Raw genomic sequence first — 56,664 nt, 5'->3', positions numbered from 1 at the left:
CCGTTCGAACCGGAAGCGGCGAACCTGTTCTTCCAACTGGTTTCCTCCCGGTATGAGCGGGCCAGCTTGATCGTCACCAGCAACAAGGTCTTCGGCCGGTGGGGCGAGGTGTTCGGTGACGACGTGGTCGCCGCCGCCATGATCGACCGCCTCGTCCACCACGCCGAAGTCATCGCCCTCAAGGGCGACAGCTACCGGCTCAAGGACCGCGACCTCGGCCGCGTCCCCACCGCCGGCACAACCGAAGAGTAGAGATCAATTCCCATGCAGGGGGTCAACATTCAGATGCCGGAAAGGGGTCAAAATTCGGGTGCCGTTGACAGCCCCGCCGCATCCGGCTGTGACTTCACTGACGGACACCACGAGTTGAAGGACTCACTCCGGATTTCTTGATCACACGTTTCTGACCGCATGAGGAGTACGACCCCATGTCCACGCCCACCCCACCAGGCTTGAGCCTCTCCCGACGCGAGTGGGCCATGCTGAAAGCCATCGCCGCCGGCCGCGGCGAGATCACCGGCAGTAGTGAACCCGACCTGTTCATCGACAGCCTGGCCTGCTGCGACCAGCACGCCGCCCACCACCTCGCGCGTGCCGGCCTCGTCCATGCCACGCGCGCGGCGGAAATGGGACAGCGCGTTCCCGCCGAACTCACCGCGGCAGGCCACGCCCTACTTCGGGACCTGGAGACCGCCGCGTAGCCACGGCGCTGCTACCGCACCGCCACCACCAGACCTAGCCCCCGGAAGGGATCACCGCGATGCTGCACTACGAAGTTCTGGCCAGAACTCGAATGCCCGAGGCGGAACTGGTCGCCCACTACCACAGGGTGGCTCGCCAGCTCCGCTCCAGCCGGCGATGGCGCCGACTGGCCACATGGGCTCAGCAAAAGGCCGAGCGCTCATGGTGACCGACAACTATGCCCGTGCTGGCCCATAGCCTCCGGGGGAAAACGGGGCGTCGAGTGCGCGAGACTGGGGGTACGCACTCGACGCCCCCACCCGGAGTAGTGCAGGAGCGCACCCGTCCCTTGATCGAAACGACGACGCTTGGACGAAGACCGCAGATGGGTCACCGGAACAGCCGAAGGACCCGAGGCCAATCGACTGGGGCGGTGCCTGGCTGGTCGTGCCACGCGGCAACTACAACCGGCTCGCCCAGATCAAGGACGCTACGACCCGGGCAACGCGTTCCACATTAACCAGAACATCCTGCCCGCCAAAGGGGCCCCGTCGGTAGGCCCGACTCGGACGGCGCCAGTGCGCGTGACGTCGAGTCGTCGAGGGCCGACCCGAGTACCGCAGAAGGATCGTCAAACAGACAGCGCACGACCTTTAGGCTGGCGCGCGGGTTTTCGGTTGGCATGGGCCGCCGCCCAAATGTGGCTCTTCTGACTGATCCGTGGCTGGCGGGGCGTGTCTTGACAAGACGCATGCCGTTCTCTGCCTAGGTTGCTGGGTTGTTGAGGTCCAGTGATCTAGGTGTCAGGAGAACGGCATGCGCGAGGCCAGGATATGGGGTCGGCTGCTCGGGTTGGAGCACGCGGTGGTGGAGCGTGTCGAGTTGGTCTCGGATGTCGAGGCGGTCATCGTGCACGCCCAGCCCAGCGCCCGCTGCGAACGCCGCGGTCGGATGTGGTGTGGCGCCGTGGATGCGGCGGTAGCCCCAGTTCAGGTTCTCGTTCGCGAGGCGCAGAATCAGCACTCGAATGGATCGGATGGTGCGGGGTCGGCCCGGGCGTTTTGGTCGAGACGCCCGGGCGTGGTGTCGGCGGAGGAGGTTGCGATGCCAGCGCAGGATCGTGTCTGGGCGGACCAGCAGACGAAGCCTGTGCAAGGTGTGGCGTGGTAGCCGGTGCATGAGCGCGGCGTGCAACGCCCGGTCAGGGAGTGAACCGCACTCTGCCGGGATTGAGTTGGCGTTGCAGTATCCCGATCTGGTGCCGCACTGCCAGGATCTCGATGTCCTTGTCTCGGTCTCTCGTCGAGATCAGTCGGAGTAGGGCGAAGGAGTTTGTCAGGCCGAGGTAGGCCAGTCGCAGGAGCACGGCCGATCAACCTGCCATGGTGATTACAGGCCATGAGGGCGGGCGGAGTTGTTGGCGTTGTTCAACGAGATTGGCCAGCGGTTCCGCCGACAGGACAGCCGCGCGTGTGCTGGCGCATTGGTTCGGCTGCTCGGTCCGGCAGGCCCGCCAGTACGCCGAGCGTGCCGCTTCCGTTGGGTGGACGGCGATTCCGGAGACGACGGATCGTGTACGTGCCATCAGCCTGCGGGTTTGATCCGCAATACCTTGCCGCGCAGGTCGGTTCGTGTTGCCGGACGGACGCTGGGCATGGAACTGGGGATTGCGGTTCGTCCGCTCGTCAATCGGCGTGTAGCTGTCGGACTGGAATGGGTTCCTGTTGTCGTCACCTGTGGTCAGGTATAGCTGCTGGCTGCGTCAAATCGATGTACCACCGACGCGGCAGCATTGGTCGAGGTCGTTCGGCACTCGCAGGACGATCCGTTCGCTGGCCATGTCCAGCGTGTTGTGCGTAGTCAGGACGAACCGCGACAGGTAGAGCTCACCATCCACCTGTCCCAGTCCGCCTGCGTCCCCTCGGCCGGCGCATATCCGTCTGGTGTGGACAGTCGCGACGAGTGTAGAAGGTAGACGAACCGGTTGGATGTGAAGTCCGGCCCGCCGCGACGCCTTACAGACCTTCTTCGTCGTGCAGGCACATGTTCAGCTTGCCCGCGGACGTGGTGTTGCCCGCGTTGGTCACTCGGACGGTGCGCCGTCGTGTGCGGTTGTACCACGGATCTGTGGGGCAGGATTGCGAGCGACATCGCTCCGCCGAGCTCATTCGGTCCAAGCGCCAGCTGCACTCGCTGGTAGTCGCCGGGCGGGATCACGGATCCGGCGGTCGCCAACGGGGCGGGAATAACAACAGGGGCGCTGACCAACAGTGCGGTGGTACGGCCACACCGACGCTGCCCGGGGACGGTGCCATCCATCGGTGTCCTTTTCGGGACTTTTGCTTAGACGCGGAAACCTTGCAGCTCGGCCGCGAGATCGGGGTTTGTCGGCGGCAGGTTCCCGTCGGTGAACTGCCGCACCCAGTACCGGGTCCGGTCCAGATACGCGGTCTCCGCGGCGGTGCCGGTCTGCCCATAGGCGCCTTGGAACGTTAGATATCCCTGTCCCGCGGGCGGATTCGAGCGTGCCGGCTCGATGGTGGATCCCTCGTGCCACTCGTTGAACGAGGCGACCGAGACCCATGTCGGCGCCCCACCGGTCGCCGGATTCAACGCATTGCTCCACTCCTTGTCATACGTCGCACCGTTGTCACGGTTGAGCGTGGGAGTGGTGTTACCGGGCACTGCCCGGTCGTCGATGTAGCCGGGCGCGACAGAAGGCGCCCACACCAGGCCGTTGGCCTTGCAGAAGTCGGAAGCGTTCTTCCAGCCGCGTGCGGTCGCGCCCGCGATGCCGTCGTAAGTGTACATCCCGCCGAAGTGCGCGACCTTACTCGTGGCAGTGGTCTGGGCCAGCACGATGCTCGTCGGCTTGACCTGCTTGATGGCGGTCCAGTCGGTGATCCGCAGGCTTTCGAAGACGTAGAAGGCGCCACGGTTGCCGTGGGCGGCGTCGCGGTAGAACGCCGGGCTGCCGCCATATCTGGAGTTGATGTAGTTGATGTCGGCGACTGTGGAGTCAGCGGTCCGGCCGGAGTACGGCTCGAGATGCCAGGCCACCTTGATGCGGTGTCGTGCCGCGGCGGCGAGCAGTGCGGGCACCACATTGTCCTCATAGGATCCTTGGCCCCACCAGCTGGTCACGATCGTGCCCGCGCCGGACCGCTGGACCCAGCGCATGTGCTGGTCGATCATGGCTGTGTCGGCCGAGTCGTACGCGCCGAGCACCGGGTAGAAGTCCGCGCCGATGTCGTTGGGCGGCGTACGACCGCCTTGCTGCCAATGCCGATATCTCCCGTTCACAGACGGGCTGCCGTACCACGGGTAGTAGAAGAGATGAACGTCGGCCGCTACCGCCTGCACCGCCACACCCGAGGCCACCGGCACGGAGACCAAGCCAAAGGTGAGCAGCAAGACCAGCAGGCCGACCATGCTTCGCAGCGTTCGCATGCCCGCCCTTAATCCTCCGCAACACGCCAGCCCATATAACGAAGGCAGCCAACCACAGCTCTCGAGCTGCCGGATACAAACTCTGTTGGCGCATAAGCGACATTGACACTTTTGACCACTGCCAGGCCGAGATCTCCATAGTCGTCGAGTGGAACGGAGACCCGTCGAGGCGCATCCAGACGGCATATGCTCCCTCGCCTTGTTGCTACCCAACGCAGTCCGGCGAGCGTGCTTGGCTGTCAGATCCTCGACTGCTCGGCGAACGTCCCGACCAGACAGTCCTGACCGCCGCTCGATCTGCTCGACCACCACGTCGACGAAGTGCGGTAGGAGGCCGCCCAGCTAATCACCATCACACGCCAACCATGATCACAACGTCACCGCGAGCTCCAGCCACCCGCGAAGTTGATCACTCAATCGGCGACAAAGTCGAAATTTGACAGACCCTCTCAGGGCGCTGGACTGGCAGAATGGCGAGATACCGCCGGACGCTCAAGGCCGTCTTACGAAATTTTGTACGAGCTGGCCCTGTTGTTCATGTCGTAATCGCCCAGGTTGGCGCTGGAATCGATCCAGGACGTGCGATGTCCTGTGAAACCGATTCCGTCATAGAGCTTAAAGTCGCATCCGCTCGCAGTGATCAGCGAGGAAACACGATTGTTCCAATCGCTACCCTTGAGACTGCTGTCGGCGTGGTCGACGTCGTTGTTGGTGTCCGAACACCCATGAGACGCAAAGAAGACCAGATGTCCCCCGCGACGATCCATGTTGGTCCTGTCAAACCAGGTGCCGAGTCGAACCCGCGGAACGCTGGTGGACATCATGCTCTCGAGCTCGGACTCCGTCGAGAAGCACGACATCGCGTCAGTTTCAATGTTGAGGGCGCAGTAGTTGTGCCGGGGCGAGTCGGCGAGCGAGGTTCCGGGAATGGAAACGGTCAAACCGATCACGCAAGCCATCATTATCGATAGGAAAGTTCTCGGTTTATGCATGTTGTCCGCCTAGATTCTTTGGTGTGCCTTACTTTCTGTTTCTTCTGCCTAATTCAGGTTGTCCGCCGCGTCGCGAAGCAAGAAGAGGCCAAGCTCGTCATGCGCCCTTCATACGGCGATTTTCCAGTGTATGACTAAAATGTGGCGCGGGAGGGGCCACGGTTGGCCACAACGCGTCGGAGGCGCACATGTGCCAACCAATCCGATTCTGGGGTTCAGCACAGTTCCGAACCTGTTCGTTCGTGCTGGTCAGGGAGGCGGGCTGCAACAGTGGAGGTCGGAACGTGGATGAAATAGGCCCGTATTTAATCAGTGGGGGAGCGCAGCGATCTGCTCTGCGGTGGCGAGCGCGGCGCGGGTGCGTTCGTGGCTGGGGCGTTCGCAAGGCGGCACTGGGCTGTTGATCGCCGCCCGTAGCGTGGCGGCCTCGTCCAGCAGTTGGGCTGCGTGCTCCCAACGGCGCTCGTCGCACGCGAGCGCGGCGAGCGCTTCCAGCACGCTGGCCATCCGCCAGCGGTCGCCCAGCTTTCGGTGTACGGCGAGGCTCTGCTGGAGCAGCGCGGTGGCACTGGCCGAGCCGGTTGCACGGTGAACCAGGCCCAGCAGGTTGAGTGCCCAGGCGATGCCCTCCGGGCAGCTGGTCCGTTCGGACGTCTGACGGGCTTCGCTCAGCAGCCGCAGCGCCTGCGCTTGGTCACCCCGGTAGTGGGCGATCGCACCCAGGTGCAAGAGTGCGCCGGCGGCGCCTTCGGCGTCGCCCAAGTGCCGCATTCGCTGCAGGCTTTCTTGCGCCCACTGTTGGGCTGGGTCGAAATCGCCCTGCAGCCAGGCGGAGAAGGCACACCGCTGCAGGGCCTCGGCGATGCCGCGGGCGTCTCCTGCCTCGCGGAAGGTGTCCAACGCGCGGCGGTGGAATTCCAGTGCCCGTGGGTAGTCGGCTTGCTCTCGCCAGATGGAACCGAGCAGCGTGCGGGTGCGCGCCGTGCCTTCCAGGTCGTTCAGCGACTCGTACATGGCCATCGCCTGCTTGGCCAGCGGCACCGCCGCGTCATAGTCGCACTGCAGAAACGTGAGCACGGCCGAGCCGTACAACGCGTTGCCCCGCAGTATCAGGGGAGTGTGCGCACCTCGGTCCAGCGCCGCGGCCAGCCACCGTCGCCCGTCCCGGTAGTGCCCACGGAGTTGGCAGTAGCGGGTCAGAGCGACGGATAGTCGCAGGGCCGTCGAGTTGGGTTGGGCGACGGCCCACGCCATCGCTGCCCGGAAATTCTCGTGTTCCGCGGTCAGTCGATCAAGCCATTCCACGGCGTCAGCCCCGTCGAGGTGTTCCTGCGCCTGCTCGGTCAGTGCCAAGTAGAACTCGGCGTGCCGCTGCCGCACGTCGGCGCACTTCTCGTCATCGGCTAATTGCTCCGCTGCGAACCGGTGGATCGTGTCCAACAGGCGGTAGCGGGCATTCCCGCACTCCCTGACCACCAGTGACTTGTCGACCAGCCGCCCCAGCAGCTCGACCGCGTCGGCGCGGGGCCACAGTGCCTCGACGCCGGGCAGGTCGAACCCGCCGACGAACACCGCCAGCCGCCGGAAGAGGGCACGCTCGTCATCGTCGAGCAGGTCGTAGCTCCACCGGATGGCTGTGCGCATTGCGCGATGCTGCGGCCGGGCGGTGCGACTGCCCGAGCAGAGCGCAGGGAAGCGGCCCGTAAGTTGCTCGGCGATCCGCGGCACCGGCAGTGCCGCGGTGAGGGCGGCGGCCAGTTCGAGGGCGAGCGGCAGCCCGTCCAACTGAGCGCAGATCGTGGCCAGCCCCTGTGTGGTAGCCCCGTCGGTACCGATCTGGCCACCGGCGTCACGCGTGCGCTCCACGAACAGCCGTACCGAGTCATAGTGGAGAAGCTCGTCGTACGCGGGGACGGCCTTGGGATCGGGAGTGGCCAGCGGCTGCAGCGTGTAAACCGCTTCCCCGGGCACGCGCAGCGTCTCCCGGCTGGTGGCCAGTACCCGCAGCCCGGGACAGGCGGGCAGCAACGCACTCACCAGGTGTGCGCAGGCATCGACCAGATGCTCACAGTTGTCCAGGACCAACAAGAGGGACCGATCGTGCAGGTGATCGACAAGGCTATCCACCGCGCCACGGCCAGCAGCCTGTGCGCGCAGGCCGAAGGCCTCGGCGACCGCCTGCGGCACGAGCTCCGGCTTGGCAAGTGGGGTCAGGTCAACGAAACACACCGCCTCAGAGTGTTCGGCGGCCACGGCAATGGCCAGACGCGTCTTGCCACAGCCGCCGGGGCCGATGAGCGTCACGAGACGTCGCCCAGCCGCGAGGTCCCCCAGCGCGGCCTTGTCCGCCTCACGGTCGATCAGGCTGGTCAGCGGCACCGGCAACCGGCGACAGACCGGGGTACCGGTTGTCGTCCGCCGAGGGGCGTTGAGCTCAAGGGTGGGATCGGCCGCCAGTATCGCCGCTTCCAGCCGGTGCAGCTCACGCCCCGGTTCGATCCCCAATTCGTCGACCAACGCGGTCCGGGCGCGCTGAAAGGCCGCGAGCGCGTCGGCTTGGCGGCCCGATCGGTACAGCGCCAGCATGAGCAGTTCCCACACCCGTTCCCGGAATGGATACCGAATCACCAACGGCTCCAACTCACCAACGAGCTGGAGATGCTCGCCCACTCTCAGCCGGGCACTGATCAAGTTTTCGGTGGCGGCCAGCCGGATCTCAGCCAGGTGAGCCGCTTCGGCGCGCACCCACTCCCCGGGCCGGCACTCGACCAACGGGTCACCCCGCCACAGCCCCAACGCCTGGCGCAGCAACTCCACCGCGGTCTCTGTCGCTCCTCCAGCCAGCGCCTCTCGACCCCGATCGACCATCGCCTCGAAACGCACCACGTCGGCCGCCTCGGCCGGAGCGAGCAGCGCATAGCCAGGCCCTTGGGCTGCGATCAACCCAGCCAAGCTCGCGTCCTGCAACTGATGCCGCAAGCGCGCAAGATGGCTGTGCAGTGTCTTGGTGGCCGTCCGCGGGGGCAACTCATCCCACAAGGCGTCGACCAGAGCTTCCCGCGACACCGTCTCACCAGGCCGGACCCCCAACCGAGCCACCAGGGTGCGCTGAACAGACCCGTGTAGCACCACCGGACCACGCGACGCGGCTATCTCCAGTGGCCCCAACAACCGAATGTCAATATTCGCTGACATCACGCCCCCGCACGGCTAACTCTATATCCGGCAGTACAGCTATCCCGGAGATCTCCACAATATCTGAAAATCTAGCACCGAGACGAGCTTAAATTCGACTTAATAGCGAAGCAAGATGCCGTGAAGCCGCCGCCTAATGACGCAATTTCGCCAATGACACGATTTCACCAGTACCCTCGGCTCTCGCTCCGGCAATGCGCGCCTGGGCACGTTGATCCTAGATTGAACCGATCCTGATCTTGCTATCGGCGGTGTAGCTGTCAGGCAACTCGGTCTAACCCATAACTCCGCTTATGCTGGACGGATTTTGAGTTGTCGCCACCGCATGAAACTTGGATCTGGTCCACATAACTTTGCTGTTCGGTCCGGTGGCCCCGACAGCCACCGCATGGCGGGTGTTGGACAGCACCAATGCTGCCCTGCTGTGACGGCTTCGCTCAGCACGAGCGGTCGCCCGGGAGCGGGCGTGGATGCAGCGAGCGGAGATAGCCGGTTGCAGCGCGCCGGCCGTCCGGATTGCTGGGGGTGGACCTGCCGGGGCTAGTGCTGGACGTGAATGCCTCTTGCGCGGACTGCCACAGTCAATCTCTCGATCCAGGCCCCGGAGACACCGGCGACCGCGCCAGCTCACCACCATGCCGACCCGCAAACGAGATCAACAACAGATGATCATCTCGTCTCGTGAAGGACCAGGGCTAAGCCTCTTCCATCCAGGTGCTCATGCAGGCGCACACACCCACACGCGGATTTCTGCTGGGGCGACCACGATGCCGTCCAATACCGGCTGGAGCTGAAGGTGAGTCGCCAGGTGTGTGCCGCCGGAGCGCACGGGCACCTCACAATGCCGGGACGGTCTTGAGTATCGCCAGGAGGCGGACGGTCGGTGTCAGCTCGGCGATCTCTCGCTGGCATGACGGGCACCCCACGGCGTGCTGGCGAAACTCGGTGTTTTCCCGCGCGCAGAGCACTCCGAGTACGTAAGCGCCGACTGTGACAGTAGACGGGCATGCGTATGTCATCGTGCCTCCTTCGCCTCTTACGGTCGCCCGGGCGCCTCTGAATTCCCTTGCTGTGCCAACAATTCGTTTGTGTCCTGGGTGGAATGGGGTGGGATGAGCGGCTGCTTGACCACCACCTGCACGGACGAGATATTCGGCGAGCTGTGTCATTGAGGTTTCTGACCTCGACCTCGATCCGGGAGACACGCGACGGACATGCCACCCTCTCAGTAAGGCCAGCTCCTAGCTGTGCGCAGGCATCCCCGGAGTCGTGTCGAGCGCGTCCCGAAGTCCCTAACAATGTGACAATGTGCTTGCCGGTTACGATGTTTCGGCTGATCCAGATGTCGTTCGTCTGGTCGGGAACAGTCGTGACGAGCAACGTTTCACCGCTCTTCTCACTCTGGCAGTGCCGCTCATATTCCCTGAGCCGGCAACGTGCGCGTACCGGTGACGGCCAACGCCACGGTGTGCACCGCCACTACAAACGCGAACAAATGCCGCCAGAACTATTCATGCAAAACCTCCTAATGATCCATTAAGATCATTCCGAAGATGACAACTCGGAGGTGAATAAACAGTTGCGGGGAAACCTGACTCGCGCGGTCTTGGAAGAATTCACGCTGGTTCCTCCGTCACGGTGTGACAGCATCGTCCTAGCCGACTGGCGTGCGGGTGGAGCTATCCTTTCGTTGCCTGGCAACACCTCTAGGCCTGTCACCACACCGGCACTGCGACAATGGCCCCTAAGCTTGTGATTTGGAACACCGCAGGGTGGCGCATGCTGGTCAATTGCGTCTATTCGCCAGTGTGAAGGATGTAAAGACGTTTCTTGGTGGCGTGGCGAATGTCAGTTGATCGGCACGTGTTCGGCACAGCCCTCGCTCGTTGAACCGTCGCACTCTCGGCTTTGCCCTGGCATGTCAGTGGCACTCCTGTACCGCTCGAAGAGTCATCGCTGCATGTCATCAAGTGGCTTAGTGGTGCTCATTGGTGAGTCCATTGAGGACGCGGGTACGTAGCAACGTGCGGGCGTTGGCTTTATGCGCTTGGTCAGGCTGACGGTGTGGTTCGGGTGGTCGTTGCTGTCGGGCCTGGTGGGGCCGGTGGCGCGAAACGGTCAACCAGCGCAGACGCGCACCCAACGAGCTGTCGCGTGCCGTTGCGCGATTTCTCGCCGGTGTGGCTGATCGGGTCGTGCTTGCGGTAGCGCCGAGATGGTCGTCCATCTCGCCTGCGGCGCGGACTCGACCACCATCTTGGTCAACCGGCCCAGCAGCTCACTCTCGCCGGTCAGTTGCAGGCGCTGGACCCGGGCTGCTCGGTCAACTCCCGCACCAACTGCTCATCCACGGCCTGATCAGCCACCGCTTCGGCCGCGCCGTTCACTGTCACACCAGTCAGTGCCCGGTCGAGCCAGTAGCGACCCTCGGTGTGCGTGCAGGAGCGGACCCAGTAGTGGAACAGGGCGGCAGTGATCTCCAGCCCGGCCCGGGCCTGGCCGGGTTCGGTCAGGCAGAACTCCAGCGCGGCCCGCAGGTTGGGGTGCTCGCGCCGCAGCCGGGTGAACCACGCCTGTTCGTTCGGGCCCAGCCACTCCTGCTCGGCCCGCCAGTCGATCACCGCGCGCAGCATCTGCACGCGCGGGACCGCGACCCGGCTGCCTGCGGCCAGGAACCCCAGGTAGTCGTCCAGCCCAGTGAGGATCTCGGCGACCGGTATGGCCCGGACCCGCAGCGCCGCCAGTTCGATCGCCAGCGGGATGCCGTCCAGCCGACGGCACATCCGCCAGATCGTGGCGCGGTTGCCGGTAGTGACCGCGAATCCCGGCCGGGCGAGCGCGGCCCGCTCGGCGAACAGCCGCACCGCCTCTCCCCGCGCGATGGTGCGCGGGACCATCGGCTGTTCTGGGTCCGGCACCGACAATGGCGGCACCTCGAGCAGGTGTTCCCCGGGCGTGCCCAAGGCTTGCCGGCTGGTGGCCATGACTCGCAGTCCCGGCGCCGCGGCCAGCAGTTGGCTGGTCAGCATCGCGCAGGAGTCGAGGAGGTGCTCGCAGTTGTCCAGCACCAGCACCAGCAGCAGCCGCTTGTCCGCAAGGTGGTCCGCCAGCGTGTCCAGGGCAGGAACAGTGCGCCGCTGCTGGACACCCAGGACGTCGGCGACCGTTTGGGGCAGCAGCGTGTCGTCGATGAGTGCGGCCAGCTCAACCAGCCACACCCCGTCCGGAAAGCCCCGCGTACCCGGGCGGCCACCCGCAACGCCAGCCGGTCTTGCCGACCTCGGCCACCCCGGTCAGCGTAACCAGCCGCGCCCGCCGCAGCAGCCGCACTGCCTGGGCGGTCTCCCGCCGACGACCGATAAAACTCGTCATCTCGCCCGGCAGATTGTCCACCGGCCGACCCGATCTGCTGCCCGCTGTCACTGGTCTCGGCCTTCTCGGTGTTGGGTGATCCAGGCGACGAGTTGGGTGCGTGTGGTGAAACCCAGCTTGGCCAGGATGCGCTGCACGTGGCCTTCGGCGGTGCGTTGGGCGATCACCAGCCGCGCGGCGATGTCCTTGTCGGACAGTCCTTCCGCGACGAGTTCGGCGACCTGCCGCTCCCGGCGGGTCAATGGCGTCCCCGTGGTATCCCTCGCGGTGGAGACCGGGGTGGCGGGCGCGGGTTTCTCGCCGAGCGCGTAGGCGATGGCCCAATTCAGGTCGAGGTCGGCGCCACGGTCGAACGCGGCCTGGAACGCACGGTCGCCGAGGGCGCGGCGGGCCTGCTGCTCGCACGCCTGGTGCGGGACGATCCAGTGCGGGGAGTCGAATAGGGGCTGGCCGCCGACCAGGGGCCAGATCTGGTGCGCGGTGCCGAGCAGCACGGCGGCCCGCTCGCTCTCGCCGGCCGTCCCGGCGATCCAGGCCAGCAGCTCGACGGCCAACACCGAGCCGAGGAGTTCACGGAAGAAGGTGTACTTGATCTGGAGGCTTTCCCGGGCATGGGTGGTGGCCTGTGGCACGTCGCCGCCGGTCCACTCGGCCAAGGCGAGAAAGTAGAGCGTGTAGGCGCGGGCCCAGTGTTCGCCGTGTGTCTCGCTGATCGCCAGGCTCTGCCGGCAGAGCGCGACCGCGTGGACGAGGTCCCCCTGGAAAATGGCCGCCGCGGCCAGCGCGACACGGGCTATGACCACGATGGTGTTCAGCTCGCCGGAGGACTCGAAGAGCGCCAGGGCCTCTTCCAGCAGGGCCTGTGCGCGGGATAGGTCGAGACTCGCTGTCGCGGCGGATCCCTGGATGATGCATCCCTGGAGGTAGAGGGCGTACGCCAGCATGGTGTCGTCGCCCTGCTGCCTCGCCCAGTCCCGACACTGGTTCACCATGGCTGCGCCTGTGGGGAAGTCCCCTTGGCAGAGGGCGAGGTCGGCGTTGATCCACAGGGCGGTGGCCCGCGCCCTGCTCGGCTCCGCGTCCTGGGCCAGTGCCCGGTCCAGCCAGTGGCGTCCCTCGGCCAGGAAGCCGCAGCAGAACCAGTAGAAGAACAGGGCCGCGGCCATTCGCAGCCCGGTCTGGGATTCACCGGGGGTGACGAGGCAGAACTCCAGCGCGGCCTGCAGGTTGGTGTGCTCATCCCGGGTGCGGGCGGCCACCTCGGGCTGGGTGGGGCCGAACCACTCGGCCTCACCGCGTTCGGCCAGATCCAGGTAGTAGTCCCGGTGCCGCCGACGCAGCGCCGCCTCCTGCCCGGCCGCGCGCAGGGCGTCCCGTCCATAGTGGGCGATGGTGTCCAGCAGCCGGTAGCGGGCCGGGAGACCGTGATCCTGGTCCTCTCTGATCAGAATGGACTTGTCGACCAGCCCGGCCACGAGATCGATCACCTGGTCGCGGTCGATGCCGTCCCCAGTACAGATCGTTTCGGCCGCGTCCAGGTCGAACCCGCCGGCGAACACCGACACCCGGGCCCACAACGCCTGCTCCGCCGACGAGCACAGCCCATAGCTCCAGTCGACCACCGCCCGCAGCGTCTCGTGGCGGACCGGCCCCGCCCGCCAGCCTGCCCGCAGCAGACGGAACCTGTCATCCAGCCGGGCTAGGATCTGCTCCGGCGAGAGCGCCCGCAGCCGCGCCGCGGCCAGCTCGATCGCCAGCGGCAACCCGTCCAACCGCCGACAGATCTGCGCCAGCGTCGCGCGGTTGTCGGCAGTGACCTCAAAGCCGGGCTGCACGAGCGTCGCGCGCTCCGCGAACAGGCGGATCGCCTCGTTGCCAATCAGTTTCCCCGGCGACATCCGCTCCAGGTTCGGCAGCGGCAGCGACGGCACCGCGAAGATGTGTTCGCCCAGGGCGCGCAGGGCGTGTCGGCTGGTGGCCAGGATCCGCAGGCCCGGCGCCGCCGTGAGCAGATCGGTCGCCAGCCCCGCGCAGCGGTCCACTAGATGCTCGCAGTTGTCCAGCACCAGCAGCAGCCGCTTGTTCCGCAGGTAGCCCACCAACACCTCCCGCGGTGACCGCGCGGACTGATCCCGCAGCCCCACGGTGTCGGCGACCGTCTGCTCCAGCAGTGTCCGGTCCTGCAGCGCGGCCAGCTCGACCAGCCACACTCCGTCGGTGAACGCCCGCCGCACCCCGGCCGCCACCCGCAGTGCCAGCCGGGTCTTGCCGACACCACCGGCACCGGTCAACGTCAGCAGCTGAGTGCTGGACAGCAGCCGCTTGGCCTCGGCGATCTCCCGGCGGCGGTCCACGAAACTGGTGACCTCCGCAGGAAGATTGCCACCACGCTGTCGCGAGCTAGCGTCCGACATCACAGGCTTCACGTTCGTAGGTGTCGTCCAGAAGAAGACGCGGGGCAGCGACAAAACCGTGGGATCAAGAATGCGGCAGCAGCTCGGCATGGTGGAACGGCGGAAGTAGACGCAGTCTCGTCAATGGCCATTAAACGTCAGAAACAGTGAGCCTTGCCGTGGCACCGGTAGGTGATGCTGGGAACAGCCGTGACTCGGATAGCTGATGACACACCAAACCGTCATCCAGGCCACCTGTGCGCAGAGGGCAATGCAAGAACTCCTCTCCGCAACATCCCCGATATTGTCAATATTTCAACCAATCGAGAGAATGGTCGGGTTGACGCAAACTCGTCAATGGCACTGAGGCGCCAATAGTGGACCCAGCGCCTTCGCGCCGCCGAATTGTGCGACCCTTCGCCTCTTTTTGAGATTGCTTCACTTGATGTTTCCGATCTCGTAACATGGTGTCGTTTTAGGAATTCGTGGACAGGGAGGGCCGATGGTCGACAACGGCTCAGCGACGAAGCATGGCGCGCGCACCGCGACGGTCAACCTGCCGTTCGTCACGGCTCAGTTTCATGCACCGGAGTTGCATTTGCCGCATGTGCGTGTGCCGGACCGGCAGGAGATCAGTGCCGCGTTGCGAACCGTGGGGTCGTACCTGCCGTCTCCTCGCAAGACGGTGTACTACGGGGGCCTCGCTCTGATGGCTGCGTTGGAGCTGATCGACTGGCCAGTGGCAGCCGCCGTCGCTGTCGGTACCGCAGTGGCCGGGACCGGCCAGACACGCGAGAGCTCGCACCAGGAGGCTCCACAACAGCGCCAACCTACAGATGGTCCGGCAACTCCACCACGCGGTCGCAGGCCGAAAAAGCAGTAGCTGGCCCCGAGAATGCGCTTGCCGAGCCCGCTTGGCCTGGTCGTGAAAGCGGCTCGGCCGGTTGTGGCGGCGCTTCGCGAGGTCGCCACGCCGGACACCGGTCGCCGGGTGTGGACGTCGGGCGATCGTCCGCGGAGTCGCACGCACATCGAGGTCCGTGGTGTGCATCGGCCAGACGCCGAGGACGCCATCGCGGATTTGCTGGGGACGCTGTCCGCGGTGGACGGAGTATGGGACGCGGAGCTTAACGCGGTCCTGGGCCGGGTCGTGGTCAGTCATGATCCGGCAGTCGTCTCGAGCGTCGAGCTTGTCCGCGTCGTGGCCGAGATAGAGCGTGCGTGGGAGTTGGACCGGCATGAGCAGGCCGCGGTCAGCGCCGCGCACCCGGCGAACTCCGCCCCCCACGTACGCGAGCTGATCGCGATCACGACCCAATTGGTGGGCCTCGGCTTCGCGGTCGTTGGCAAGGTACTGCCGGTACGCGCGGTTTCGCCGGTTGCGTCCGCGCTTCTGTCTCTTGTGGACTCTTCGCCGCGGATACGGGTGGAGGCCGAGTCCAGGCTCGGCCGCCCGGTCACCGATGCGGTACTGGTGATCGGGGGCGCGGTGGGCCAGGCACTGGCTCAGCAGCCGATCGGGTTGCTGATCGACCTCGGCTACAGGTTCTGCCTGAACCGGGAAGTGAACGCCAGGCGGCAGGCCTGGCAACGATGGGAACGCACAACAGCGGACCAGCTCTCCGCACATCAGGCCGAGCCCGTGCAGTGCCCGCCCCGAGCTTGCCCGGTGCCCAGCGGCCCAGTTGAACAGGTCGCGAACACCGCGAGCGTGCTCGCGTTGGCCGGCTATGGCGGGGTCCTGGCGACCGCCCGGAATTCCCGGCGTGCGTTGGCGATGCTGCTCGCTGGGACGCCGCGTGCCGCGAAAGTAGGCCGCGAGGCATTCGCCGCGCAGCTCGATGTCGATCTGTCGAAGGCGGGAAACCTGGTATTCGAGCCGGATGCCTTGCGGCGGCTGGATCGTGTGGACACGGTGGTGCTCGACGCCTCGATGCTCGTGTCCGGACGGCACGTGGTGGACGACCGCGTTGTCCCGATCGACGAGGCAGTCGATCCGGCCGAGATCCTGCTGCGGGCGCATGACTTGGTCGACCCTTGGTGGCCGAGGGCCCGTCACGAACGCGGCGGCTGGGCCGTGGTTCCCGTCGACCAGGTGGAGACATCTCTGCCCGGCTACTCCCGGCGCGCCGCGCGTGACGCGATCGCTGTGTTACGTGACGGCAAGCCCGTGGGCGTGGTCCACGTCGTCGCGGAGACCGATCCGTTCGCCGAGGCTGTCGTCGAAGCGGCCCGCCACGCCGGGACGCCCGTCCTCGCCGGGGCTAGCCGCAGGCTCGCGGCCCAGCTACGAGTGGACCGTGTCCTGCCCGGTGACCGGCGGTTGCTCGACACAGTGCGAAAGCTGCAGGCCGATGGGCATATTGTCGCCGTGGCATCCACCCGCCGCCGCGACGCGCTGGCCGGTGCCGACGTCGGGATCGGTGTGATCGAGGATGTGGGCACGATGCCATGGGGTGCGCACGTTGTATGCCCCGACCTCGCGCGCGCATGCGTATTGCTGGAGTCGGTACCTGTCGCTCGCCGGGTCAGCCGACAGTGCGCCATGATGGCCGTCGCCGGTTCCTTTGTGGGCGCGCTGCTCGGCGCGCTGGGGCCAGCTCGCTCGGCGCCACTACGCGCCGGTTTCCCCGTTCAGCTTGCTGCGTTGTTCGCGCTCGGTGTGGGGACGTGGTTGGGCACGGCACCAGGGCGCCTCCCCGGCCCGACCTCGGCGGACCGCACTCCGTGGCATGCGATGTCACGCAGCTCGGTCCTGGCGCGCTTGGCGAGCACGCGGGACGGTCTGGACGAGGCCGAACATGAGCGTCGGCAACGTGTCCAGCACGCCGAGACCCAGCCGGCCGAAGTCGGGCTGGCAAGGGCCTCGGTGGACGAGCTGGCGAGCCCGCTCACTCCGGCGCTCGCGGCCGGCGCCGGCGTGTCCGCCAGCCTCGGCTCCATTATGGACGCGGTGATGATCGTCGGCGTGCTCGGCCTGAACGCGTTGATCGGCGGTGTGCAGCGGCGCGGCACCAACCGCGAGCTGGGCCGGTTGGTGGAGACCAGCGCGCTGCGGGTGCGGGTTCGGCGCGGTGGGACCAAGCGGGTCGAGCGCGCCGACGACCTGGTGCCCGGTGACGTGATCGAGCTGCACGCCGGCGACGCTGTGCCCGCCGACTGCCGGGTGCTGGAGGCCACCGCGCTCGAGGTCGATGAGTCGAGTCTGACCGGTGAATCTCAACCGGTGATCAAGACAGCCCGGGCGACTGCGGCCCCGGCGGTCGCCGACCGGCTGTCGATGCTGTATCAGAACACGGTCATCGCGGCCGGGCGGGCGGTGGGCGTGGTCGTCGCCACCGGCGAGCGCACCGAGATCGGACGTACCACCCGGACTACCGGTGAGGCGGCCGCCGAGACCGGAGTCGCGGCGAGGCTTCATGCGTTGACCAGAATCACGCTGCCGGTGACCCTCGGCGCCAGCGCGGTGCTGATGATCTCCGACCTCGTGCGCGGGCGGGGAATCAGCCAGGCGCTCGGTCGTGCCGTCGGGCTCTCGGTCGCCGCAGTGCCCGAAGGACTGCCGTTCGTGGCGACCGTGGCCGAACTCGCGTCCGCCCGGCGCCTGTCCCGTCGCGGCGTGCTGGCCCGCAACCCGTCGACGATCGAGGCTCTCGGACGGATCGACGTACTCTGCTTCGACAAGACCGGGACTCTCACCGAGGGACGCATCACACTGCGGCTGGTGTCCGATGGCCGCAATGAACGGTCCGTCTCGGATCTCACGCCGTCGCTTCGCGAGGCGCTCACTGTCGGGGTCCGCGCGAGCCCGTGGCACGAACGTGACCATCCGCTGCCCCACCCCACCGATCGGGCCGTGCTGGACGGTGCCGCCGCGCTCGCGATCGCCCCCGGCGACCGGCTGGGCGGCGTGGAATGGGTCGACGAGCTGCGCTTCGAGCCGTCCCGTGGTTATCACGCCGTGCTGGCCCGAAGTCCCCACAGCATGCTGGTGAGCGTCAAGGGCGCACCGGAGGTCGTACTCGCCCGCTGTGTCCAGTGGCGGCGGCCAGGCGGGCCCGTCCCGTTCGACGCCGCCTCGCGCCGTGAGGTGGACGCGGCGATCGACCGGTTGGCGCGCAAGGGTTATCGGGTTCTCGCGGTCGCGGAACGCGGTGTTTCCGGTAGGGCGGAGCTCGACGATTCCCGCGTCGACAGACTCGATTTCTGTGGCCTGCTCGCCCTCGCGGATCCGGTCCGGCCCACCGCGGCGGACGCAGTGAGCACATTGCGCCGCGCCGGCGTCGATATCGTCATGATCACCGGCGACCACCCGAGCACCGCGGAAGCCATCGCGGCCGAACTCGGTGTGCTGGACGGAAGATTGATGACCGGCGCCGAGTTGGACGCCGTCGACGACGACGAACTCGCCGACCGCCTACGAGGAACCACGGTCTTCGCGCGGGTCAGTCCCGCGCAGAAGGCCCGGATCGTGCGCTACCTCCGCCGCGCCGACCGAGTCGTCGCGATGACCGGAGACGGCGCCAACGATGTGCCCGCCATCCGCCTGGCCCATGTGGGGATCGCACTCGGTTCTCAAGCGACCCCCGCCGCGCGCCAGGCAGCAGATCTCGTCGTGACGGATGACCGGATCGAGACCATCACCGACGCGATCGTCGAAGGCCGGGCAATGTGGACCTCGGTGCGCGACGCGCTGTCGATCCTGCTTGGCGGAAACCTCGGCGAGATCACGTTCACCCTGGCCGCCGGCCTGCTCAGCACCCGGGACACACTGAACGCGCGCCAACTGTTGCTGATCAATCTGCTCACCGACGTCCTGCCCGCGATGGCGATCGCGGTGCGCCCACCGCCCCGAGTGACACCCGAAGCGCTCCTCGCCGAAGGCCCCGAAGCCTCACTCGGCACGACCCTCAACCGCGCCATCGCCACCCGGGCCGCCACCACCTCGGCGGCCGCGATCGCCGGCTGGCTGCTCGCCCGGCCGGTCAGCACCCCGGCACAAGCCAGCACGACCGGGCTGGTAGCACTGGTCGGCGCGCAACTGGGACAGACCATCGCCGTGCGCGGGCGAACGACACTGGTCGTCGCGGCCGCAGCGGGCTCGCTGGCGATGCTGGCCGGCATCGTGCAGGTTCCCGGATTGAGCCATTTCTTCGGCTGCCGACCGCTGCTGCCGCACCAGTGGGGCATCGCCCTGGCCGCGGCCACCGCAGCCACCGCGGTCGAATTCCTCGGCTGGGCATGGAAGCACCCCTCAGTTCACCAAACCGTCACCCCACGTCCCACTCGGAACGTACCGGCGTGAGGCACAGTGCCATGGCCAACCGAACGCTCCCCCCGAACGGACACCACCATGGCTGACTTCCTCGCAACCGTTCTCGCCAAGATCGGCGCGAACCTGCTCGAAACGCTGGTCCTGCGGATCGTGCAAGCCTTGTTCACCAGGGCTTTCACCGCCCCCACCCCCGCCTGAGAGACGACACCCGGTGATCTCGTGTCCCCGCACGAACGATCTCTGCGCCTGTCGGAACGTCGTCCGTACAGGTCATTCCTGAAGGAATGGGGCCGGTCAAGGGATGCTGCTGACCTTGTTGTGTTCTTCTCCGCCGGGTTGTGGGTGTGCGACCAGATCGCACATTAGCTCCTTCGCACGAAAGAGATCCGTCACATCCGCCGCTGTCGACGAGTGAAGATGGCGGGACAGACGTAAGGCGGTGCTGGGAGTCGACCTCGACGAGTGGCGCGCTGAGATCCCCGCTGATCGAGCAATGGTTTGCCACGATCGGCGACAAGCTCACCAGCTCACTGCAGACTGTCGGCGTCGAGGCCCCGGCGTAGGAAATGTTGGAGATGAGACCGAGGCTCTCCCCGCCGTGCTCTCCGACGTCTGTCAGGGCCACGGCGATGACCCGCGGAGACTGCGGTCAACGCGTACTTCGGTATCCAATCAGGTAGTTGTCACGGTGTGCTGAGTCCTTGCTGAATCCACTCTGGTGGAAGCCAGTGAAGAGTCTGCTCGAGGCGAGGCGATCACGATCTCAGTCACCAGCATCCGCGCAGCTGCGGAGCAGTCGACGCTGTGCTTGACCGCGAAGACCGCGACGAGGAACTCGGACGGCTGTCTGTTCATGAACGGCTCTCGTGCCCGGTGCACCGCAGGTGGATTCACTGGTGCATCAGCTCGCACTGCACGCCATCCCGCTGACTGGGCACCGCTGGTGCCGCCGGTGTGAGCGTGCGCAGCTGATCGCGGTTGACGAGGTCAACAGGACGGACGGTGTCGATGTCGTGTCCGCGTTGCGGTGCGGTTCCAACCACGCTGGCCAGCCGGTAGATCGTGCGGATGTGCCGGGCCAGCCTGGCCGCATAGTAGTTGCTTCGCGACTGGCGCGCGGACTCGAAAGCAGCCCGGTGAACAGGGCAAGCCAACGAAGTCTGCCCTGTTCACCGGGTATCCAGCAGGTGCCGCCAGCTGATGATCCCTTGGCCGGGGCAGCGGGCGGAGGAAATCGATTTCTATTCCGTGAATCGGAGGATCAGTGTTGGTATGTGCTGGGTCTGTGTCTGACGGTGATGCACCGGGAAAGGAGGGAGACCGGCGGCTGGTCTATCGGCTGCTCGCACCCCGCACGATCCGGTACCGGTTGGTGCGGATTCTGCTGGTGTCGGTGATCCTCGTGCTGGTCTTGCTCGGGTTGAGCGTCGTCGGCTGGTACAGCGACTACTCGGAAGCCGAGGAGACCGAGAAAGCCGTGTCGCTGGTGCTGGCTGTGCAGAGCCTGACCCAGGAGCTGCAGCGGGAGCGTGACGTGACCAACGGCAAGCCCGACGGTGAGTCCCGCTCCACACCGTCGATCGAGTCGATCGAGTCGATCGGGCGGCAGCGGAAGAACACCGACCGGGCGCTGGCCGAGCTGAACAAGGCTGTCGCTGCCGGGGACATCCCCGGAGCCGGTGAGGTCCGCGGCGCGCTGGACCGGCTTGACGCGGTGATCTCGACGAGGCGGAACGTCGACGCCGGCCTGGCCGACCGAAGTGCCACGTTCGAGTGGTACACCGCCGGTATCGCCGCACTGAACGAGGTCGAGCCAGGTATGGGCCAGGCGCGGGACGCCGAGCTGCGGGAGGGCCTGCGCGCGCTGAGTGCGCTCGGCGCGGCCAAGGAGGCCACGGCGCAGGAACGCGGGTTGCTGGCTGGTGTCTTCGCCGCCGACCGTTTCCGCGCCGGTGAGTACATCCGCTTCACCGAGATCCGGGCCGTCAAACTGGCTGGCCTGGCGGCGTTTCGCCACGACGCGACCCTGGCCCGGCGGTCCCAGCTGGACGCGAGCCTCGAGTCGCAGTCCGCGGTGCAGGCGACCGCCGCCGAGAACGTGGCGATCTCCTCGCCGGTGGGCCCGATCGCGCACCCGATCGATCCGGTCGGCTGGTGGGCGCAGATGACCTCGGTCGTCGACCAGATGTGGGACGTGCAGCGCGCGGTCGGCGAGGACCTGCGGCAGCGCGCGAGAGACCTGCGCACCGACGCCGCCGGCGGGCTGACTGTGTTGTTTGTGCTGGCAGTGTTCGCAGTCGGCCTGCAGGTCGCTCTGGTGGCAGGCTGCCTGCGGTCCATCGTCCGGCCGCTGGCCGCGCTGGTCGCGCAGGCGCATGAGGTGGCCGCGCGCCGGCTGCCGGCTGCGGCGGCCGCCTGGCACGCGCCGGGCGCACAGCGGCCGACGCCGCCGCAGCCGGTACGCGCGCCCGCCCGGGCGGCTACCGAGATCGCGTCGGCCGCCCGGGCGGTGGACCGGGTACAGAGCACAGCCTTCGACCTGGTCGGCGAGCAGGCTCTGGTGCGCCGCAACACCACCGAGTCGCTGGCCGAGTTTGGCCGCCGCAACCAGGACCTGGTCTGCCGCCAGCTCGGCTTGATCAGCGAGTTCGAACGCGACGAGCCGGACCCGGCGGTACTGGCGAAGCTGTTCGAGCTGGACCACCTGGCCACCCGCATGCGCCGCAACACCGAGAGCCAGCTGGTCCTGGCCGGCCAGCCGAGTCCACTGTGCGGGGCGCAACCGCTGGCCATCACCGACGTCATCCGCGCCGGAATCTCCGGAGTAACCGACTACCGGCGCGTCGCGCTGCGGCAGATCGACGAGGTGCACGTGACCGGTCCGGTGGTCGGCGCACTGGCACACCTGCTCGCCGAGCTGATCGACAACGCCCTGTCGCTCTGCCCGCCACACCTGGACGTGGAGATCTACGGCGCGAGCAACGGCGTCCGGTATGCGCTCACCGTGATCGACCACGGCGCCGGAATGCCCCCCGAGCAGCTGGCCACGGCCAACGCCCGGTTGCGCGGCGAACAGGACATCACCGTCGCGCCGACCCAGTCCATCGAGCACCACGTGGCCGGCCGGTTGGCCCACCGGCTCGGCGTCCAGGTCGAACTGACCCAGACGCCGGTCAGCGGAATCACCGCTCAGCTGCTGCTACCGCAGACCATGCTCGCCGACCCACCCCCGCCACGCCCCCAAAATGACCACACCCAGCAGACAGGCCAGAGTCGCGGGCCCGCGACCCAGACCAGCATCCCAGCCGGCACCAACCCGACCACCGGCACCAACCCGACCACCGGCACCAACCCGACCACCGGCACCGCGACACCGCCGGACCCGCACGAGCACCTCGCCGCCGGACCCGCGATCACCCAAATCCCCCGCAACAACCCGGTGAAACGCACCCACAAACGCCACACCGGCGACTCACGGCCCGCACCGGCCAGACCCGCACCCAATTCCCGCACCATGAACAACCGCTCACCCGACGAAACCCACCCCACACCCCACAAGGCGCGCACCACCCACCACAACAACACAACCAACAACAACACAACCAACAAAGACGAGTCCCAGTGACTTTTCGTCCGCTGGCGGTATCGGCGGTCGGCTCGCACTGGCGTGTGGCGGCCACTGACGTGACTGCGCCTACGCCTCTGGTTGCGGCGAGCTAGTTTTGGAGGCACTCTCACGCTCGGTCGTATCACGCAATTGAGCTCGTACATCTCTGATCACCAACGACCGACCGACGGTGAGCTGTTATGGCGAGTAGCGCGCCGCGTCAACGCGTGGGCAATCTTCCCGTCGAGGTCAGTAGCTTCGTTGACCGTCGAGAGGAGGTTGCCGAGACCAAGCGGCTGCTGTCGGCCACCCGGCTGCTGACCTTGACCGGCGTCGGTGGGGTGGGCAAGACGAGGCTGGCGTTGCGGGTCGCGGCGGATCTGCGGCGGGCCTTCGCCAACGGCGTGTGGCTGGTGGAGTTGGCGGCGCTGCAGGACCCTGACCTGGTTGTCGACACTGTCGTCGAGGCGTTCGGGATCCAGGATCAATCGACACGCGGACAGTTGGCAGTCCTCATCCATTACCTGCAGGGCCGGCAGTTGTTGTTGGTATTGGACAACTGTGAGCATCTGACGAGTTCCTGCGCCGCCCTTGTGGACACGCTACTACGAGCGGCAGCAGGGCTGCGTGTGCTTGCTACCAGTCGGCAGGTGCTGGACACCGACGGCGAGCGCGCCTGGCAGGTCCCGCCGTTGCCGGCGCCAGATCCGGAACTGCCGCTGCCGCCGGGGGCAACGGCGCGGTATCCGGCGTTGGCGTTGTTCGCCGAGCGGGCGACAGCGCGTGGTTTCGCGATCACCGCTGACGATCAGGAGCCGGTGGCCCGCATCTGTCACCGGTTGGAGGGGATCCCGTTGGCGATTGAGTTGGCAGCGGTTCGGCTGAGGGTCTTGCGACCGGAGCAGATCCTGGAGCGGCTGGATGACCGCTTCGAGTTGTTGACAGCGGGAAACCGCACCGCGTTGCCTCGCCACCAGACGCTGCGTGCGGCCATCGAGTGGAGCTTCGACCTGTGTACCCGCGAGGAACAGCTGCTGTGGGCGCGGGCGTCGGTGTTCGCCGACGGCTTTGACCTGGCGGCGGCCGAGGAAGTGTGCGCGGGGGACGGCTTGGCCGTCGGCGAGATTCTGGGCCTGATGACCGGGCTGGCGGACAAATCGGTCCTGATCTGCGAGGAGCATGCCGACAAGATGCGGTACCGGTTGCTGGACACGATTCGCCAGTTCGGGTGTGAACGGTTGCGCGAGGCCGGAGAACAAGAGGGCGTCCGGCGACGGCACCGGGATTGGTACCTGCGCCTGGCTGAGGGTGCTGAGGCGGAATGGTTCAGTCCGCATCAGGCAACGTGGTTCGCCCGTATGCGGCTTGAGCACGCCAACATGCGGGCGGCGTTGGATTTCTGCCTGACCGAACCAGGCGAGATACGGACCGGCCTGCGGATGGCCGCGGCTTTGTGGTTTTACTGGAGTGCCTGTGGGTTCCCGAGTGAAGGACGGCACTGGCTCGACCGGGCCCTCGCCCTGGACACGGAGCCAACCCGGGAAGGGGTCAGGGCCCGGTGGGCCAATGGCTGGATCGCCCTTCAGCAGGGGCACATCGCGGACGGCGAGTCGATGCTGGAGGAGTGCCGGACGCTGGCGCGGCAATGGGGAGACCCGTCCACAATGGCGCACGCCACCCACAGGCTGGGGTTCGCCGCGCTGCTCAGGGGTGACCTGTCGCGTGCGGTGGCGCTGCTGGAGGAGTCCTTGGCACGTTTCCAATCTCTCGGCGAGTTGAACAGTCTCGTGATCATGGCTCGGGTCGGCTTGGCCGCGGCGCACGTTCACCAGGGCGACCTTGACCATGCCGTGGTGCTCTGTGAGGAAGCCCGCGCGGTCTGCGAGGGGCACGGGGAGCAGTGGGCCCGGTCGTACGCGCTCTACTATCTCGCCTACGCCGAGTGGGGGCGCGGCGAGACACGAAAGGCGGCGGCCCACGCACGCGAAAGCCTGCGAATCAAACGGACCTTTCACGACATCGTGGGCATCGTGCTGGTTGTCGACCTGTTGGCCTGGACTGCGGTGGCGGAGGGTATGGGCGAACAGGCCGCCCGGTTGCTTGGCATGGCCCACCAACTCTGGTCGACGGTCGGATTGCCCCGGCTCGGGTCCGAGAAGTGGAACACTCCGCACGCGACGTGCGAGGCCCAGGCCCGCCGGGCACTCGGGAACGCCGCCTTCGAGGCCGCGTTCCAGCACGGGACCGAACTATCCCTCGATGAGGCTCTCGACTGCGCGCTCGGCGAGAAACGAAAGTCGTCTTCTCCTGCCCCAGGGCAGAAGGACACCTCACCGACGCCCCTGACCCGCAGAGAACGCCAGGTCGCCGAACTGGTCGCCGAGGGACTGTCCAACAAGGACATCGCAGCCCGGCTGGTGATCGCTCAACGCACCGCTGAAGGCCACGTGCAGCGCATCCTGACCAAACTCGGCTTGACCTCTCGCGCGCAGATCGCCGCCTGGGCTGTCGAACACCGTGAAACGTGAGATTCCATCATGGCCCGTACCAGATCCCATCGGCCGAAGAACAATCTTCCCGGTGAATTGACTAGTTTCGTAGATCGTCGGCGCGAGGTCGCCGAGACCAAACGGGTGTTGCGCCGACGCCGGCTGGTGACCGTGACGGGTGTGGCCGGAGTCGGCAAGACACGGCTGGTGCTACGTGTGGCCGCGCAGTTATGCGAGGTGTTCCCCGACGGCGTGTGGCTGGTCGAGCTGGCGGGGCTGACGGATGACAAGCTGCTGCCCGAAACGGTCGCCGATGCCTTGGGTATCCAGGATCAGTCGGCTCGGTCTACAGTGGACACGCTGTTCGGCTACCTCGGGGACAAGCAACTGCTGCTGGTGCTGGACAACTGCGAGCACCTCGTGGACACGTCCGCGGTGCTGGCGGATGCGCTGCTGGGGGCGGCGCCAGGACTACGGATCCTGGCCACCAGCCGGCAGGCACTGGGAACTACCAGCGAATGCCTCCTGGAGGTGCCCCCGTTCCCAATGCCGGACCTCGGATGGGCAACGAGGCCTTCGAAGTCATATGCGGCGGTGCGCCTGTTCGCCGAGCGGGCCGCGACCGCACTGCCCGGTTTCCGGGTCGACGCCACCAACTACGAGATCGTCGCCCAGATCTGCCATCGGCTGGACGGCATCCCCCTCGCCATCGAGCTGGCTGCGGTACGGGTGCGGGCGATGCCGATCCACCAGATGCTGGCCCGGCTGGGCGACTACTTCGAATATCTCGCCGAGGGGAGCCGGGTCTCGGCACCCCGCCTGCAAACGCTGCGAACAGCGATCGACTGGAGCTTCGACCTGTGTACCCGCGAGGAACAGCTGCTGTGGGCGCGAGCATCCGTATTCGCGGATGGATTTGACGTGGATGCGGCCGAGGCCGTCTGCTCCGGCCAGGGAGTCGCCCGGCAAGCCATCCTTGACCTGGTGGCCGGGCTGGTGGACAAGTCCATCCTCATCCGCTTGGACCACGGCGACCAGGCACGCTACCGAATGCCGGAACCGATCCGCCAGTACGGCCAGGAACGGCTGATACTGCCCTGCCAGCAGGCGGCACTACTGGCACGACACCGCGACCACTACCGACATCTCGTCCAGGACGCGACGCGGGAGTGGCTGGGGCCGAACGAACTGGAAGGGCTCGCCCGGCTGCGGCGGGAGCATGCGAACATCCGAGCCGCGCTGGAGTTCTGCCTGACGACCCCCGGAGAGGCACAGGCAGGGCTCGAGATCGCCGCCACGCCATGGACCTTCTGGATCCTCACCGGCTCCCACCGTGAAGGCCGCCGTTGGCTCAACCAGGCATTGAAGCTAAGCCAGGAACCGAGTTCGGCACGGGCCAACGCCCTATGGGTCGGCGGCTGGCTCGCCCTCCAGCAGGCCGACACGGCCGCAGGACGGTCCATGGCGCAGGAGTCCCGCGCCCTCGCTCAGCGACTTCGCGATGAATCCGCCCTCGCACACGCCACCCGGATCTCCGGTATGGCCGCGTTCTACCAGAATCATCTCCTGCGCGCGGTCACGCTTCTCGAAGACGCACTCGCCCACCACCACGCGATCGGTGATCCAGCCGGTGTCTGGATCGCCTTACTCCAGCTCACCGTGGCAACAGCAGTTCTCGGCGACCCCGAGGGTGCTGTCACCTTCGGCGAGGAGTGCCTGGCTCTGTCCGAAACCCGCGCGCACCTGTCGAGATCTTGGGCGCTGTGGTCGCTCGGCTTCGCCAAATGGTTGACCGGCGATCGGCAACAGACCAGCAGGCTGACTCGCGAAGCCATCCGGCTAGGCCACCAATTGGGCAACCAATGGGGCATCGCTCACAGCCTCGAGATCCTGGCCTGGACCGCGGCAGCGGACGGAGACAATGAACACGCCGCACGACTGCTCGGCGCAGCCCACAAGATCTGGGAATCGGTCGGGACTCCAACGGCCACACTCAGGCACCTCGCCCCGTCCCACGCCCAATGCGTGAAACGAGCCCGCCAGGCACTCGGGAATGACAAGTTCGCCGCCACGTTCCACCAAGGAACCCACCTCACCCTCGACGAGGCCATCAAGGCAGTGATCTAGAACCTCGTATCGCAGGCCGTCGAGCCTGGTTCGCACGGCGGCTGAACCCCGGCCGGGTCAGGCGTCGCCGACAGGCTGTTGATCCAGGCCGCGATCTCGACTCGTGATCGGAAGCCCAGCTTGGCCAGGACGCGCTCGACATGGCCCTCGGCGGTGCGCTGGGCGATCACGAGCCGAGCGGCGATCTCCTTGTTCGTCAGCCCCTCACCCACCAGCCGGGCGATCTCCGTCTCGCGACGGGTGAGCCGAGCCGTCCCCCCGGTGGGAGCCGGCGCCTCTGCCGCTTTGTCCAGTACGAATTCGACCACTTCAGCGGGTGACATCGCCTTGCCCCGGGCGAGGGCTGCCGCAAACCGGCGCTTGGTGAGCGCCTCCCGGGTGGCCTGCTCGTGGCGGGCGAAGCGCTTGGCGATGTGCGGATAGTCCGGTGCGGCACCGGCGAGTTGCCCTACCGTCTCGGCCGCGCCCCACAGTAGCGCCGCCCGCTCGTGGTGGCCCGTACCCGAAGCACACCACCCCAGTGCCTCGACGCACCGCCCGATCGTCCGCAGGTCGTAGGTCTGCCAGGCCAGCGACAGGGCCTCCTCGAACAGGACCGCCGCCTCGGGGAGCGCCCCGTCGGCGAGTCGGTAGCGGCCGAGAAGCCTCAGCACAATGGTCTTCGACCAGTCGGCTCCCGACAGCTCGACCAGGGCACGCGCCTGCTCCGCAGACACCTTCCCCTCGTCGGGAGCGATGTCGAACGCGGCGATGCCATGCACTATGAACGTGCGGTAGACGCCCGCCATGTCGGACACCGCACGGGATTTGGCCAACGACCGATCAAGCAGCGTGACCGCTGTCCGCGTGTCGCCGCGGTAAACGGCACGCAGGGCCGCACACCAGTCGGCGTCCGCGCTGATGGCGGTGTCCCCGAACTGTTCGGCCAGCTCGAACATGGTCGCCGCCTCGTCGTACTCGCCGCAGAACTGCACCAGGAACCCGCACGCCGCCAGCGCTTTGGCACGCAGCGCGTTCGGTTCCGGGGCGGCCGCAAGAGCTCGGCGCAACCACAGTGCCCCCTCGCGGAACAGCCCGCAGGCATACCAGTAGATCCGCAGCCGGGCGGCGATGTCCAAGGCGACGGGTGCGCGAGCGGGATCGGCAAGGCAGAACTCGAGCGCGGCCCGGAGGTTGCTGTGTTCGCGACGCAACTCGGTGAACCACGCGACCTCGCCAGAGTGGAAGTACGCGGTCTCCCCGCGATTGGCCAGGGCTCGGTAGTAGGCCAAGTGCCGTTCGCGAACGGCGAGCTCCTCACCGGACAGGGCCAGCTGGCGGCCTCCGTACTGCCGGACAATGACGAGTTGCTGGAACCGCGCCTCCCGCTCGCAGGGCTCGTCGGCGCGGATGACAATGGACTTGTCGACCAGGCCGGCGATGAGTTCGGCCACCTCGGACCGGTCGATCCCGTCCCACGAGCCCACGGCTTCGGCGGCATCGAGATCGAAGTCATCGGCGAACACCGACAGCCGCGCCCACATCCGCTGCTCGGCCGGGGTGCACAGGCGATGGCTCCACGCCATCGCGGTCTCCAGGGTCCGGTGTCTGGATTCGCCCCCGCCACGCCCGGAGTCCAGCAGCGCGAACGCGTCGTCGAGGTGAGCCAGCATTGCCTTCGGCCCGAACGCGCGGCACTGGACGGCGGCCAGTTCGATGGCCAGCGGGATACCATCGAGCCGCCGACAGATGGCATGCACCGTCGGCAGGTTCTCTGGGGTGAGCTGGAAGCCGGGCACCGCGGCGCCCGCCCGATCGGCGAACAGGGTGACGGCGTCCGAGGTGAGGAACTCCCTGCCGTCGATGGCTCCTTCCGCCGGGATGATCGTCAACGGCGGCACGGTAAAAAGCTGCTCACCGCTTGCCCGGAGAACCTGCCGACTGGTCGCCAGGACGTGCAGCCTGGGTGCCGCCTTCAACAGCCCGGCCACGAGCATCGCGCAGGCATCCACCAGGTGCTCGCAGTTGTCGAGCACCAGCAACAGGTGCCGGTCGCGGAGGTACTCCTCCAACCGGACGGTCGGATCGGCCCGATGATCTGCCAGCCCGAAGGTATCGGCGACGACGTCGGCGACCAGTTGCGCTTCGTTGAGACCGGCTAGCTCGACGAGCCAGACACCGTCGGGAAACGCCCGCTGGCATTGAGCGCCGACCTGCAACGCCAGCCGCGTCTTGCCCACCCCGCCTGGCCCGGTGCAAGTCACCAGCCGCGACTTGGACAGCAGGTGTCGCACCTCGGACACCTCGCGCCGCCGGCCGACGAAGCTGGTCAGCTGGACTGGCAGGCGTCCCAGCGCCCGATCCGATATCCCCTGATACTTCGCACGCTGCATCGTGTCGAAAAGACCACCTTGTCCGGATTAGAGCGCGCGGCCCGCCGCCACTTCGCATTCGCGGCTGCCGCCGGTGATGCTGAGCAGATCTTCGTGCAGTTCGAACCACAACGTGTGAAAGCTGTCCTTGCTGATACTCGCGATGAAGGTGTGGTCGCCTTCGGCGAGGCGAGCGCGCGCCTCGCCGAACCTCGGCGCGTACCGCCGCAGCCTCGGGGCGAGGTCGCCGAGCCGATCGAGCAAGGGTTTCACGGTCTCATGAAGGTCGCGAAGGCGGTCCAGGACCGCCTGGTCATAGGCGGTATCGGTGTGGTCGTTCGGTGAGGCGTGGTCGCGCAGCTGCCAGTCGGTAATGATCTGTTTGAGTTCACCGTTGAAGCCGCAGAATTCTCGGTAGAGGCGCCCGGCCACTGCCTGGTCGCTGTTCATCCGTTCCTCCGCGAGCAGAGTGGACAGCCGACGATGCCCGTCCGGTGTCAGACGCAGGCCGCTCCCGGAGTGCGTGCACAGTCCGCGCTCGACCAGCTCCAGGAACACCACGTCCAGCCGGTCGCGGTCCACGCCGAGACTGTGCGCCGCCATCTCCGGGGCGACCCGCCCTTTGAGCCCGACCAGCCGCAGCACTGCCAACTCGTCGATCGATCCCGCAGGGGCGTGACACCGCACAGCCAGGGGCGCTCGGGCCCCAGTCCAGTCGATCAGCCGGGCCAGGTCCGGATCGATCTCTTCCTCGACGGACAGCAGCGGCATCTCACCGAGCCATACCTCGCCGCTGCCACCGTCCACCGTCACCTGCCGACCGGCCAGCGAAGTCACCGTACCCTCGCCGCAGCCGACCACGCAGACGCGGCTGAGTTCCCGGCTGACCACGGCGGCGTGCGAGGTCGCGCCCCCGTGTTCGGTAAGCACGGCCCGCGCGGCGATGAAGCCGGGCAGGTCGTCCGGGCCGGTGCTGGACCTGGCCAGTACAACGTCCTCACCCGCGCCGGCCCGCCGCTCGGCCTCGTCCGGATCAAGGACCACCACGCCGGTGGCCACGCCCTCGCAGACCGGATGCCCGGTTGCCGCCGGCGCGGCTTCGGCGAGGCACGACCGGTCCAGCACAGGACCGAGCAAGGCACGAGCATGTTCGGCGGTGACGCGATCCAGCGCGGTGCCCGGTTCCAGAATGCCCTCGTCGACCATCGCGACGGCCGCGCGCAGCGCGGCCCGCGGCGACCGTCGGGCAGTCCGCGACTGCAACAGCCACAGGCGGCCGGACTCCACTGTGAACTCGATGTCCTGGATGTCGCCACGATCGCGTTCCAGCCGCACAGCCATGTCCATGAGCTGGGTGTGCACCTCGGGCAATCGCTCGCGTAAGGCAACCAGGGGTTGCGGGTCAGCGCGGCCGGACACTACGTCTTCGCCCTGCCCGCGGGCGACCCACTCGCCGAAGGACGGTCCCTCACCGGTCATAGGGTTCCGGGTGAACAGCACCCCGGTACCGGACCGGTCGTCGAGGTTGCCGAACACCATGGCCTGCACGATGACCGCAGTGCCACCGCCGTCAGGGATGCCACGGTGTCGCCGGTACGCCTGGGCGCGAGGTGAATTCCAGGACGCGAGGACTGCCTCCACCGCGCCACGCAACTGCTGCCACGGATCCGACGGCACCTCGGCATCGGTCATCCCGAGGACGATGTGGCGGTACGCCTCGCTGAATCGGCGGTGGGTGTCGGCCGGGAAAGCCGGATCTTGGGTCTCGGCGGCGAGAGCGGCTTCAATGGCGGAGTTGATCCCCACGTCGAGGACCGTATCCAGCATTCCGGGCATACTCCGAGCGGCACCGGAGCGCACGGCCACCAGCAGAGGTTTCAACGGCGAACCGAAACTACGGCCGGTTTGCGCTTCGAGAAACCACATCTGGTCGACAATCCCCTGCCAGAGCGGATCCGGCAACCGGCCTCCGGCGGCGTGGTACGACCGGCAGTAGGCAGTGGTGGCCACGACCGCGGGCGGTACCGGGAGCCCGAGCGCCCGCATGCGGTTGATGTTCCAGGCCTTGTCACCGATGTCCGCGCGCGACAGGTCGGTAGTTCCGTCGAGAGAAACGACGAGCCTCCTGCCGGGATCCAGCATGGTTGTCCTTGTCATGCGACCGTCACGCGACCCGTCGAGCCATTCACAGTCACCACAGTGCCGTTCTTGATCCGTTCGGCGCAGTCTGGAACCGATACCACCGCGGGGATGCCGAGCTCGCGGGCAACGATGGCGGCGTGCGAGATCGCGGCTCCGGTCTGGCAGACCACCGCGCCGGCTGCCAGGAACAGCGGGCCCCACGACGAGTCGGTGGTGACGGCGACGATGACCTCACCCGGCTCAAGGTCGCTGTCGTCGTCCAGCGACTTGATGACGCGGGCCGGTCCGGTGTGGACACCCTGCGAAACGGGCACGCCGATCAACTGTTCCCCGCTGGTGACGGCGGGCTTCGGCTCCTTCATGCGATCTTCGAACCTCGCCAGCGGCAGTGGCTCGCCTTCGAACACGAACGGTGGCCACTTCGACTTCAGCAGCTCCAAGCCGGCCTGACGGTCCGCGATCTTCTCGCCGTAGCGGCCGGGATCGTCGAGGAAACCATCCACCTCGTTGTCGAGCAGCAACAACAGCTGCTCCCACGCCACCAGCACGCCCCGGTCGACGAACCGGCCACCGAGCTCCCGCAGATTGGCCCTGATCTCTTCGGTCATCCGCGTACAGTTCAGCTTGGTCTGCTCGCGGGCGGGCAGGAACACCTCGGCGGCTTGGGCGGCGCCGAGGAACCGGCCTCGGGCTTCGGCGTCACCCGACAGCCGTGCCGCGATCTCCTTGATCACCTTGTCTCGCTCGGCGCACAACACTGTGGATCGCTCGCGTGGTGCGGCCGTGTCGGGAGCCTGCCGGGCGCGGTCGAGCATACGCAACGGGACCCGGGGATCGGACGCGTAGGTAGCCGAACGAAACTCCCAGACACTGGCCCCGAGAAATCCCCACCGATCGATGAACTCCGCCCAGTGGGCAAGGAATTTCTTCGCGTCGGCCTCAGGGGAGTCCAGCAGGCGTTCCAGCAGCCCGTCGACGCCGGCGTCGAATTCCCGCATGAGCACCGCGGAGCGGGCCACCACACGCGACAGCTCCCACATTTCGAATGACTGCCGCGCCGACGGGATATCGAGCGCAGTCGTCACTTTGGCCGCCATTTCCGGCGCCTGCGCGGCGGCCGTGATCTGCGCGACAACCGCTGCCACCACATTCGAGCAGTAGGTCATGTAAATGTGCTTGGCGAAGAAGTAGCGGTTCTCCGGTCGCAGCTCGCGGAAGCGCGCCAGCAACTCGGCGTCGGACAACCGCGACAGGTCGGGCCGGCTGCCCGCCAGCCGGTCGAGCCGGGCCTCGTCCTCCGCGAGCTCCGGCAGTTCGGTCGTGGTGAACAGCGACCTCAGCCACTCGCCCGCCGCACGAGCACGCTCCGGGTTCTCGTCGCGCGGGTCCGGCCGGTACGGCGGGACGTCCGGGTAGTCGCCGAAGAACGACCGGTCTATCGCTTCGATCGACATCTCCGGTATCCGGACCCCGAGCACACGGGAGAGGGAGACGTTGAGGTAGACATAGCCGCCAAAGCAGCCGACCACCTCGCAGTCGCCCACCGGCTTGAACTCGTCCGGGGTGAACGCCCCCATCCGGCACAAGGCGTCCCGCCAGCCCAGCTCCCAGGAGCGCGGCGCGTAGGCGCTCCACGTCAGCGGTGAGACCGCCTCGACGAACACCTCGGACACATTGCCCCGGGTGTATATGGGAAATCGTTCGCTGGGTTCGTCGTCACAGACCCAAACCTTAGTCATGAGGACTCCTTTGCCCTCCTCGTGAGCTGAGGCGAAAAACGGCAGTGGCCAATACTCGCCATGGCTGAAAAAGCTCCACCATTGAATTGCAACTCGTCGCCGGCGAGGTCTCGTTCATCGTGTCCAGGCACAGTCCGCCAACATAATGGGAATTGAGTAGTCAGTGTAGTCGGCTACGGGCTTGAACATTCCCAGCCCGAGACGGTGAGCGCCGAACACGGCATCGACAGCCTGGCCTACCAGGCGGATCTGGCGCGGTGCTGCTCGAGTGCCGGGTTGCGGGAGTAGGTGTTCGAGGTGCCGCCGTTGTCAGCGCCGGATCCCGGGCAGCCGACGACACCGTGCCCGTCGCGGTCTGGCATCTGGTGGCCGCTGGCGCGATTGCGCCGGCACTGGCCGCTGGCGAGCAGCCGGTCGCGGCGTCATCCTCGGTACCGTGTCAGCACACCCGATGTCCGGTCCGGCTGCAGATATCGTCGCCAACGGACTGTCCGACAAGGACACTAGGTGATGAGCGGGGAGGCGGGTCGCGTAGTAGTGGCTGGGGCCGCCAAGACGCATCGTCCTTGCGCTGGTGGCAACCGCGCTGCTTGGTTCACTGCGATGGGACGATCACGCCACATGCCACCCGGCCACTGGAGTCTAGCGGCATCCTGGTGGCGTACTTCGCCATTTGTCACAACACGCCAGCAAGAAGCCCTTGGCAGCGTCAAGCTGGGCAACAGTATTCGTTGATTGGTCCATTGAGGACCCGAGTGGGTAGCTGCGTGCAAGTGTTGGCCGTGCACTGGTGCCCTGACCAGATGCGACGGCTTTCCGAGCGCCAGATGCGACGGCTTTCCGAGCGGCACAGCGCCGCACTGGCCAATCGCCGGTGGTTGGAATGGACCTGGCACGCCGGCCAGCCCATGGTGCCCTGCCGCGTGGTCAGGGGGAGCGGTGTCCGCAATGGACAGGGCGGATCCGGGCGGCGCCGATCCCGGCCTCATGGGCCAGCACGATGGCCTTGGCTCGGTCGGGTGCTCGCAGTTTTCTGAGGATGTTGGAGACACGGTTGCGTACGGTTTTCGGGCTTACGACGAGCTGGCGGGCGATCTCGGTGTTGTTCAGCCCGGCCGCCAACAACCTCAGCACCGCCCGCTCCGACGCGGTGAGCTCGGGAAAGGCCAACGAGCTCGACGCGGTCGAGAAATAGCCGACGAACCGGCGTGCGATCACCGGATCGAACACCGCCCCGCCGTCTGCTACGGCACGCACTGCGCGAACGATCCGCGCTGGGTCCGCGTCTTTGAGGAGGTATCCTCTGGCCCCTGCGCGCATGGCTGCGAACACTGACTCGTTGTCGGCAGACGTCGTCAGTACCAGGACAACCGCCTCGCGGTCACGGACGTTGATTTTGCGCGCGACCTCGACGCCTTGTATGTCTGCGAGGTTCAGATCCGTGATCACGACATGGGGGCGCAGGCTGGCTACCAAACCCGTCGCCTCGGTTCCGGAATAGGTCCGGCCGACCACTGTCAGGTCATCAACCGCATCGAGCAACGCGCACAGCTCTTCCTGGAACGTTGGGTGGTTGTCGACAACCAGCACCCGGCGACACTCCACAGGCCAGTCGCGCTCGTTGGCAGTCGACGCGATGCGGTTTTCGTTGTGGTTCAAGAAACTTTCTCCATTCCACGGGCGCCTCGACGCGAATGGACAGCGCCGCTGGGAAGGTTGATGGCTGGGCACGTTAGGCAGTGGGCGGGTGCGAGCATCGGTAACACTGCCTACAGAACTTCCTGCAATCACATGACTTGTCCCAGTCCGAGCTGTTGCGCCGTTACCAGAACACAGTGCCGTTACCAGAACACAGTTCGGCTGTGCGGGGATCGCATTGTCTGCAGCCGCACTGCAACCCCGCCGCAGCCGGAAGGAGCTTCAAATTGAGTGGCGATCACCTGCGCAAGATGAGCAGGGTCCGTATCCGGTCAAGGATTTGGGGAGGGGTATGTGGGGTTGTGACGGAGCACTGGGAGACGGTGCTCCTCGTCTGGTGGGACGGGAGCGAGAGCGGGAACTGCTCAAGCATGCACTCGACTGTCCGCGCGACTCGGTGGCACGAGTGATCGAGGTGGTGGGCGAGCCGGGCATCGGCAAGTCCCGGCTGCTGGGTGAGACACGTGCCGCGGCGAATCGTCAGGACTGGGTCGTGCTGGCCGGCCACGCCACTGAGCTAGAACGGCACAACTCCTTCGGAGTATTTCTTGATGCGCTGGGCGACCACGTCGCCTCGCTCGACCCAGCAGATCTCGCTGGCCTCGGGACGGAACTGGTGCGTGAGCTCGCGATGGTGTTTCCGCGTATCCCGGTGCCAACGGCCTGCGTGGAGGGCGGAAACGAGCGCTTGGTCCTCGGGGGCGAGCGTTACCGGTTGCACCTGGCGATACGTGCCCTTCTGGAACACCTCGCGTCCGGCCCGGGGCTCGTACTCACGCTGGACGACCTGCATTGGGGCGATGACGCCTCGTTCGAGCTGCTGGGGTACCTGCTCCGCCACCCGCCGTGCGCGCCTGTGGCGCTGCTCCTTGCCTACCGCCCCCGTCAGCGACCTGCCCGGCTCGCCGCCGTACTCACCCAAGCCACACGGGAAGGGGCGATGCGCCGGATCGAGCTCGGTCCGTTCAGCCGTGACGAAGTCGCCGACTTTCTCGGTCCCGACGTCGATGAAGCTCGGCGCCGGGTCCTGCACCAAGCCAGTGGCGGCAACCCGTTCTACTTGGAAGCGCTGGCTCATGCGCCCGAGGAGTGGTTGCCTTCGGTGGCGGGGACGAAGCAGCGGCCGGCTGCCCGATCACGAAACAGTGTGTTGTCCCTCGATGGCGTTCCCCCCGTCGTTTCCGCGACCCTGCAAGCCGAACTGGCGATCTTGCCTGAGCGAGTCCGCTTGATCGCCCACGCGTCCGCCGTGGCTGGTGATCCCTTCCAGCCTGATCTCGTGGCCGCGGTCGCGGGGCTGAGTCGTCAAGAGGCCGACAGTGCACTGGACGAGCTGGTCGCCCGTGATCTCGCCCAACCGGCGGGTCCGGGCCGCTTTTCCTACCGCCACCCGATAGTGCGCGCTGCCGCGTACGAAGACGCCGGCGCCGGATGGCTGGTACAGGCTCATGCCAGGGCGTGGAACGCCCTTGAGGAGCGGGCCGCTTCGATGGTACGGCGCGCGCCCCATGTCGAGCATGCGGCACTTCCCGGGAATGACAAGGCAATCGCGGTTCTGGTCGCCACCGCCGAAGCGGTGGCTGGCCGGGCACCGGCCGACGCCGCGCATTGGTTGTCCGTGGCGCTGAGGTTGCTACCCGATGAGGGTGAGGGCGACATACGCCGCCTGGAGTTGACCATGGACATGGCGAGGTTCCTGGGGATCAGCGGCCAGTTGTGGGAAGCCCGGGACGTCCTGCATGAGGTGTTGCGGCTCCTGCCCCGCACGGCGGCAGATCGACGTGTCCGGGCGGTCTCGTTCTGCGCCAGGCTCGAACAGTTTCTGGGTCGGCACGCCGAGGCAAGTGCCCTGCTGCTGGCGGAACTGCGAGGGTTGCCACGGCTGGAGGATGGCGCCGCGACGACGCTGCAGCTCGGACTGGCTGAGCAGAGCATCTACCGCGGCGACGTCGCCGATGCTCGCACATGGGCGAGCACGGCATACAAGCTTATCGACCGCCATGAGGATCGCCCCGCACAGGCGACCGCAGCCAGTTTCTTGGCCTATGCCGACTGTCTCGCCGAGGACGTCGCAGCTGCGTTCGAGCACTGTGACGACGCGGCCTTACTGGTCGACGGGCTGACCGACGGCGAGCTGTCGCAGCGGCTGGACAGCGTGGAGTTCCTCGGTTACGCAGAGCACGATCTGGAACGCTATGACGCGGCAGGGCGGCATTTCGAACGTGGCCTCGCACTGGCCAGGGCGTCCGGGCAGAACTCTCTGCTGACCAAGCTACTCGTCGGTCGTGGCAGGGTGTTGCTGTGGCAGGGGCTGTTGGCACAGGCCAAAGACTGCTTCGTCGAGGCGGAAGAAGCGGCATTGCTGGTGCGCAGTCCGTGGTTGCACGCGTTCGCGCTGGCGATGCGGTGCCAGGTGGCAACGTTGACCGGAGAGGTCGAGGAGGCACTGCGTTTGGGGGAGGAAGCGCGCCAGTTCGCCGGATCGTCTGATGACTGGCTGGCAATGTTGACGGCCACTTTTCTCGCGCAAGCTCACCTGATGGCCGACGATCTCGACGGATGTTCATCCATTTTGGACATATTTGGCAGCAGTCCGGAGCTACTGATGATCGATCCGGCGCGCCGCCCGGCCTGGTTCGAGTTCTTCGCCACCGCCGCGCTGGCCCTGGGCTGTGAGGCGGAGAGCGAACAATGGGCGGCGCGCGCCGAAGCAGCGGCCGCCAGCCTGGTGGGGCTGCCGGGCCGCAAGGCGTTCGCGCTACTGGCTCGTGCAAGAGTTCTGCACGCCTCTGGCGACCCGGCACGTGCCAGTGCGACAGCCCGGACCGCAGCTGCGGGGTTCACCAAGAGCGGTAACCCCCTTGATGCGGCCCGAGCCTGGCTGGTGGCCGGGACAGCGACAGCCGCCGCTGGAGAACGGCCCCGCTCACTGGACGAGTTGGAACAGGCTCGCGCCCTGTTTGCCCGCTGCGGCGCCAACGGACTGCAGCAGCGAGCCAGCCGCGAACTGCGCAGGCTGGGGCGCCGGGTGCCGCGCGGCGTTACGGGACAACGTAACCCTCGCGATGCCGTCGGGCCGGCCGCGCTGACCTCCCGGGAGAAGGAGGTGGCCGAGTTGCTGGTCATAGGGATGACCAGTCGGCAGATCGCCGCGAAGCTGTGTCTGAGTCCGCGGACCGTCGACCACCATGTCGAGCACATCATCGCCAAGCTTGGCGTCACATCCCGGGCAGGCGTGGTCGGCGCACTGGCCATGGTCAATGGCGATGTAGGCAGCGTTCCGGATGTCTTCTCCGGTGCTCGCCGGCACGCTGAACAGATCGACAGGCACGACTGACCGGGGGAGGAGGGCGTGAAGCACGCGTTGGGGGTGCGCGTGCTTCACGCCTGTATCCACTGCAGGCCAGGCGAATGACTCCCTGGGATCGGAGGTTTTCCTGGCTGGGACTGGTTTCCTGCCACGGAGTGTTGGGGAGAGGCGAATCATGGAAGCTGCTCAGGAGTTCTCGGCTCGGCGTGGGCTGCTGCTCGTTGTGGGAGTTGTCGCCGTTGTGTTGATCGCTGGAGTTGTTCCAGCGTTCGCTACTTCCGCGGCTTCGTCGGGGGCACCGGTTCCGGAGCGGTAGCTCACCCAGCACATTGGGTGGCAGTCTTGCTTCCCAGAGGGACCTCCGCCTGGTTTGCCGCCAGGCTCGCAACGGTTGGAGTGTGGTTCGTTCGCCGCGCCGCGCAACTGGAATCGGCCGGAAGGCAAGGTTGATGTGGTGATCGCGGTCAGTCGGCTGCGTCCGCCCGGTAGCGCGGAACCACGGGGCAGCGTACGAACATGCTCGTCCGTTGACGAGCAGGCGTGGTAGCTTGGCGCGCTCGCTGTCTGTAGCTCGCCACTTGTCGTGCGAGACAGTCAGATAGAGCCAGCTCGGCGCTGGCTCGTCGGCCGAAGTTTGCTTGTGCTGACATGAATTCTCGCCAGTCTGGTCCGTGCGTCGTCGCTGGGTTCGATGCCGGCAATGTTCGTTTTCACTTTCTACGACTCGTTCGTTCGCTACCAGCTTCACCACTCCACACCGGTGCGGTCCGCTGTGGTGTCACGGCCGCCACCATCTCCGTTGCGGTTATCGGAATTGGCCGACCATGCAGCGGCGAGATTGCGGTAGTAGCTGTTGGTGTCCAGGAGTTTCTCGTGGGTTCCCGCAGTGTGGACTCTTCCAGCGTCGAGGACGACGATTCGGTCTGCGGCGCGCACTGTGGAGAACCGGTGCGCGATTATCAGCAGCGCGCATTCAGTGGACACTAGTCGGATGGTGCGGGTGAGCGCAGCTTCGTTGATGGCATCCAGGTGCGCGGTCGGCTCGTCCAGCAGCAGGAGGTCCGGTTTGGTCAGCAGTGCGCGGGCGATCGCGACCCGCTGACGCTCACCGCCGGAGAGCATCGTCCCATGCTCACCTACGTCGGTATCCAGGCCGCGAGGCAGCCTCGCTATCAACTCTCCCAGGTCGGCGAGCTCAATGACGCGGTGCAATTCGTCGTCACAGGCATCAGGGGCCGCATAGCTGAGGTTGTCTCGCAGTGTCCCGTGCATCACCGGGCAGTGTTGCTCCACCAGCCCAATCCGGGCGCGGTAGTCAGCCAGGGGTAGCCTGCTCGCGTCCTCGCCGCGGAACCAGACCTGACCACGGTCGGGTTCGTAAAAGCGCTCGGCAAGGGCGAAGAGGGTGGACTTACCCGCGCCGGACCGTCCGATCAGTGCCGTGCAACAGCATGGGGGGACCGTCAGGGACACGCCGTGCAGCACAGGTCGACGGGCGTGGTAGCCGAACCACACGTCCCGGAATGCCAGTACTGGTTCGCCTTCCGTGTGCGCTGGTGTTGCGGTCGCGGGGCGGGCTGTTACGGGTTCGCGTTCGCGCGGCAGCGCCAGCACTTCGTTCACCCGCTGCAGTGCGCCACGGCTGTGCTGGATGGTGCTGATCGCTTGGAACACGGCGTCGATCGGGGTCGCCAGGTAGGTCATGTAGAGCAGGAACGCGACGAAATCGGAGATCGAGGCGTCCCCAGTGGTCACCCGAAGACTGCCGACAAGGAGGACCACCAGGAAGGCGCCGTTCACACCGAGTTCGCCGACCGGGCCGATCATCGAGTCGAGCTTGGCCATTCGCACGCTCGCGGTGTAGGCAGAGCGGGCCGCCTGCCCGATAGTCTTGCTCTCGCGTTCCTCGGCGCGGCTGGCGCGGACGGTGCGGATGGCACACAGGGCGCGTTCGAGGCCGGCGGTCATCGATCCAATGGCGCGTTGACCGGCCAGCGAGGCGGTCCGGATCCCGCGCACCACAGTGACCACAATGGTTCCGGCGACGATCAGAACGGCCAGGACGAGCAGGAACAACCTCCAGTCGAGCCAGATCATCAACGTCACGGCACCGAGCACGCCGATGCTGCCGGTCACCGCGTGGGTGACGCCGTCGGCGATCCCCCTGCGTAGCACCGCTACATCGGTGCCGGGCCGGGAGATCAGGTCACCGATCCGATGCTGGTTGTAGACCGGTATCCGCAGTCGCAGGAGGTGCTCGATCAAGCGCAGGCGGAGCCCGAGCATGATGCTCTCGCTCGTGCGTGCCAGTACGTATCGGGCGAGCACCTGGATCCCTGTCTGGCAGGCGAACAGCGTGACGAGCAGCATCAGCACGCCACTCTGCAAAGGCCCGGCCATGACGGAGTCGAGTAGACGCTTGACCACCAGCGGTTGGGCCAATGCCAGTCCCAAACTCAGCAGTGTCAGCAGTACCGCGCCAATGATCGACCACTTGTGGTCGCGTACGGCACGCAGCACATCCCACGCCCCGGACCTCAACGTGTGGTTACTGTGCTGCTGACGGCACAGCATGCGACTCTCCTCCAGCCCGGTGTGCGCCATCCGCGTCATGGCACCGTGAACAGCGTGCGGAAATAGCCGGTGGGTAGGCCTCGTCAACGGCGATGTCGTCAGCCTGCACCCAGGCGTGCGCACCGAAGGGCGGCACCCGCCGACAGCCGACGCACCATGTTGGCGTTGTGCCGTGGTACAAGCGGCACAACAGGACGGTGGCCAGCGACCGCAGGACGCATCCCTCACGTGCGCCGCAAATCATGCTCACCGCCACGACGTCGTCCCGGGCGGCCTTGGCCTGCTCATAGGTGGCGGGACGAGCTCGTCGCTGGACCCAACGGAGTACGGTGCGGATGCGGTGAGGCGGTTGGGTGGCCAGTAGGCGTGCCGCGAGCACGGCCAGGCTGGCGGTGATCCGACGGTAGACAGGAACCGAAGCGCGTCGGTGGCCCACAGTTTCCGGCGTGGTCATGTGACCTCCGTTCGACTAGCTGGGATCGGTCACCTCTGCCGCGTTGTGTCTGCGGGAGCGCCGTCTTGGTGTGCGTTGGGGGGTTGTCGGACCAAACCAGCCGTACCGAGTTCGTCCAGGAGCACGTCGACGTCCTGTATTGCGTTGCGGGGGTCGACATCGAACTCGGTGGCCAGCTGGTTCGCCGCGTCCTCGGACGTGCCCCCGGCCAGTAGAGTGCGCAGCACCAGCGCCGCTGTCGGATTGAGCATCCAGTACTCGCCGCTGCGCTCATCGAGCAGCACAGTTCCGTAGTCGGTGTCGGTGAGGGACACGTCTTCACGTAGTTCAAGCATTTCTACCTCTGTCAGCCGTGGGTCATCCGTACGCTGGTCGTCTTCTCCAGGCTGCGCAGCCACGTCTCACAGGCCACGGTCTCGTACAGAAATGCGTGCAGCTCAGTCGGCACCGCGCGGGTGCACGCCTCCCGCAGTGCCGCCTCGTCAACCAGACCCAGCTCGGCCAGGCGGGAGCCGGCGCACAGGTCGAGCAGCTCGCCGCGGTGCAGCTGCAGCCCCGCTTCGTCGTCGCAGGTGCCGTTGGCCTTGGTGGAGCGGGTGAGGCTTGCGGGCGGGACGATGCCGTGCATCGCCGCCGCGAGTAGTGGTTTGTACTGCCAGGGGGAAATGCGATCCTGCGGCCGGACCGCCAGACCAGCCTCGACAACCCGGTCGTCGTAGTAGGGCGCGCCGAGCCCGATACCCACGCCGCGAGCCATTTGATCGACCTGCCGGGCGATGCGGGAGATGAACCGCATAGTCTCCATTTCCCGGTGCTGGCCCCTGTTCTGCGCCAGCGGGCCGGCATTGCGTGCCGTGTCGTAGATGGCGTTCTGCACGGTGTGGATGGCGTCGGTGCTCGCCCAAGCGGGCAGGCGAGGTGTGAATCCCCAGTCCAGCAGCGGTTCGTCCGGCGCGGGTGGTGCAGTCGTGATGCTGTCGGCGACACGGCGAAGCCACTGCGAGTAGGGCGAGTTGGCGCGCAGCTGCCGCCACACTTTTCGCCGCGGCCAGCGGTATTTCGCCGCGAAGCCGCGCAGGTTGCGCAGTGCAGTCCGTGGGTCCGATCTCAGCAGCGGATGCAGATGCGCCAGCGATCCGTAGAGTAGCTCGTCACCACCGATGCCTGTCAGGTGCAGACGCGACCCCCGCGCCGCGGCCTGATGTGCGATGACGAGCCACCGGTTGCGATCGACCGTGGCTGCGCACGGTTCGTCCAGCACGTCGTCTGCGCCCAGCAGCCCGTCGTAGACCAGGGGCATCTGTTCGGCCGGGATCACGTGGTGCTCGATGCCGAGCGCGGCGACGGTGCGTTTCGCCCAGTCCACGTCGTCGGCGAGCGGGTCCAGGCTCGCTGCGGTGTAGGCGACGGTCTTTGCCTGGCCGCCGCACGCGGCGAGGCTGCACACTGCGGTGGAGTCCACGCCGCCGAGGTCGCAGCTCACAATCGGCCGGTTGCGAGTGCGCGTGCCGACCGCGGCGACGAGCGCCTCCCGCAACGCGACTGCGCCTTCAGCAAGCGGCACCACCGGCTCCGGCGGGGACCACCACCGCACCGCGTGTTTTCCCCCGTCCCGATCGAGCACGAGGTAGTGATCGGTCGGCAACAACTCGACGCCGCGCCACACGGGTTGGCCGGCGAGTGGGTAGACGATCGGTGGGTGCAGCAGGTGCACCGCCAGCCGCTGTTCGTCCACTGAGGATTCAAGCAGGCGGGCCAGCAGGTCAGCGCGGTCCGCGGCCACTTCGATGCCGTTGAGCCGGGCGGTGAACACCCGGCGGACGCCTGTGACAGTGCCCTGCACCCGCACGGTGCCTGCTATTGAGGCGATCACGTGCGAGCTGCCCTGTAGCGACCGCGCGAGTCGATTGAGATCGGCGGGACGGCGGACTCGGCCGGCTTCCGCGGACAGTTCGCAAGCCGTGATCGCGTGCTGGCCGATCACAGCGATCTTGGTGTCACCGGCCTGCCCGGTGGTGATGGTGTCCGGGGGCCAATTCCCGACCAGCCACGGCCTGGTTGAGGGGTGGTCGACCACACAGGCTGGCAGCGGTGCCAGGGCGGCACGGATCGCGCCCGCCGCAGCTCTGTCCGGGAACACGGCGAACCAGGAGGGGACGCTGCTGAGCTCGGCGAGGCTGGCCATGGCAACAAGAAATTCCTTCAGTGCGTCGAGCGTTGCCGCTTCTGCGACTCAGTGATCGCGGGGGAATGGCGTTGTAGGCTCGGGCGGCGCGCCGCCCGAGCATCCGGTATCAACCTGTCACCGGCTCAGCAGCCGGGAATCAATCCTGGGCCTGAGTCGACAGAGACTCAAAGGAGCTGGTGCCGGAACAGAAGGTCACGCGGGCCACGCCCGCCCAGGCCGGTCAGCCGGGCGAACGAGCCCATCCTCATCAGCGTTGGACGCTCGTAAGTACGCATACTCGCACCTCCTTTCACCGCATCGATCCGTGTACGTGCACAGCCATATCCAGCCCCGCAGACTGTTGGCATCTGTCTGCTCGGACACCCAGGTGACTTCTGCGGGTCAGCTACACATCGTCACCGTATGGAACGGTTTGCGTCACCGACGATGTTAGGAAGCCGCCTTACACCCGGATTAGCGATTGCCTAGCAGTGGCTTACGCACGCTCGGCGGACCGCGGGAATCAAGCGGGCACCAGCCTCTCGACTTCGTTTCCGGCCGCTGGTCACCTGTTGGGGAAGGGCGCCGGAGTCACGTCGAGCTGTTTCATGCGCTGGCAGTAGACTCTGTAGCGGCGTCGAGCTTCACCGCGCCGTCTAGCGCGTACCAGGCCGCGCACCAGATCGAGGTGAGCTTGCTCGTCGTAGGCGTCGTAGGCGAGTAGCCGAAGCGCGTACCTAGTCATTCGGTCGACATCCTCGGCGTCGCGCAGCCGCGTGGTGAGGGCGCGCAGCACATTGAGGTAGGTGGTGCGAGCCTCCTCACGCAGCGGTATCGCCCATTCCTGGTAGGGCGTGTCCTCCAGGAAGTCCCCGGTGTAGGCCGCTTCCGCAGTGATCAGTTGTGCGGTGGCTGCGGCGCTGCCGCGGGTGTGAGCGTCCAGTGCCGGGCCGGCCAGCGCAAGGAAGCACTCCACGTCCACGTCCACGTGATCAAGATCGAGCCAGACGGCGTCCCGGTCCGACACCAGCAGAACCGGTTGCCCCGGCGCGCCCGAGGGCTGCAGCACGGTGCGCACGGTGGAGAGCAGCACCGACAGCCGGTTGCTGGTCCGCGCCGGGTCCTCCTTGGGCCACAGCAGTTCCATCAGTTGCTCGCGTGCGATCGGCCGGCCATGCCGGGCGGTGAGGATCCGCACCAGCTGTCGGGCCTTCTTCGAGTGCCATTCAGCCGAAGCGACGGGTTTGCCGTCGCGAAAAACCTGCAGCGCACCCAGCGTCCGGATGGACACCCGCCGCTCGCGATGAAGCAGCACCGCCAGCGGACCGGCCGCTTGCGGCGGGGTAGTCCGTACTCGATGCTGATGCAGCAGGCGTACCGCCGCCTCGGCGGCAGCGCTGGTCACGTGCGTGGCAGCACCTGCCACGATCAGCTGTGCGAACGCATGATCGATGGGATAGCCCAACTCCTGCCAGATCTGCGCCGCTTCTGCGGCCAGGACGCCATGTTCGCCCGGGCTCGGGGACGCCAGGACGGTCAGCTCCAGTGCCTCAGCCAGTCCAGGGCGGTCGCGCCGACGCCGGGCCAGGGCGGCGGCATGGCTGGCGTGGATGCGGGCGGTGTCGGGCTCATTGGTGGCCAAGGCGACCCAGCCGCGGGTGAGCAGAGCTTGGACCTGGCGGTGGCCCGGCCCCAAAGCGACCGCTTGGTCGGCGTAGTCAACCGCCGCATCCGGATCGTCGATCACGGACACCCGGGCGAGCCCGGTCAGCGCATACGACAGCGAGTACGCCTCGTGGTGGGATTCGGCGGCCTCCAGCGCCTCCTGGTAAGCGGCGGCAGCCTGCGCCAGCTCACCGCGCACGCGATGAGCCTCGGCTATGCCACACAACGGCCGGGAGATGAAGCGGGACCCGATGGAGGCAAAAAGGTCGCGCGCGGCACGGAAGTCGCACAGCGCCTCCTCCATCCGGCCGATGCGTGCCTCGGCGGTGGCGCGGTGGGTTAGCGCGAACGCGGCGAGGGTGGCGTGGCCCGACTGCTCGGCCATCCGCAGCGCACAACCGGTCTCGCGTAGCGCCTGATGCGGCAATCCCAGCTCCAGCAGATGGAAGGCCCGTGTCACGTCGATGCCGAGCTGCTGCAGCAAACTGCCACCCGCCTGCGCTGCGCGCTGCGCGGCCGCCAGGTCGGCCTCGCCGCGCAGCCGGTCACCGTCATGGATCGCCAGATCCGCGTGCGCGGAGTATGCGGTGGCGAGCGCAACCTGGTCGCCGCAGCCGTGGGCCACAGCCAGCGCGCGCGCCACCAGCTCCGCGCATCGGTCACGGTGGCCAACCTGCAGATGGGTGCGGGCAGCCCAGGCCAGCAACTGCGCCTCGTCGGCGTCTGCCGAACCCAGCTCAGCGCGCCGAAAGATGGTCAGCGCCTCGTCGAACTCAGCGCGGGCGAAGGCGATCAGGCCCATGCGCCAGGCCAACCCCGCATCGAGCGGATCGCTGTGCGCCACCGCGTCGAAGGCGGCCATTGCCTCGTCGAGCTGCCCGCGGACGTAGCGGGCGTGACCCAGCACCGGGGTGATGCGGGGACGGTCGACTTCTGCGGGGGCGACTCCAGAGGCGGCGAGCACCACATCACCATGCCCACTTTCCACCATCGCCTCGCCGTGCTCGGCCAGCAGCCGGGCCGCCGCACGGTAATCGGCCGCAGTCGTCAGATGCCGCAGCGCCCGTGCGTAGTCGCCCTCACGCCGGTAGACATCCGCCGCAGTGCGATGCAGCGCGGCCGCGTCCTGCGTGGTCATCACGGACTCCGAAGACAACACCCCCGCGAGCGGCCGGATCAGCGACCACTGCCCGGCGTCACCGTCGGCTGTTCGAACCAGGCCCCGGCGCGCCAGCTCCGGCAACAAGTCGGCGGCATCCTCCCATCCGAGTCCCCGGCACACGGAGACCGAGACACAGCCGAGGACTGCCAACTGACGCAGTAAATCCACGACCCGATCGGGTTCACACGCCAGAACTTCCTCGAGCACATACTCCCGCAACCGACCGCCCGGCCGGACCAGAGCGTCGAGGGCGGCCGCCCACTTGCCCTCACCTGTTCGCCCGATCGCGTCAATCGCGATCCGCACCGCCGCCGGCCAGCCGCCAGTGCACTCCCATACCCTGTCTATGAGGCCGGCCGAGGCTTTCTCGACTTCTGCCCGCAGCAGCACCTCCACCTCGCCGCGATCTAGCTCGAGCTGTCTGGTGTCGACGTCACCGACCAGTCCTCGTCCCCGCAACCGGGTTAACGAGAACGGCAGCTGGTGGCGAGTAATCAGGACGAGGCGCAGCGCCTCGGGTGCTCCCCGGCACAGGTCGGCCAGCACCCGCAGCGCAGCCGCATCGGACGGCAGCTCCTGCAGATCATCGAACACCACCACAAGTTCACGCCCCAACTCCTCCAGCGTGCGGCACAGCTGGTCCATAGCCGGCTGCCAGACCCGCTCCTCCGCGCTTCCGGCCTCGGGCAAGGGCACGCTCACATCACATCCGCGCTGGCGCAACGCATCCGCCAGACCGCCGACGAACCGGGCCGGATGCGCATGCCGACGATCGATCACCAGGCACGCGGCCGACCGCTCTCGCACCACCTGCATCACCGCAGTCGTCTTCCCCCACCCCGCCACACCAGTCACCACAACAACGCGGTACCGCCCAATGTCGCGGCGCAACTCACCTACTACCCGCGGCTGCCCACCTGCTTGCATCACCTCACCAGCCGAATCGGCAGCCACCACCGTGCCTTCACGGCAGCGACTCCGGTAGACGCCGAACCACAACGGCCCCTGAAGGCCAGCAGGGACAACCTCCCGGTGCAACCTGCAAGATGGTGCAACTTCTTTACCGGCACCGCATCCGTAGCCGCCGCTGCACCACGCCAATGGTGCAGTGAATTCACCCAGCTGGCCCTTTGACTGTCGCCAGTCGCTTCACCGGGTTGCGTTCACCGGCGACAACAGGGATCGACCTTGCCAAGGCCCACGGAATCCCGGGGCGGTGATCCGGTCCAACTCGGGTATCCGGTCCGGAGTGTGCGCAGGCGAGCCGGTCCGACTGGGGCATGATCCGGCCGGTGACCTCGCGGACCGAGGGTGGTATATCTCCGCCAACGGCCGGGTCTGCCAGGCCTTGATCGCCTCAGCTCCGCATCGGTGATGGCCGGAATGGTGTGGTCATCGTGACGTGAGCCGGATCGGGCATCGAACGCGCCGCGGCAATCCGCATCGCCCACGAAGGCGGACGCGTCATCGCATCCGATGTGGACAGGCAGCGTCTCGACACCCTGTCCGGCGACCTCAGTGGATTCGATGTGCACACTGTGGCCGGAGACATCACGGATCCTGCCGTTGCCGAGACGATCGTGGCAGCGGCCGGTGAGAAGGTCTGGCAAACGTCGCCGGCATCATGGACGGTTTCCTGCCGCCCGTCGAGGTGGTCGACGCCACATGGGACCGGGTGTTCGGGGTCAACCTCACCGGACCGATGCGACTCACCAGGGCGATCCTGCCCGGCATGATCGCGGCGGGTGGCGGCGCGATCATGAACGTCGCCTCCGCGGCAGCCCTGCGTGCCTCCCCATCGGGCGCTGCCTACACCGCGTCGAAGCATGCGATTGTCGGATACACAAAGCGTCGCGTTCTTCTACAGCCCACAAGGCATTCGCGCGAACGTGGATCGCGTTCCTCGATCCGTTCGGCTCTGCCCTGGACCATGCGCGGCTGTGCTTCGGAGCTCTTCGCAGCAGGCCCGGCCGCGCGCCCACCGAGGTGCTGCTGCATTCAGTGTCAGCACGGTCGCTCGGATCGGTGGAATACCGCGTGCCACGCACACCGCGACCAGCGGGAGATTCCCCGGTCATCGACAACCTGATCAGCCGCAACGCGGAAGCGTGACCTCGGACACGGACACAGGCGGCGGGGCGATGCCGATCGGGCACCCCCCGCCACGGGAGCGCTCTGCACAAGCACACGTTCAGGTTACTGCGACTGCGCCTGGTGCAGGTTACTTGCAGACCGCGAGGATGCAGATCTTCACGTCTCCGATCTTGATCTTCACGTCATTGTCGTTGAAGATATTGACCACGATCTTCTTGGCCGCGTCGATGTCACCGGTCTTGATCAGCGTCACAATGACTTTGTTGTTGTTGAGGGCATTCTTGATGTTGACGACCTGGACGTCGCTGACGTCGACGACGTCGCTGACGTCGACCTTGATGGTGATTTCGTTCAGGGCGCAGGACACCAGCTTGATGGACTTCTCGTTCTTACACTTCCAGCTGTCGGTGGTGCCTGCCTGCGTCCAGCTGTCCGTCCCTGCCTGCGCGGAGGCGGCACCACCCATCAGCAGGGCGGTCAGCAGCGCCATCAGCATTGCGATGAGAGCGAATTTCCTCATGGTTGTCCCTTCGGTCCACCGGTGATCTACTTCGGCTGAGGTAGCAGGTACGACCGTAAGGAGGACTCTTAAGGTCGGCTTAGTGGTCGGTTTCGGAAGTCTTTCGGGGGTAATCAGGAGATACGTTTGACCCGCTGATGGTTGTCGGTGAACCCGTACTGCTCAACCAGCCGCTCGTGGATGACCGTGCCTTTCAGCAGCTCCGACCGCAGCCAGGCATCGGTTGCTGGTCCGGAGTGGTCATCCGCTGCACGGCGAGGCCAACGGTCGTGCCCGGGACCAGCGTGAGTGTCGACATAGACGAGGCGCTTGTCGGTTTCAGTCGAGCCCACCTTTCCAGCAAACCTCGGGAAGTAGCTCTTCAGGAGGCTGTGTTTGCACACCGCTGCGGCCTTTTCGAGACGAAGAACGGGTCGCCGACAGGTTCGGCAGCGCTGGCAGTTTCTCCACCGAGCTCATAGTTCTTCTGCGGAGAGCCCGTCCTCGAACGGTCGGGGAAGCGGCCACTGACGGCAGGGTTCGGAGGTATTCCGCTCAGAAGACAACAGAAGTGGAAGGTACTCGACGACCACCCACCAGGGCCGCTCGCGCACCGCAAGACCGGCTTTCAGGTCGTCGAGACGGTCGGTGATGTCGTCAAGGCGCCTTTCCAGACCGTCCAAACGGGACATCACGTTGGTTTCCCGTTGCGTCACCGGTTCGCCGGGCGATGGAGGGGTTCGGCCGTGCAACACCGCTTCGAGGTGTTGTGGGTGCAGGCCGAGGGCCGTCGAGAGCGATTCGAGGGTTCGGGCGCTGCGGCGACGTTCCACGACGGGATGTTGATTTCGCGGACGATGGCTCGCGACACCTGCGGGCGTTCGGCCAGTTCGCGTTGACGCCATCCGAGTTCGTTGACTCACTTGTTGATGGCCTTGGCGACTGCCGCCCAATCCTCCGACACCTATTCCTCCGCGCTCCGTTTCGGCGCCGAGGTTAGCGGTTCTCTGCCATTCCGCGGACCGAGCGGACCAGTACGCCACCGCGTTGATGCAGAGGGTTGAGTTGGAGCTCCCCGCGATTGCTGGCGGTGAGCGATGAGTGATCGTTCGTTGGATCCGAGGGTTGGCGATCCCCATGCCGCTCGAGTCGATCTAGATCTTTGGGTTCGGCGCGGCTCGGCGTTGGTTGTGGCTGTGGTGGCTGCGTATGCCTCGTACCAACATCAGCGGGATTTCGCGCTTCGTGGTGGTGCTGATGGGGTGACGGCGGCGTAGTGGCCGTTGTCTGTGGATGGGTTGTTGGTGTTGGCGATGTGGGGTTGCTGAAGTCGAACTGTGCGGGTACTCGGCGGTGTAGACGCATCGTCAAGAAACCACCGTAGATACCTCCGCAATCAAATCCTGCCCTGCTCTGGCGGCTGGTAGCCACTGACGAGACTGCGCCGGCTCCTGTCATTCCAACCTGCCGGGCTGCTGAGTCATCCTTAACGGGAATCTGTGCGACAGATACCGGATCCGCATTGTGGGCGGCGAATGTAGGCGCGATGTACCCGCCGAAGGTCACATCGAACGTGAGGCCTTTCATGTCGGGCACCAGGTCGAAGCGCCATGGTGGCAATCTTCCCGCCGAGACCACGAGTTTCGTGGACCGCCGAAAGGAGATCGCCGAGGCCAAGCGGCTGCTGTCCGCCTCCCGGCTGTTGACGTTGACCGGGGTCGGTGGGGTTGGCAAGACCCGGCTCGCCGTACGGGTAGCAGCCGCGGTGCGACGCGCGTTCGCCGACGGGGTGTGGCTGGTGGAGCTGGCCCACGTACGAGACGGCGCGCTGGTCGTGCATACCGTGGCTCAGGCGTTGGAGATTCATAACGACGGCGGGCGTGAGCCGCTGGGACTGCTGGTCGATGTCCTGCGGGACCGCCAGGTACTGCTGGTGCTGGACAACTGTGAGCACTTAGTGCACGAATGCGCCACGCTCGTCGCCACCGTGCTGCACGAGGCTACGCGGCTGCGGATCCTGGCCACTAGCCGGGAAGTCCTTCGGGTGCCCGGCGAGCAGGTCCTACCGGTCGGCCCGCTACCGGTCTCCGAGCACAACGGAACACGACCCGCCGACGCCGGCTCCCGGGATGCCGTGGTGGCGCTGTTCGCCGAGCGCGCTGTAGCGGTGATGCCGACGTTCGCAGTCGGCAGCGAGAATAAGGAGCACGTGGCCGGCATCTGCCGCCGTCTGGACGGCATCCCGCTGGCCATCGAACTGGCTGCGGCGCGCCTACGGGTACTGTCGGCCGACCAGATCCTGGCCCGGCTGGACGACCGGTTCGCCCTGTTGACCGCCGGTCCGCGCACGGTGTCTGCCCGCCACCAGACCCTGCAGGCGACGATCGACTGGAGCTTCCGGCTATGTACCCCCGCCGAACAAGCACTCTGGGCGCGGGCCTCGGTGTTCGCCGGCAGTTTCGGGCTGCTAGCGGCCGAGGAGATCTGCGTCAGCCAGGACCTGCCCGCTGGTTCCGTAGTTGACCTGCTGGCCGGATTGGTGGACAAGTCGATCCTCATCCGGGACGACCACAGCACCGGAACCCGGTACCAGTTTTTGGACACACTGCGCCAGTACGGGCAGCGCATGCTCCGACAGGCCGGCGGGCTAACCTGGCTGCGGCGCCGGCATGCCGACTGGTACCTGCACCTGGCCGAACGAGGCGAACGGGAGTGGTTCGGCCCCGACCAGGCCACCTGGTTGCAGCGACTGCGACTCGAGCACGCCAACCTACGCCTCGCCCTGGAGTTCTGCCTCGCCACCCCCGAGCGGACCCAGACCGCACTACGCCTCGCCGCGGCCCTGCACTTCTATTGGCACGGCTGCGGCTTCGTGGCCGAGGGACGCCACTGGCTGGACAGGGCACTGGCCCAGGACACCGAACCGAGCAAGGCAAGGGCCACCGCCTTGGCGATCAACGCCCACCTCGCCGTCTTGCAGGGCGACGCCTCCGCTGCCACGGCAATGGCGCAGGAGGCTCAGGACTGGGCCCAGTCGCGAGGCGAGCAGACGGTGCTGGCCTACCTCGTCTTTGTCCAGGGAGCCATCGCACGGTTCAGCGGCGACATCCCACGCGCGCAGGCACTGCTCAAGGACGCCCTGGCACGCTTCGAGGCCCTCGACGAACTCAACAGCACCGTGATCGTCGCCTATGTCACGCTGGTCGGAGCAACCGTCGTCCAGAGTGACCTCGCTCGCGCCATCGCATTGGGCCAGTACGCCCGCGCGCTCTGCGAGCGGCACGGCGAGCAATGGGCCCGCGCCTACACGCTCTACGCCCTGTCCCTCGCCGAATGGAAACAGGGCGAGCTGGCGCAGGCACGCACGCACGCCCGGGACGGCCTGCGGGGCATGCACACCTTCAACGACACCTTCGGCATCGTGTTGCTCGTCGAGCGGCTGGCCTGGATTGCCGGGACGGCCGGCGAGCACGAGCGGGCCGCCGTGCTGCTCGGCGCGGCCAGCACGATCTGGCCCCGGGTCGGCGGCCAGCCCCTGTTCGGCTCGCAGCACTACCTCGCCGCGCACGAAGCGTGCGAGCAGCAGGCCCGCCGTGCCCTCGGCAACCACGCCTACGAGATCGCCTTCCAGCGCGGCACCGAACTCAGCCTCGATCAGGCCACCGCCTACGCACTCGGCGAAAGCCCTCAGCCCGCCCCTGCCGCTCCCTCCGCCACCAACGCCGAACCACTAGCGCCGCTGACCCGCCGGGAGCGGCAGGTCGCCGAACTCGTCGCGCAAGGACTGTCCAACAAGGACATCGCCACCCGACTGGTGATCTCCCAACGCACCGCCGAGGGCCATGTGGAACGAATCCTGACCAAGCTCGGCTTCACCTCACGCACTCAACTCGCCGCATGGGTCACCACACAACACGAAAGCCGGAATCCATGACGGCACGCACCGGATCACGCCGACCGGGCAGCAACCTGCCGTGCGACACGACAAGTTTTGTCGGTCGCCGGCAGGAGGTTGCCGTGGCGAAGCGGCTGCTGCGGCATCGACTGGTGCCCCTGACCGGCGGGCCCGGGATGGGCAAGACCAGGCTCGCCGTATGGGTGGCCACCCACCTGACGGATGCCTTCCCTGCCGGGGTATGGCTGGTCGAGCTGGCCGCGCTGGAGGACGACAAGTTCCTGGTCCAGACGGTCGCTGACGCGTTGGGCGTCCGGGATCGCTCCGGTCGGCCTCCGATGGTAGTGCTGGCGGAGTTCCTGGCAGACAAGGAACTGCTGCTGGTGCTGGACAACTGTGAGCAACTGGTGGACGCGTGCGCCATGGTGGTGAACGACCTGCTGGCCGCGGCGCCTCGACTGCGGATCCTGGTCACCAGCCGGCAGGCGTTGCGGTCCGGCGGGGAGCATCTGCTCGAGGTGCCGCCGTTGCCGGTGCCCGCCCCCGAGGCGCGACGGCCCGCGCACTGGCACGGAATGAGGCGGTGCGGCTGTTCGCCGAGCGGGCGGCGCTCGCCCGGCCCGGCTACACGGTCGATGCGCGTAATCGCGCGACGGTCGCTCGCGTGTGCCGGCGGCTGGAGGGGATACCGCTGGCGATCGAGCTGGCTGCAGCCCGGGTGCGGGCATTGTCCCTGGAGCAGATTCTGACCCGGCTCGAGAACCACGACTTCGAACTCCTGGCGGAGGCAAGCCGGACCGCGGTACCGCGCGTGCAGTCGCTGCAGGCCGCGATCACCTGGAGCTTCGACCTGTGCTGCGAGCAGGAGCGGACGTTGTGGCTGCGGGCGTCGGTGTTCACGGGCGGTTCGATCTGCAGGCCGCGGAAGAAGTCTGTACCGGCGCCGGTATCGCGCGTAAGGACGTACTAGAGCTGGTGGCCGGGCTAGTGGACAAATCCGTCCTCATCCGGACCAAGAACGCTACCGTGGCGCGGTACTGGATGCTGGAGGCCATTCGCCAGTACGGCGAGCAGCGACTGGCGTCATCCGGCCGGCAGAGGGCCTGAAGCGCGCTTGGAAGAGGGGAAGCGAGTACGCCGGTTAATGTCGCGGTAGTCGGCGGTGGTCCTTTCTGGATAGGGGTGGAGGATTCGTTCGATGTATTGCACGAGGCGCCCTTTGAAGGTGATTGGGACGGCGAAGGAGAGCGTGTCCAGGTCGGACAATCGAATCCTTCGCCGATGAAAGGCTCGGTGGCCACGACCAGTAGAGTGGTCCGTCTGTTGACGGTCTCAGCTGGGATAGGGCGTCGCGTCTGGCCTTCGCGGGCATGCCGCCGCGGAGAACAAATAGGATCGACCCGTACTGGCGAAGCTCGTCGGTGAAGCGCTCGACGTGGGGCCGCGCTGGGTGAGTACGAGGCAATGCCTTCCTCGTTGTAGCGCAGCGGTCACATCGGTGATCAATTGGTGGACACGGGTGTCGTTGGCGACGAGGCCACGGTAGGTGGCGGCCATCAGCGGTATTCGGTGTCGTGCACGTGTAGCACGGGCGCTGGTCTTGGTATCGCTTCTGGGTGATCGAGGTCGAGCTGTGGTGCTTGGTCGTCGTGAGTGTCTTGTGTAGAACTCTTGATGGTGCGCCGGATTGGGCCGATTTGGAGTGAGATGAGGTCGTCGAGTTTGTCGCGTCGGTAGGGTGGCGATCAGGCCGAGCTATCGGCGTGCTGTGACTTACGTGACGGCGTGTTCGAATGCCGCTGCGGGAATGTGATGGCATTCGTCGGCGACAGCCAGACCGTAGCCGTTGGTGAGGGACGTGATGTCGTCCTTGCGCGCCAGGGTTTGCACCATCGCGACGTCGACGACACTGCGGGTTTGTACAGCCGCCACCGAGTTGGCCTGGGTTCGGTGTCTGGGGCGTGGCTCAGACTTTTCCGGGGCTGGGGGAGGGAACGGCACGTGCCCCGCGCCGCGGAGATCCGCGAGGTCACCGGCTTGGATCATTGAGAGACCTGCGGAATCTGGTGGACGAGGACGAGCGGCGGGGCAAGGCCGTGCTGCCCGAGGCTAGAAGCAGCAGGGACGGGACTCCACAGTGGCCGACGCATTTGTCATCTTCGACTGTCCACATCTCGTTCTGCCGGCCGGATGGCCACGGCGGCCAAGGCTGTGCGCAGTGCTGGGGACGGTCTAGTGCAAGTCAAGCTGGCCTGGGTGACCGAGACTGGTGCTGTTGGGAAGAGGTTGCAGGCGATGCACTCCTGGGAGTGCATATTTGATGGTTGGTGTGCGCCACTCTCTACAGAGGACTGAAATGTGCTCAATCGGGTTTCACACTGGTGGAACAGGAGCAAAACAGGAGCAAAACAGGAGCACGGGCGCGCGTCCAACTGTGCTGTACTGCACTCGGTGGCATCATACTGCTTTGATTGCAACGGCTTGACGTGTGTAGTGTAGAGTCCCAGGTCGGGAGCACTGTCCTAATCGGACTGACAGTGTGGGGTCAGGGGTTCGAATCCCCTCAGCTCTACTCGACTCGACTCAGGCGGTCTGTGTTCGCGGAAAGCGCGAACCGGGTCGCCTCGAATTATTTCTGGGGGCCGAGCCCCCAGACCCCCACGGTGCGTGCTCCTTACGAACCAGCGCTGGGCGCCTTTCGCTTTTACTAGCGTGCTTCGTGTCGACCGGCTTGATCCTTAGCTCAGGTCCCCTTAGCAGTGACTTCTGGGTTCTTGTGCTGTGGACTTGTGGCGGTGCACTGGTATGGAGGAATTCGGGAGGACAATCTCCCCCTGATTTCGTGTCGACCTTTGCCGTTGAGTTGTTGTCAGTGGCCGACGGTGGCCTGGTTGAGGTTGTTGGTGGGCTCGTCGAGCAGGTCAGCTCACATGATCAATTGTCGGAGCCTCTTAGCCGGTCATGTTCTCGATCGTCACGCGCAGGTCGACCAGTTCTTTTCTGTTGCGCAGGCCGAGGAGGCGCAACGTGGCGGCCATCTTGTCCTCGATGGTGCGCGGGGACAGGTGCACCTTGGTGCCGATTTCCTTGTTGGTCCGTTTCTGGGCGGCCAGGGTGGCGACCCGTTTGAGTTCCGGCGGCAGGCCCTGCCAGCGGACGGCGAAGCCTTCGGGTTCCTGGGGGATTCCCAGCATTATCGCCTGGCGGTGGTCCAGTTCCCGGCCCGCCGCGACCGCGCTCTCGATCTCCGGGCCCGCGATCGCGCGGACGATCGCCTCGGCGCGCTGCTGGGCTCGCAGGAACGGTCCGAGGCCTTCCAGCCGGACGTTCACC

At 66.6% G+C, this 56,664-nt stretch carries 37 protein-coding genes (1 of these 37 running past the window's edge); 12 read left to right on the top strand and 25 right to left on the bottom strand.

Going from position 1 to position 56,664, the window contains the following annotated elements; translation table 11 throughout:
• Both B9C43_RS42875 and B9C43_RS42870 read left to right on the top strand, forming a co-directional pair.
• Positions 1–252: ATP-binding protein (locus tag B9C43_RS42875; RefSeq protein ID WP_160097104.1), on the top strand; the 252-nt coding region annotated here is incomplete at its 5' end.
• 200 nt (positions 253–452) lie between these two features.
• The gene (locus B9C43_RS42870) at positions 453–701 is read left to right on the top strand and encodes a hypothetical protein (RefSeq protein ID WP_456077600.1); all 249 of its coding nucleotides are present in this window, start codon (positions 453–455) and stop codon (positions 699–701) included.
• A 745-nt stretch (positions 702–1,446) separates the two neighbouring features.
• Here B9C43_RS42870 and B9C43_RS57875 read toward each other — a convergent pair.
• The 9 genes from B9C43_RS57875 to B9C43_RS42840 all read right to left on the bottom strand — a co-directional run bounded on the left by B9C43_RS57875 (position 1,447) and on the right by B9C43_RS42840 (position 14,044).
• Positions 1,447–1,704, bottom strand: a complete 258-nt coding sequence (locus tag B9C43_RS57875; RefSeq protein WP_200825944.1) for a hypothetical protein — start codon at positions 1,702–1,704, stop codon at positions 1,447–1,449.
• Positions 1,705–2,443: 739 nt separating this feature from the next.
• Positions 2,444–2,578 carry a hypothetical protein gene (locus B9C43_RS59750; protein WP_268811613.1) on the bottom strand — a complete coding sequence of 45 codons (135 nt, stop codon included), beginning with the start codon at positions 2,576–2,578 and terminating at the stop codon, positions 2,444–2,446.
• Positions 2,579–3,024: 446 nt separating this feature from the next.
• Positions 3,025–4,131, bottom strand: coding sequence for a glycoside hydrolase family 99 protein (locus B9C43_RS42860; RefSeq protein ID WP_235039180.1), 1,107 nt, complete (start codon positions 4,129–4,131; stop codon positions 3,025–3,027).
• 503 nt (positions 4,132–4,634) lie between these two features.
• Positions 4,635–5,081 (bottom strand): hypothetical protein, encoded by a 447-nt coding sequence (locus tag B9C43_RS42855; RefSeq protein WP_084433106.1) that lies wholly within the window; start codon positions 5,079–5,081, stop codon positions 4,635–4,637.
• A gap of 351 nt (positions 5,082–5,432) precedes the next feature.
• Positions 5,433–8,318 (bottom strand): AfsR/SARP family transcriptional regulator, encoded by a 2,886-nt coding sequence (locus tag B9C43_RS42850; RefSeq protein WP_084433105.1) that lies wholly within the window; start codon positions 8,316–8,318, stop codon positions 5,433–5,435.
• Between the two features lie 836 nt (positions 8,319–9,154).
• Positions 9,155–9,337 carry a zf-HC2 domain-containing protein gene (locus tag B9C43_RS57095; protein ID WP_160097100.1) on the bottom strand — a complete coding sequence of 61 codons (183 nt, stop codon included), beginning with the start codon at positions 9,335–9,337 and terminating at the stop codon, positions 9,155–9,157.
• Between the two features lie 1,272 nt (positions 9,338–10,609).
• A complete protein-coding gene (locus B9C43_RS42845; RefSeq protein WP_084433104.1) occupies positions 10,610–11,536 on the bottom strand; it encodes an ATP-binding protein in 927 nt (308 codons plus the stop codon).
• Positions 11,523–11,690, bottom strand: coding sequence for a hypothetical protein (locus tag B9C43_RS57090; RefSeq protein WP_160097098.1), 168 nt, complete (start codon positions 11,688–11,690; stop codon positions 11,523–11,525). The genes B9C43_RS42845 and B9C43_RS57090 overlap by 14 nt, the downstream gene beginning before the upstream one ends.
• A 47-nt stretch (positions 11,691–11,737) precedes the next feature.
• Positions 11,738–14,044 (bottom strand): ATP-binding protein, encoded by a 2,307-nt coding sequence (locus B9C43_RS42840; protein ID WP_235039178.1) that lies wholly within the window; start codon positions 14,042–14,044, stop codon positions 11,738–11,740.
• Between the two features lie 541 nt (positions 14,045–14,585).
• Between B9C43_RS42840 and B9C43_RS42835 the strand changes: the two genes are divergently transcribed.
• Both B9C43_RS42835 and B9C43_RS42830 read left to right on the top strand, forming a co-directional pair.
• The gene (locus B9C43_RS42835) at positions 14,586–14,966 is read left to right on the top strand and encodes a hypothetical protein (RefSeq protein ID WP_200825943.1); all 381 of its coding nucleotides are present in this window, start codon (positions 14,586–14,588) and stop codon (positions 14,964–14,966) included.
• A 12-nt stretch (positions 14,967–14,978) separates the two neighbouring features.
• Positions 14,979–19,388 carry a cation-translocating P-type ATPase gene (locus tag B9C43_RS42830; protein WP_084433103.1) on the top strand — a complete coding sequence of 1,470 codons (4,410 nt, stop codon included), beginning with the start codon at positions 14,979–14,981 and terminating at the stop codon, positions 19,386–19,388.
• Positions 19,389–20,248: 860 nt separating this feature from the next.
• Here B9C43_RS42830 and B9C43_RS42825 read toward each other — a convergent pair.
• Positions 20,249–20,512, bottom strand: a complete 264-nt coding sequence (locus B9C43_RS42825; protein WP_033392909.1) for a hypothetical protein — start codon at positions 20,510–20,512, stop codon at positions 20,249–20,251.
• 131 nt (positions 20,513–20,643) lie between these two features.
• Here B9C43_RS42825 and B9C43_RS42820 point away from each other — a divergent pair, with 131 nt between their 5' ends.
• The 3 genes from B9C43_RS42820 (at position 20,644) to B9C43_RS42810 (ending at position 27,581) form a co-directional block, all read left to right on the top strand.
• Entirely contained in the window at positions 20,644–22,983 is a 2,340-nt protein-coding gene (locus B9C43_RS42820; protein WP_143446987.1) for a sensor histidine kinase, read from the top strand.
• A gap of 182 nt (positions 22,984–23,165) precedes the next feature.
• Complete coding sequence (locus B9C43_RS42815) at positions 23,166–25,493, top strand: ATP-binding protein (RefSeq protein WP_084433101.1); 2,328 nt, start codon at positions 23,166–23,168, stop codon at positions 25,491–25,493.
• A 57-nt stretch (positions 25,494–25,550) separates the two neighbouring features.
• Positions 25,551–27,581 carry an ATP-binding protein gene (locus B9C43_RS42810; RefSeq protein WP_160097096.1) on the top strand — a complete coding sequence of 677 codons (2,031 nt, stop codon included), beginning with the start codon at positions 25,551–25,553 and terminating at the stop codon, positions 27,579–27,581.
• Here the strand turns inward: B9C43_RS42810 and B9C43_RS42805 are convergent.
• The 4 genes from B9C43_RS42805 to B9C43_RS42790 form a co-directional block, all read right to left on the bottom strand.
• Positions 27,578–29,953 carry an ATP-binding protein gene (locus B9C43_RS42805; protein ID WP_084433099.1) on the bottom strand — a complete coding sequence of 792 codons (2,376 nt, stop codon included), beginning with the start codon at positions 29,951–29,953 and terminating at the stop codon, positions 27,578–27,580. The two genes, B9C43_RS42810 and B9C43_RS42805, sit on opposite strands and share 4 nt — an antisense overlap.
• A 27-nt stretch (positions 29,954–29,980) precedes the next feature.
• On the bottom strand, positions 29,981–32,089 hold the full coding sequence (locus tag B9C43_RS42800) for a pyruvate, phosphate dikinase (RefSeq protein WP_143446985.1): 2,109 nt from the start codon (positions 32,087–32,089) through the stop codon (positions 29,981–29,983).
• Entirely contained in the window at positions 32,086–33,813 is a 1,728-nt protein-coding gene (locus tag B9C43_RS42795; protein ID WP_084433097.1) for a PEP-utilizing enzyme, read from the bottom strand. Before B9C43_RS42795 ends, B9C43_RS42800 begins: the two co-directional genes overlap by 4 nt.
• A gap of 927 nt (positions 33,814–34,740) precedes the next feature.
• Entirely contained in the window at positions 34,741–35,418 is a 678-nt protein-coding gene (locus B9C43_RS42790; RefSeq protein ID WP_084433151.1) for a response regulator, read from the bottom strand.
• Positions 35,419–35,848: 430 nt separating this feature from the next.
• On the opposite strand from B9C43_RS42790, the gene B9C43_RS42785 reads away from it, so the two are divergent.
• Complete coding sequence (locus tag B9C43_RS42785) at positions 35,849–38,848, top strand: helix-turn-helix transcriptional regulator (protein WP_160097094.1); 3,000 nt, start codon at positions 35,849–35,851, stop codon at positions 38,846–38,848.
• A 717-nt stretch (positions 38,849–39,565) separates the two neighbouring features.
• On the opposite strand, the gene B9C43_RS42780 is transcribed toward B9C43_RS42785, so the two are convergent.
• From B9C43_RS42780 to B9C43_RS42760, 6 genes are all read right to left on the bottom strand, one after another.
• Positions 39,566–41,434, bottom strand: a complete 1,869-nt coding sequence (locus B9C43_RS42780) for an ABC transporter ATP-binding protein (RefSeq protein WP_235039177.1) — start codon at positions 41,432–41,434, stop codon at positions 39,566–39,568.
• Positions 41,370–41,849 (bottom strand): lasso peptide biosynthesis B2 protein, encoded by a 480-nt coding sequence (locus B9C43_RS42775; RefSeq protein ID WP_200825942.1) that lies wholly within the window; start codon positions 41,847–41,849, stop codon positions 41,370–41,372. Before B9C43_RS42775 ends, B9C43_RS42780 begins: the two co-directional genes overlap by 65 nt.
• A 29-nt stretch (positions 41,850–41,878) precedes the next feature.
• Positions 41,879–42,184: a lasso peptide biosynthesis PqqD family chaperone gene (locus B9C43_RS42770; RefSeq protein WP_084433095.1), complete on the bottom strand. Its 306-nt coding sequence runs from the start codon at positions 42,182–42,184 to the stop codon at positions 41,879–41,881.
• An 11-nt stretch (positions 42,185–42,195) separates the two neighbouring features.
• Positions 42,196–44,034 (bottom strand): asparagine synthase-related protein, encoded by a 1,839-nt coding sequence (locus B9C43_RS42765; protein WP_084433094.1) that lies wholly within the window; start codon positions 44,032–44,034, stop codon positions 42,196–42,198.
• Between the two features lie 167 nt (positions 44,035–44,201).
• A complete protein-coding gene (locus B9C43_RS56075) occupies positions 44,202–44,312 on the bottom strand; it encodes a keywimysin-related RiPP (RefSeq protein WP_143446984.1) in 111 nt (36 codons plus the stop codon).
• Between the two features lie 269 nt (positions 44,313–44,581).
• Entirely contained in the window at positions 44,582–47,770 is a 3,189-nt protein-coding gene (locus B9C43_RS42760) for an AfsR/SARP family transcriptional regulator (RefSeq protein ID WP_327224639.1), read from the bottom strand.
• A 697-nt stretch (positions 47,771–48,467) separates the two neighbouring features.
• On the opposite strand from B9C43_RS42760, the gene B9C43_RS58995 reads away from it, so the two are divergent.
• Positions 48,468–48,932: an SDR family NAD(P)-dependent oxidoreductase gene (locus B9C43_RS58995; protein ID WP_235039176.1), complete on the top strand. Its 465-nt coding sequence runs from the start codon at positions 48,468–48,470 to the stop codon at positions 48,930–48,932.
• A 132-nt stretch (positions 48,933–49,064) separates the two neighbouring features.
• Here B9C43_RS58995 and B9C43_RS58990 read toward each other — a convergent pair whose 3' ends face one another.
• From B9C43_RS58990 to B9C43_RS59980, 3 genes are all read right to left on the bottom strand, one after another.
• Positions 49,065–49,457 carry a hypothetical protein gene (locus tag B9C43_RS58990; protein WP_051894856.1) on the bottom strand — a complete coding sequence of 131 codons (393 nt, stop codon included), beginning with the start codon at positions 49,455–49,457 and terminating at the stop codon, positions 49,065–49,067.
• A 113-nt stretch (positions 49,458–49,570) separates the two neighbouring features.
• Complete coding sequence (locus B9C43_RS57870) at positions 49,571–49,789, bottom strand: hypothetical protein (protein WP_200825941.1); 219 nt, start codon at positions 49,787–49,789, stop codon at positions 49,571–49,573.
• Between the two features lie 123 nt (positions 49,790–49,912).
• The gene (locus tag B9C43_RS59980) at positions 49,913–50,269 is read right to left on the bottom strand and encodes a hypothetical protein (protein ID WP_327224620.1); all 357 of its coding nucleotides are present in this window, start codon (positions 50,267–50,269) and stop codon (positions 49,913–49,915) included.
• 812 nt (positions 50,270–51,081) lie between these two features.
• On the opposite strand from B9C43_RS59980, the gene B9C43_RS42740 reads away from it, so the two are divergent.
• The 3 genes from B9C43_RS42740 to B9C43_RS57085 all read left to right on the top strand — a co-directional run bounded on the left by B9C43_RS42740 (position 51,082) and on the right by B9C43_RS57085 (position 54,438).
• On the top strand, positions 51,082–53,370 hold the full coding sequence (locus B9C43_RS42740; RefSeq protein ID WP_200825940.1) for an ATP-binding protein: 2,289 nt from the start codon (positions 51,082–51,084) through the stop codon (positions 53,368–53,370).
• Between the two features lie 83 nt (positions 53,371–53,453).
• A complete protein-coding gene (locus tag B9C43_RS42735) occupies positions 53,454–54,080 on the top strand; it encodes an ATP-binding protein (protein ID WP_143446982.1) in 627 nt (208 codons plus the stop codon).
• Between the two features lie 103 nt (positions 54,081–54,183).
• Positions 54,184–54,438, top strand: a complete 255-nt coding sequence (locus B9C43_RS57085) for a hypothetical protein (protein WP_160097090.1) — start codon at positions 54,184–54,186, stop codon at positions 54,436–54,438.
• Between the two features lie 666 nt (positions 54,439–55,104).
• Here the strand turns inward: B9C43_RS57085 and B9C43_RS57080 are convergent.
• Complete coding sequence (locus tag B9C43_RS57080) at positions 55,105–55,263, bottom strand: hypothetical protein (protein ID WP_160097088.1); 159 nt, start codon at positions 55,261–55,263, stop codon at positions 55,105–55,107.
• Between the two features lie 1,019 nt (positions 55,264–56,282).
• Positions 56,283–56,664, bottom strand: the 3' portion of a protein-coding gene (locus tag B9C43_RS42720; protein ID WP_084433088.1) for an AAA family ATPase. 2,084 nt of this gene lie beyond the right edge of the window; only the last 382 of its 2,466 coding nucleotides appear in the window; its start codon lies beyond the right edge, outside the window; the stop codon is at positions 56,283–56,285.

Source organism: Kibdelosporangium aridum (assembly GCF_900176515.1).
GTDB lineage: Bacteria > Actinomycetota > Actinomycetes > Mycobacteriales > Pseudonocardiaceae > Kibdelosporangium > Kibdelosporangium aridum.
This window is presented reverse-complemented; position numbering and strand designations above follow the sequence as displayed.

Coding starts and splice junctions, on each gene's coding strand:
- B9C43_RS42860 (WP_235039180.1), bottom strand. CDS start 4,131: ATGCGAACGCTGCGAAGCATGGTCGGCCTGCTGGTCTTGCTGCTCACC.
- B9C43_RS42850 (WP_084433105.1), bottom strand. CDS start 8,318: ATGTCAGCGAATATTGACATTCGGTTGTTGGGGCCACTGGAGATAGCC.
- B9C43_RS57095 (WP_160097100.1), bottom strand. CDS start 9,337: ATGACATACGCATGCCCGTCTACTGTCACAGTCGGCGCTTACGTACTC.
- B9C43_RS57090 (WP_160097098.1), bottom strand. CDS start 11,690: ATGACGAGTTTTATCGGTCGTCGGCGGGAGACCGCCCAGGCAGTGCGG.
- B9C43_RS42835 (WP_200825943.1), top strand. CDS start 14,586: ATGGTCGACAACGGCTCAGCGACGAAGCATGGCGCGCGCACCGCGACG.
- B9C43_RS42830 (WP_084433103.1), top strand. CDS start 14,979: ATGCGCTTGCCGAGCCCGCTTGGCCTGGTCGTGAAAGCGGCTCGGCCG.
- B9C43_RS42815 (WP_084433101.1), top strand. CDS start 23,166: ATGGCGAGTAGCGCGCCGCGTCAACGCGTGGGCAATCTTCCCGTCGAG.
- B9C43_RS42805 (WP_084433099.1), bottom strand. CDS start 29,953: ATGCAGCGTGCGAAGTATCAGGGGATATCGGATCGGGCGCTGGGACGC.
- B9C43_RS42800 (WP_143446985.1), bottom strand. CDS start 32,089: ATGACAAGGACAACCATGCTGGATCCCGGCAGGAGGCTCGTCGTTTCT.
- B9C43_RS42795 (WP_084433097.1), bottom strand. CDS start 33,813: ATGACTAAGGTTTGGGTCTGTGACGACGAACCCAGCGAACGATTTCCC.
- B9C43_RS42780 (WP_235039177.1), bottom strand. CDS start 41,434: ATGACGCGGATGGCGCACACCGGGCTGGAGGAGAGTCGCATGCTGTGC.
- B9C43_RS42775 (WP_200825942.1), bottom strand. CDS start 41,849: ATGACCACGCCGGAAACTGTGGGCCACCGACGCGCTTCGGTTCCTGTC.
- B9C43_RS42770 (WP_084433095.1), bottom strand. CDS start 42,184: ATGCTTGAACTACGTGAAGACGTGTCCCTCACCGACACCGACTACGGA.
- B9C43_RS42765 (WP_084433094.1), bottom strand. CDS start 44,034: ATGGCCAGCCTCGCCGAGCTCAGCAGCGTCCCCTCCTGGTTCGCCGTG.
- B9C43_RS56075 (WP_143446984.1), bottom strand. CDS start 44,312: ATGCGTACTTACGAGCGTCCAACGCTGATGAGGATGGGCTCGTTCGCC.
- B9C43_RS42760 (WP_327224639.1), bottom strand. CDS start 47,770: ATGCAAGCAGGTGGGCAGCCGCGGGTAGTAGGTGAGTTGCGCCGCGAC.
- B9C43_RS58995 (WP_235039176.1), top strand. CDS start 48,468: ATGGACGGTTTCCTGCCGCCCGTCGAGGTGGTCGACGCCACATGGGAC.
- B9C43_RS58990 (WP_051894856.1), bottom strand. CDS start 49,457: ATGAGGAAATTCGCTCTCATCGCAATGCTGATGGCGCTGCTGACCGCC.